Here is a 55,378-nt window from a genome sequence, read left to right as displayed (position 1 = left end):
AATGGCAGAGCCAGACGCAGTCGTAGGCCGGTCTCGCTTCCATCCTCATTCCCCGATGCGCAATCGCGCCTGGAATGACGATGGTGAAATGCGTGCATGACGTCTTCTCTGATGCCTCCAACCGCCGCCTCCCAGGGGCAGCTTGGTCCATTCGCGGCGCCTCCCGCGGCGGGAATTGGGGTTGGATGGCCCGGCGAAATTGGCTACTAGTTTCCCGCCGATAAACTCGGGCCGTTCGGGGACTGGAAATGACCTATTGCTGCGGAATTCTGGTGCGAGACGGCCTCGTCATGATCGCGGATACCCGCACCAATGCCGGGCTCGACAACGTCTCGACCTTCCGCAAGCTGCACATCTTCGAGCAGCCCGGCGAGCGCATCATGGCGGTCGCGAGCGCCGGCAATCTGGCGATCAGCCAGTCGGTGCTGTCGACCCTGACCGAGGGGATGGAAAATCCCGAGACCGGCGAGCGCGAGACGCTGATGAACGCGCCGACCATGTTCCAGGCGGCGCAGCGGATCGGCCGCGCCATCCGCGCCGTGCACGCCACCGAGGGTGACGCGCTGCGCGCGGAGGACATCTCGTTCGACGTCTCGTTCCTGTTCGGCGGCCAGATTAAGGGCTCGCGGATGCGCCTGTTCATGGTCTACACCGCCGGCAATTTCATCGAATGCACCACCGACACGCCCTACTTGCAGATCGGCGAGCACAAATACGGCAAGCCGGTGCTCGACCGCGCCATGCATTACGACGTCGAGCTCTATGAGGCGCTGAAGACCGGGCTGATCTCGATGGACTCGACGATGCGCTCCAACCTCGGCGTCGGCCTGCCGATCGACGTGCTGGTGGTGCGCAGCGACGCCTGCGAGGCCGACCTCAACCACCGCATCGAGGCCGGCGAGCCTTATTTCCACGACCTGCGCTCGCGCTGGTCGGCGGCGCTGCGCGCGGCGCACCAGAACATCCCACGGCCGCCCTACAAAAACGAAACCGAAGCCAAGTCCAAAGAAGCCAAGTCCAAATAGGCAAAGCCCAAGTAAGAGGAAACCAGATGACTGAGGCCACCAACAAGATCGCGCTCGTCACCGGTGCCGGCACCGGCGTCGGACGCGCGGCATCGCTCGCGCTGATGAACGCAGGCTACACCGTCGTGCTCGCCGGGCGCCGCATGGAGATGCTGGAGGAGACCAAGAAGCTCGGCGACAATATCGGCAAGAGCCTGTGCGTCTCGGCCGACATGACGAACCCGGCCTCGATCGCCGCACTGTTCGACAAGGTCAAGACCACCTATGGCCGGCTCGACGTGCTCTTCAACAATGCCGGCATGGGCGCGCCGCCCGTGAACTTCGAGGACCTGCCGCTCGAGCAATGGCAGGCGGTGGTCAACACCAACCTCACCGGCCCGTTCCTGTGCACGCAGCACGCCTTCCGCATCATGAAGGACCAGAACCCGCGCGGCGGCCGCATCATCAACAACGGCTCGATCTCGGCGCACGCGCCGCGGCCGTTCTCCGCCGCCTACACCTCGACCAAGCACGCCATCACCGGCCTGACCAAGGCCTCCAACCTCGACGGCCGCATGTACGACATCGCGGTCGGCCAGGTCGACATCGGCAACGCCGCGACCCCGATGACCGACCGCATGGTCAATGGCCCCGGCGTGCTGCAGCCCGACGGCACCACCAAGCACGAGCCGCGCATGGACGCCAAGGCGGTCGGCGACGCCGTCGCCTACATGGCCAGCCTGCCGCTCGATGCCAACGTGCTGTTCATGACTGTGATGGCGACGAAGATGCCGTTCGTCGGCCGCGGCTGATCCTTTCCCCTTCTCCCCGCCTGCGGGGAGAAGGTCGGGATGAGGGGGAGTCTCCGCGAGGACGGCAACAGGGGGCGCACTGCCAAAACACGGAAAACAACCCCATGCAAAGGAGCCGGCGGGCTGCCGACTTCGACACGGCGTCCGACGTCCTTGACACGTCGGGCAACTCAGGGATACTCTTCCAATATTCCGAAATCGCGCCCAGGACAGTGAGAGCTGACTCGCGGAGAGTCCGCCTCACCCGGATCGCATTTCGCTTCGCTGCATGCGATCCGACCTCTCCCCGCAGGCGGGGCGAGGAAGGCCAGAGCTAGCCCCGCGATCTCCGTCATTGCGAGCGAAGCGAAGCAATCCATCGCTCCGATTGCGTCGTCGCTTCGCTCCTCGCAATGACGGTGGATAGAGACTACCCTGCCCCTACTCCAGCTTCTCCACGTTCCGCAGCGTCGGGAACAGCTTCATCCAGAGCAGCGCGATCGCGACCGTGGCGAGCCCGCCGAGCACGGCCGATGGCACGGTACCGAGCAGCGCGGCGGCGACGCCGCTTTCGAACTGGCCGAGCTGGTTGGAGGCGTTGATGAACAGGAAGTTCACCGCGCCGACGCGGCCGCGCATCGCGTCCGGCGTCGCCAGCTGCACCAGCGAGAAGCGGATCACGACGCTGATCGTGTCGGCGGCGCCGAGCACCGCGAGCGCCAGCGCCGACAGCCACATCCATTGCGACAGCGCGAACACCACCGTCGCGACGCCGAACACGATCACCGCCTGGAACATGCGCATCCCGACCCGGCGGCTGATCGTATGACGCGCCAGCACCGTCGTCATCAAGAGCGCGCCGACCGCGGGCGCCGCGCGCAGCACGCCGAGGCCGAGCGGACCGGTCTGCAGGATGTCGCGAGCATAGATCGGCAGCAGCGCGGTGACGCCGCCGAACAGCACCGCGAACAGATCGAGCGAGATGGTGCCGAGGATCGCCGGATTGCTGCGCACGAAGCGGACGCCGGCGAACACGTCATCAGACGACGGGCTGTCCTTCACCGGCGCCTGCGGCAGATGCCCGATACCGCTGGTCAGCAGCGCGCCGAACAGCCAGAACAGCATCATCACGCCGTAGGGCACGCTCGGCATCAGCGCATAGGCGAAGCCGCCGAGCGCCGGCCCGGTGATGGTCGCGACCTGCGCCGCACCGCTCGAGATCGCGGTCGCCCGCTGCAGCGAGCCCTGCGGCGCGATCAGCGGCAGCAGTGCGGCGGTCGCCGGGCTCTCGAACGCACCGGCAATTCCGAGCACGAAGCTGGCGATGAAGATCTGCACCTCGGAAATCGTCCCGGCGAAGGTGCTTAACCCGAGCAGCAGCGCGGTGAGCGCTTCCGCGAACTGGCAGGCCTGCACCACGCGCTTGCGCTCGAAGCGGTCGGCGGCATGACCGGCGACGAACACGAGAAGCGCCGTCGGCAGAAACTGGATCAGGCCGACCATGCCGAGGTCGAAGGCGCTGCCGGTCAGCTCGTAGATCTGCCAGCCGATCGCCACCGCGCCGATCTGGCTGGAGAAGCGCGACAGGCTGCGCGACGACAGAAAAAACAGGAAGGGCCGGTGGCTGAGCAGATCGCGGGCGCCGACGGGCGTGGCGGTGGGCATGGCTGATGGCGTGGCCGACGGACTGCAACTTGTCAATGGCGGCAATGCCAACGCGCAACAGCATTGCGCCAAGCGAGGTCCCTGACATAATCGCGCGAAATGTTTCGGGGACATGATGCTGCAATTGCAATCGGCGTTCGGCGTACTGGCGTTGCTCCTGATCGCCTGGGCGCTCAGCGAGAATCGCCTGATGGTGTCGCTGCGGCAGGCCGCGATCGGCCTTGCCGTCACCATGGTCACCGCGCTGGTTCTGATCAAGGTGCCGCTGGTTGCGCAGGCCTTCGGCGCGATCAACGAGGCGGTCGGCACCATCGGCGCCGCGACGCGGGCCGGCACCGCCTTCGTGTTCGGCTATGTCGGCGGCGGCACGCTGCCATTCGATCCGAAGACGCCGGGCTCGGATTTCATCCTCGCCTTCCAGGCGCTGCCGATCGTGCTCGTGATGAGCGTGCTGACGACGCTGTTGTTCTACTGGCGGGTGCTGCCGCCGGTGGTGCGCGGCATGGCCTGGCTGCTCGAGCGCACGCTCGGCGTCGGCGGCGCGGTCGGGCTCTCGACGGCGGCCAACATCTTCCTCGGCATGGTGGAGGCGCCGCTGTTCATCCGCCCCTACCTGGCGCAGCTGACCCGCAGCGAATTGTTTCTGGTGATGACCGGCGGCATGGCCGGGATCGCAGGCACCGTGCTCGTGCTCTACGCCACGCTGCTTGCGCCGCTCATTCCGGATGCCGCCGCGCATTTCGTCATTGCGTCGGTGCTGGGCGCGCCAGCCGCGATCCTGGTTAGCCTGATCATGGTGCCGGAAACCTCCGGCCGCCGCACCGGCGGATCGCTCGACGATCCCGACGTCCCGGTCGCCTCGACGATGGATGCGATCGTGAAGGGCACCACGACCGGGCTCGAGCTGCTGTTCAACATCGTCGCGCTGCTGCTGGTGCTGGTGGCGCTGGTCTACCTGGTCAACGCGATCATCGGCCTGCTGCCCGAGATCGGCGGCGCAAAGATCTCGCTGCAGCGGCTGCTCGGCCATCTGATGGCACCGGTGTGCTGGCTGATGGGCTTGCCCTGGCCGCAGGCGATCACGGCCGGAAGCCTGATGGGCACCAAGACGGTGCTGAACGAGCTGATCGCCTATGTCGAGCTGTCGAAGCTCGGTCCCGACGCGCTCGATCCGCGCTCGCGGCTGATCATGCTCTATGCGATGTGCGGTTTTGCCAACTTCGCCAGCCTCGGCATCATGATCGGCGGCCTCGGCGTGATGGCTCCGGAGCGCCGCGAGGAGATCAACGCGCTCGGACTGAAGTCGATCGTCTCGGGCACGCTGACGACGTGCCTGATGGGCGCAATCGTCGGAGTGATGACGTGACCGTGCCCACCGCTGTCATTCCGGGGCGACGCGAAGCGTCGAGCCCGGAATCCATCGGGCCGCAAGCCATGTGGAGGAATGGATTCCGGGCTCGCGCTGCGCGCGCCCCGGAACGACGGGGAGAGGATGGCGAAGCAGTAGCCCGGATGCAGCGCAGCGCAATCCGGGATTCTTGCGCGGATGCAGGCCCCGGATTTCGCTTCGCTGCATCCGGGCTACGAGAGCCATCCACCCGTCGTTCCGGGACGATCAGGCCTTCAGCTCGACCGTCTTGAATTCGGCCGGCAGGATCACCTCCAGCAGTTCGACGTCGTCGGAATAATCCAGGATCATGTGCTTGATGCGCGGCGGCTGGGTCCAGGCGCTGCCTTCTTGCATCAGTGTCTCGCCCTCGCCTTCGATGTAGGTCTTCACCCAGCCCTTGAGCACGTAGACCATCTGGAATTCGACGTCGTGGAAGTGCAGCTTCGACACTTCCTCCGGATTGCACGGTCCCTGCAACCGGATGACGTGCGCTTGCGCGAGGCCATGGCTGGCGGCGGCGATGCCGAGGTCGCGATACTTGGCGTAAGCGCGCAGGCCGTCGGCCTTGAAATCCTCCTCGCGGTGATGGCTGATCGCGACGCGCTGCCTCGGACGGGCCTTGGTTGCGGCCTTCGCCGGCTTCTTGGCGGCCGAGACGCGGCCCTTCGACTTGATGGTTTTCCGCGCGGTCGATTTGGCTGCTGTCCGCAGCCCCGTCCATTTCTTCCGCACCGCAGTCTTGGCTGCGGGTCTTGATGCCGCTTTTTGCTTGGCCATTGTTTATGTTTACCTCCCGTCGTCTTGACGGAGCGAGGCTAGCACAATCCGCGCCTCGCTGGGTGGGCAAAGCAGCGCAAGCGCCGTGCCCCCCTGCTCGGCGTGCGCACACGACTGATCTGAAATTCGGCGCTAGTGCAGCCGGAAGACACCGTCGACGGCGCGCAGTTCGGCCGGCTTGATCAGCTTGGAATGCGCCACCGTCACCGAGAACAACGGCCCTTCCAGCTTGTCCTGCCAGAAGGCCAGGAAATCCTGCAGCGCCGGAAATTTCGGGAACAGGTCGTAGTTCTGCCAGACGTAGGTCTGCAGCAGCGCCGGATGATCCGGCATCCGGTAAAGGATCTGTGCCGTCGTCAGACCGTACCCAAGCAACTGCTTCCGGAAATCATCGGAAGCGCCCCCACCAACCTGCGAGTCCATGCCAAACCTCCTGTGACGGAGCGCATCCGCATGGGGGCCGGCCCGCCGGACCACCGGCATGGATGCGCTCACATGAGAGAAATGTGACGCAAGCGACTAACTCCTCACAAGCCTAAATGTTTAACGGGCAGTTGAAAACTCTTGCACTGGCAGCAGCTTACCGCGTCTGCTAATAGCGCGACGTACGCGCGGGCCAGCCGGTTAAGCATGCTGAAATCATGCTGGCAGCCGTGCTCCTGGAGTGCCAAATTTCTGCTAGGAGGCTCTTGCCCGCCGCCCGGCCTTGGCCTATCTCTCGCGCAGCAGATTGGCACTCACCCAGTCAGACTGCTAACAATTCAAGAATCTACAGCATCCACAAATGTTTAGGAGGACTGCATGAAATTCCGTCCGCTTCACGACCGCGTCGTGGTCAAGCGCATCGACGCCGAAGAGAAGACTGCTGGCGGCATCATCATTCCGGACACTGCCAAGGAAAAGCCCTCGCAGGGCGAAGTCATCGCCGTCGGCCCGGGCGGCCGCGACGAAGCTGGCAAGCTGATCCCGATCGACGTGCAGGTCGGCGACCGCGTGCTGTTCGGCAAGTGGTCCGGCACCGAAGTCAAGATCGACGGTGAAGACCTCTTGATCATGAAGGAAAGCGACATCATGGGCGTCCTCGACGTCCCCGCTTCCAAGAAGAAGGCGGCCTGAGCCCCTCTCCCTCCCGGTTTAATTCTCTCAAGGAAAAACTCAGATGGCAGCTAAAGAAGTCAAATTCTCCGTCGAGGCACGCGACAAGATGCTGCGCGGCGTCGACATTCTCGCCAACGCGGTGAAGGTCACCCTCGGTCCGAAGGGCCGCAACGTGGTGCTCGAGAAGTCGTTCGGCGCTCCCCGCATCACCAAGGACGGCGTCACCGTCGCCAAGGAGATCGAGCTCGACGACAAGTTCGAGAACATGGGCGCGCAGATGGTGCGCGAAGTCGCCTCCAAGTCCGCTGACGCGGCCGGCGACGGCACCACCACCGCGACCGTGCTGGCCCAGGCGATCGTGAAGGAAGGCGCCAAGTCGGTCGCCGCCGGCATGAACCCGATGGACCTCAAGCGCGGTATCGACCTCGCGGTCGAAGCCGTGGTCGCGGACCTGCAGAAGAACTCGAAGAAGGTCACCTCGAACGAGGAGATCGCCCAGGTCGGCACCATTTCGGCCAACGGCGATGCCGAGATCGGCAAGTTCCTCGCCGACGCCATGAAGAAGGTCGGCAACGAGGGCGTGATCACGGTCGAGGAAGCCAAGTCGCTGGAGACCGAGCTCGACGTCGTCGAGGGCATGCAGTTCGACCGCGGCTACATCTCGCCCTACTTCGTCACCAACGCCGACAAGATGCGCGTCGAGATGGACGATGCCTACATCCTCATCAACGAGAAGAAGCTCTCCTCGCTGAACGAGTTGCTGCCGCTGCTCGAGGCCGTGGTGCAGACCGGCAAGCCGCTGGTGATCGTCGCCGAGGACGTCGAAGGCGAAGCCCTCGCCACCCTCGTCGTCAACCGCCTGCGTGGCGGCCTGAAGGTCGCGGCCGTCAAGGCTCCGGGCTTCGGCGATCGCCGCAAGGCCATGCTGCAGGACATCGCGATCCTGACCGGCGGCCAGGCCATCTCGGAAGACCTCGGCATCAAGCTCGAGAACGTCACGCTGCAGATGCTCGGCCGCGCCAAGAAGGTGATGATCGACAAGGAGAACACCACGATCGTCAACGGCGCCGGCAAGAAGGCCGACATCGACGCCCGCGTCGCCCAGATCAAGGCGCAGATCGAGGAGACCACCTCGGACTACGACCGTGAGAAGCTGCAGGAGCGTCTCGCCAAGCTCGCTGGCGGCGTCGCGGTGATCCGCGTCGGCGGCGCGACCGAGGTCGAGGTGAAGGAGCGCAAAGATCGCGTTGATGACGCGATGCACGCGACCCGCGCGGCCGTCGAGGAAGGCATCGTCCCGGGCGGCGGCGTCGCCCTGCTCCGTGCCTCCGAGGCGCTGAAGGGCCTGCGCACCAAGAACGACGACCAGAAGACCGGCGTCGAGATCGTGCGCAAGGCGCTGTCGGCTCCGGCTCGCCAGATCGCGATCAACGCCGGTGAAGACGGCTCGGTCATCGTCGGCAAGATCCTGGAGAACAAGGGCTACACCTACGGCTTCGACTCCCAGACCGGCGATTATGCCGACCTCGTCAAGAAGGGCATCATCGACCCGACCAAGGTCGTGCGCACCGCGATCCAGAACGCGGCCTCGGTTGCCGCGCTCTTGATCACCACGGAAGCGATGGTCGCCGAGCTGCCGAAGAAGGCCGCGGCCGGCCCCGCAATGCCTCCGGGCGGCGGCATGGGCGGCATGGACTTCTAAGTCCGGCCATTCAGGCAAGACACGGAATGCAAAACCCCGGCAGCGATGCCGGGGTTTTTGTTTTGAGTTGCGTGTTGATTTGTTCCGCAAGCCACCACTACCATCCCTCGTCATTCCGGGGCGCGCGAAGCGCGAGCCCGGAATCCATTCCGCCGCTTGCTCATGGCCTATTACGTCTACCTTCTCGCGAGCGACAAGTACGGCACGCTGTATCTCGGTGTGACGAACGAGATCGTGCGGCGAATTTACGAGCACAAGAGCAAGGTGGTCGCCGGCTTCACGAAGCGGTACGCGGTCGACAGGCTCGTCTGGTTCGAGATCTATGACGATGCAGTCACGGCCATCGCGCATGAGAAGGAATTGAAGAAGTGGCGACGGGATTGGAAGATCAGGCTGATTGAAGAGAAGAATCCGCAGTGGCTTGATCTGTATCCGGAAATTGCCGCCGGACATATTGGATGAATGGATTCCGGGCTCGCGCTTCGCGCGCCCCGGAATGACGGAGGATAGGTTACCGCAATACGTCGAGCAACGCTGTCCCCGAATGAAATGAAAGGCCGCCCGTGGGCGGCCCTTCTTCTCTTACGCGCTCTCGGGCGCCTTGAGGCGGACCAGCCGCGTCAGCAGCGCATCGAGGCCCTCGCCGTTGCCGGCATGCAAGTCGATGCGGCCGACCTTCTCGACCAGGCGCTCCAGCGACTCCAGCTCCTTGAGCCGCAGCAGCAGAGGGTTCTCCTCCAATGGATTCCGGCTTCTCGCGGAGCCTGGCATCGGGCGCGCATTCGCGCGACCCGTTGGCGAGTCCCGGAATGACGAGCAGTTCACTGAAACGCGACCTCGGCAAAGCTCCTGAGCTTGCGCGAATGCAGGCGTTCGGATTCCTGCTGCTTGAGCCGCTCCAACGCCTTGAGGCCGATCTCGAGGTGCTGGCCGACGCGCTGGCGGTAGAAATTGCTCGCCATGCCCGCGAGCTTGATCTCGCCGTGCAGCGGCTTGTCGGAGACGCAGAGCAGCGTGCCGTAGGGCACGCGGAAGCGATAGCCGTTGGCGGCGATCGCCGCCGATTCCATGTCGAGCGCGATGGCGCGCGACTGCGACATCCGCCTGATCACCTGCGGGCCGCTGATCTCCCAGTTGCGATTGTCGACGCTGGCGACGGTGCCCGTGCGCATCAGCCGCTTCAGCTCGAAGCCGTTGAGGCCAGTGACCTCGCCGACCGCCTCCTCGAGCGCGACCTGCATCTCCGCCAGCGCGGGGATCGGCACCCACAGCGGCAGCTCGTGATCGAGCACGTGATCCTCGCGCACATAGCCATGGGCCAGCACGTAGTCGCCGAGCCGCTGCGTGTTGCGCAGGCCGGCGCAATGGCCGATCATCAGCCAGGCGTGCGGACGCAGCACCGCGACGTGGTCGGTGATGTTGCGCGCATTCGACGGACCGATCCCGATGTTGATCAGCGTGATGCCGCGATAGCCGGGCGCGACGAGATGGAACGCCGGCATCTGCGGGGTGCGCTCGGGAAAGCTCCCGCTGGTGCCGCCGCCGAGCCGCGCGTTGCGCGTGATCACATTGCCCGGCGCGATGAACGCTTCGAGTCCCGCCTCGCCCGACGCGAGGCGCTGCTGGCTCAATTGCACGAAGGCATCGACATAGAACTGGTAGTTGGTGAAGATCACGAAATTCTGGAAGTGCTCCGGATCGGTGCCGGTGTAGTGATAGAGCCGGCGCAGCGAGTAATCGACGCGCGCCGCGCGGAACAGCGCAAGTGGCTCGGGCGCGCCGGGCTTCAGCTCGAACGTGCCGTCGGCGATCGCATCGTCCATCGCGGCGAGATCGGGCGTATCGAACACGTCGCGCAGCGAGCGCGTGAACGCCGAGCTGTCGGCGATGGTCAGCGCCGCCTCGATGTTGATATCGCGGCGATAGGCGAAATGGATCGGGATCGGCTCGCCGGACTCGCCGATCTCGACCGCGACGCCATGGTTCTTGATCAGCAGCCCGATCTGCTCGGTGAGATAGGTCCGGAAAATATCCGGCCGCGTGATGCTGGTCTCGTGCACGCCGGGGCCTGCGACGAAGCCGTAGGACAGGCGCGAGTCGAGCCGCGCGTGGGACGATGTCGTGATGCGGACAAACGGATAACACGCGCGCACCCGCGCCGCGAGCGGCGCGCCGTTGACATAGGCCTCGAAGCGATCGCGCAGGAAGGTGGTGTTGCGCTCGTAGATCTCCTCGAGACGACTCACCGCCGCCTCGGCATCGACGAACGCCTCAGTCGCGATCGGCGGCGGAGTTTCGAGGAGAGATGCAGGACACATGTCGCTTGCCGATCCGGGACTCGCTGGGCTGCCGGAAGGTTACCATATCCGGCGCCCGTTCGCGAAACGGACGGAGCGTATGCAATAATACCGCTTCAGATGCGGCGCGCCGTCGCGCCTACTGAACCCGCGCCAGCACTGCGAGGCGGCGGATGCCCTTGTTGCGGTAGGCATCGAGGAACGCGTAATAATCCTTGAAAGAGACGCAGCCGTTGGAGTCGCCGTTCGGACCCAGCATGTAGGTGTGCGCGAGCAGGCCGACGCGGTTGAAGATCTTGCCCTCGCCGCCGATCGGCGTCAGGCGCAGCGCCGGCACGCCGTGGAACAGCGCCTCGCGTGGCTTCAGCTCATAGATGTGCGGCGGCGTCACGCCGACCATCTTCAGATGCGCGGAGCGCGGATCGTCGATCCGGGAGCCGAGGCCGGAATGCGCTTCGAGCCGCGTCCCGTCGGGCAGATACACGGTCTTCGCCGAGATGTCGTAGACCGCGGTCTGGCGGTCATAGGGCGGCGAGCCGCCGAGCATCGGGTTCTGATCCAGCGTCGAGGGAATGCTGCCGGTGACGTTGGCGTCGGCCGACGCGAACGACAACAGCCCGCCGCTCGACTCGCGCTTGCCCCACAGCTTCTCGACCATGGTCTGCCGGTCGTTCGAGGCGATCGACATCACCGCCGCCTTGGCGCGCGCGGCCATGTCGCGCACCGTGCCGCTGCCGGATTTCGACGCCGACCGGGTCTCGGCAGACTTCGGCTCAGATTTGGGCTGGACTGACGCAGACGGGTCGTTGAGCGCCACCTGCAAGCTGGCGGCGGCCTCCTTCTTGGCGGCCTCGACGGATTTCGGCGACGGCAACGGCTTGGAGGCCTCGGTGATTTTTGTGGTCGCGACCACCTTGGGCGCGTCGGCGAGTTTCGGCGCGGCCGCCTGCTTGATCGGGTCGATCTGCGGCGCGGCGTCGGCCACGACGCTCGACGGCACGCCGTCCGGCGATGCCGCCGCAAACCGATCGTTAAACATAAGCGAAGGTGCAGCAGGTTCCGACTTCGCAGCTTCCGACTTGGCGACCTCGGTCTTCGCGGCCGCGGCCGGCGGAGGCGTCAGCGACGCGAATACCTCGTTGAACGCGGGCGTGGGCCGCGACGCGACGGCGACGGGCCGCTTAACCACTGGCGCATCGAACGCCGCATTGCTCACCGACGGATAGACGCTGGCGGCGAAGATGTTGGCATAGACGGTCCAGGCGCAGCCGAGCACCAGCCCCGCCACCGCGGCGCTGCCGAGGAAATGCTGCGGAAGGATTTTTCGGGAAGGTTTCCTGCGGCTCGGCGCCCCAAGAACATACGCACTCGCACTCGTACCCATACGCCCGGCGCTCAAAACAGATCCACCCAAGTCCCTTGCTCGACGCGGCGCCGAACAATGTTCGGCGCGATGTCGCGCAGGGGGCACAGGCGGCCATTAAGGCGACTTTTAGTTAAATGCGACTTAACCGGACGCGATCCCCTGCAGCGCGGGAAGTGCCTGTGGCATGGGGCTTTTTTAAGATGGCGACAGATCGATGAAAGGCATTTTCTGTCCCATCATGGGACATTTGCAGCCCCATCCGACGCGCCCGGAAGCTGCGGAGAATTTCATTGCCGACCGTCCCGTAATCGCGCGGGGATCGGGCAACAATCATCTCCCGACCGCGAAAGATCAGCCGCGCGGCGAGGCGTCGGGCGGCGTGTTGACCTCGCGCAGCAGCTCAGGCGGCAGCGAGCGATCGAACACCTCGCCCTTCGGATCTTGCAGCGCCTCGAGCGCGTAGGTCTCGACCGTCAGCGGCCCGCGCATGCGTTGGGCCTCGCCGACCGTCGCGATGCTGGCGAACGTCTCGCGCATCGACTTCGGCAGGCTCTGCTCGACGTCATGCACGTAGAGCAGCTTGCCGGACAGTTGCGACCGATCCGGCTCGGGCATGTTGACCCAGCGGATGCGCTGGCCGTGCTGCGCGACGCAGGTACCCTTCGGCAGATAGAACGTGAGCCAGCCGGTGGTGCCGTAGTCCGGCGCCAGCACGCAGCTCGCCCCGACCCGGACGCGCACCGCCTCGATCTCGCTCGCGAGCTGCGGCCAGCCGACGCCGACGCTGCGCACGGTGGAGTCGCGGTGATAACCCGACAGCAGTCCGGTGTTGGCCTGCACGATCAGCAGCACGAACAGCACGACGCCGCCGGGCGCCGCCCAGCGGCGGCAGAAGTCCACGGTGCGCTGCTGGCGCGCCGACCATTGCACCTGGATCGCGGCGACCGCGGCCGCGATCGTGAAGGCCGGATAGACCGGCGCGAACCAGTTGGCCTCGACCCGCGCGTGCAGCGAGTGCCAGATGAAATAGAGCACGATGGTCCAGAACATCGTGTTGACCAGCACGCGCGCCGGCAGCGCGCCGGCGCGGCGCTGATAGAGCGCGTAAAGCCCCATCACGCCGAGGATGAAGACCAGCGGCGTGGCGAAGACGAACTGGGTCGGGACCAGTTCGGCAATGTAGGCCGGGTGGAAATCCTCGATCCGCGCCCGCCCCATCTGCTTGATGAACGACACCCAATGATGATCGGCGTTCCAGAGGATCACCGGCGCGAATATCGCGAGCGCGACCAGCCCGCCGAGATAGAGCCAGGGCGACAGAAACCAGCGCCGCAGCTTCGGCACCACCGTCAGCCAGATCAGGATGCCGGGTCCGAAGAACAGCGCATTGTACTTCGACAGCAGCGCCGCGCCCGCGCTGGCGCCGACCGCAAGCCACCAGACGCCGCGGCCGCTCTCCAGCACCTTGGCGAGGGAGAACAAGAGGAAACTCGCCGCGACCAGCACCGGCGCATCCGGCGTCACGATCAGCGTGCCGACGGCGGCCATCAGCGTCGCGTTGAGCAGGATGGTGGCGCAGGCGGCGACACGGCTGCCGCCGAACAGGATCGCAGCCGCGCGGTAGACCGCCCAGCTCATGGGCAGCGCGAGCAGGATCGAGACCAGCCGCACGCCGAGCGGCGTGTCGCCGGCGATCATGGTGCCGAGCCGGATCACGACCGCCACCATCGGCGGATGGTCATAATAGCCGCCGGCCAGCGCCTTCGACCACATCCAGTAATAGGCTTCGTCGAAGGTCAGCGGCGTCCAGGCGGCCGCCACGAGCCGCAGCGCGACCAGAGCGCATACCGCAAGAGCGGTGTCCTGAGCGAGCCGCGCTTCATTCAGCTTCATGCCAGCGTCATCGCTTGCGCCAGACGAACAGCCCGGACATCGCGTAGTTCCAGACCACGCCCATCAGCGCGCCCGCCGCGCCCGCGAGCCACCAGATCGGCTCCTGATCGTAGACCGAGAAAGCGACGCCGACATTGGCCAACAGGCCGACGCTGCAAACGAGATAGAACAGCAACAGGCCGCGCAGGATCGCAAGGCCCTTCAGCCGCTGGTCGCGATAGGTCAGGAAGTTGTTGAGGATGAAGTTGCTGGTCATGGCGACGATCGCGCCGGTGGCCTGCGCTTCCGGAAACGGCACCTGGAAGACTTCCAGCGCGATGAACAGCGCGGCGAGATGCACCAGCAGGCCGAGCGCGCCGACCATCCCGAACAGGATGAAGCGCAGCGAGATCACGTCATGGGTCAGCTTCGCGAGCACGAGGCCGAGGAAGTCGAGCGCGACCATCGAATCGAGCTTGCTCTCGCCATGCTGGCGCGCACCGAAGGTGTAAGGAATCTCGACCGTACGCAGCTTGCCCTGCCCGGTCGCGATCACGTCGAGCAGGATCTTGAAGCCCTGCGTCGAGAGCTGCGGCGCGAGCTCCTCGAAGCGGTCGCGCCGGACCATGAAGAAGCCGCTCATGGGATCGGCGACCTCGACCTTCAGCGCGCGGCGCGCGATCTCGGTGGCAAAGGCGCTGGCGCCGGCGCGCTGCTTGTTGAAGCCCTCGGCCTTGTAGCCCTCGATGTAGCGGCTGCCGATCACGAGATCGGCCTTCCCGTCCGCGAGCAGCGCCACCATCTTCGGGAGCTGGGTCTCGTCATGCTGCAGGTCGGCATCGATGACAGCGGCAAACGGTGCGCTCGAGGCCAGGATGCCCTCGATGCAGGCGCCTGACAGGCCGCGGCGGCCGACCCGGCGGATGCAGCGCACGCGGGAATCCTGCCGCGCCAGGCCGCGCACCACATCCCAGGTGCCGTCCGGCGAATTGTCGTCGACGAAGATCACTTCCCACGACACGTCCTTCAGCGTCGCGTCGAGCCGCCGGTACAGCACCGTGACATTGTCCCGTTCGTTGAAGGTCGGGACGACGACCGAAAGCTGCGGCAAACCAGCGGCCTGCGACAGGGTTTCGGGGCCCGGCTTGATGGCGTCATTCATGAGCGCCAGCGTATAGCCGCAGCCTCTCCCGCTGCCAAGGCGGGTGAGTCGAAACTCACTCTCGGTAGGTGGAAAACGGGGTCAGAATACCCCTCAAAATACCAACGACCACGAACAAGGGGCGCGCGTACATCCGGCGCAGCCGACATTGCCGTGGTCGTTCCAGCGCCGGAGCCCCAGAAGAGCTGCAACGTCGCTGTTCTGAGCTAGATAGGAAGGCCTTGGACGATCCGCAAGGGCTCGGGGGCGGACAGCGCTAGTTGTTCGGGACTTCGCGGATCACCGGGCCGCGCGGCGCCGGGGCTGCCGGGGCCGGCTCCGCGGCGGGAGCCGCCTGCTGCTGCGCCGCGGCGGGCTGGGCCCGATTGCGGATCTGGGTCGGGGACGGCCCATAGACGAACGCGGCGGCCAGCGCGATGACCGCCACCACCGTGCCCAGGAAGCCTGCTGTCGACCGCGAATCCATGCCCGATCATCCCCTCGCTTGTGCGCGGATTGATAGCAAAAATCGGCTGACCGCAACAGGATCAGGACGGCTATTTGGCGGCGGCTCGGCGCCGCACGAAGGCCGTCACGATGTCCTTCTGCGCGAGCTCGATGGCGCGGTTGGCAGTTGCAAGCCGCGCGCCGGCATCCTGTTTCGGAAACTGCTGCGACAGGAAATCGATCAGCGATACCCGGAAGTTCTGCCGCTCCGACGGGCAGACGGTTGCGATCAGCGAGGTGAACTCCTGGTCGGACATGGTCTTGTTGCTGTCGCGCGGATATTCGCGAGCAAGACAATTCCAGTATGCGTCGCGGCCGGTGACCGCGAGCCTGTGCGCATCGTCGACCTCGTCGGCCATGGCAGCAGGAGGCAGGAGCAAGAGGACGGCGGCGGCCAGCATGCGCATTGTTGTTCTCCCGTTTTCCGCATCCTAGCCAACGCTGACAACCGCGATAAGCGCTGCCGGCGAAATCTGGCAAACTGGCCAATCACGATTATTTTGACTAGTCTCGATCTCTTCTCCCCCTTCTCGCGACGAGTGCAATCGTGGCCAAAGCTCCCACCAAGGCAAGCAAGACGGACGCAGGCAAGATCTACATCGGCATCGGCGGCTGGACCTTCGAGCCGTGGCGCGGCGTGTTCTACCCGGACAAGCTCGCGCAATCGAAAGAACTCTCCTACGCCGCCTCGAAGCTGACCTCGATCGAGATCAACGGCACCTACTACGGTTCGCAGAAGCCGGAGAGCTTTCGCAAATGGGCCAGCGAAGTGCCTGATGGGTTCATCTTCTCGCTGAAGGGCCCGCGCTTCGCCACCAACCGCCGCGTGCTGGCGGAGGCCGGCGATTCCGTGAAGCGGTTTTACGATTCCGGCGTGCTGGAGCTGAAGGACCGGCTCGGACCCGTGCTCTGGCAGTTCGCACCGACCAAGAAGTTCGACGGCGCCGATTTCGGCAAGTTCCTCGAGCTGTTGCCGCGCAAGCTCGACGGCCGCGCGCTCCGTCACGTGGTCGAGGTGCGCCACGACAGCTTCAAAGTGCCGGAGTTCATCGCGCTGCTGCGCGAGCATCAGGTGCCGGTGGTGTTCGCCGAGCACGGCAAATATCCGGCGATCGCCGACATCGCCAGCGACTTCGTCTATGCCCGGCTGCAGAAAGGCAATGACGAGCTGAAGACCTGCTATCCGCCGAAGCAGCTCGACGCCTGGGCCAAGCGCTTCCAGGATTGGGCCAGCGGCGGTGAGCCCGACGACCTGCCGCGTGTCGACAAGACCGCGCCGAAGAAGATCCCGCGCGACGTGTTCGCCTATGTGATCCACGAGGGCAAGATCCGCGCGCCGGCGGGCGCAATGGAATTGATCGAACGCGTGAAGTAGGCGGAGCCGCCAAAGGGAGCTGCCATGGCGAAGCAGAAGAAGCTGTTCACCATCGGCTACGAGCAGACCCCGTCGAAGGCGGTGCTCGACGAGCTCGAGCAGGCCGGCGTCAAGCTTTTGGTCGACGTCCGCGCGGTGGCCTCATCGCGGCGTCCGGGCTTCTCCAAGAGCGCGCTCGCCGCGGGCCTCGACGAGCGCGGCATTTCCTATGTTCATCTGCGCGGCCTCGGCACGCCGAAGACCGGCCGCGAAGCGGCGCGCAGCGGCAAGTATGAGCTGCTGGAGAAGATCTACACCGCCCATCTGAAGACCGCGCAGGCCAAGGAGGAGCTCGACGAGCTGTCGGCGCTGGTGAGGACGTCAGGCCCGGCCTGCATCCTCTGCTACGAGCGCGATCACAGGCACTGCCACCGGCGCTGGATCGCCGAAATCATCGAGGACCGCAACGGCGTCAAGACCGAGAATCTGACGGCGCCGCAGGTTTAAAACTCGATCTGATAGAATCGGAACGAGACTCCAGGCCGTATCCGACCCGAGCCTCTCCGTCCTTCCTGTTTAGGATGACGACGTTCGCGCCAAATGCAGCGCTGCTTCGATGCCGCCATCCAGCATTTGCTGCGCTTCGGCAGCGTCGGGCACGGCCCGCGCAAACTGTAGCGTGCCCACCATGAGTCCGAAGATGGCCCTCGCCCGGCGGCGGTTCGCAGCAGAATCTGCACCGGGCAGCAGCGCCGCCAAACTCGCAACATAGCTCGCCAGCGCTTTCTCGTAATCCCGCCTGGTATTCTGGGGCTGGCGCGCGATCTCCGGAAGCAATGCAGCGGAGGGGCAGCCTTGCGCGGGGGTTTCGAGGTGCGCGCGATTCAGGTAGCGCCGGATCGCACCTTCAAGATCGAGGCCCATTAGCTGATCCTCATCAAGGCAACGCTGCTGGTCACTAAGCGCGCGCGCCAGTGCCTCGCGAACAAGCGCATCCTTGGACTCGAAGTGCGGAGAGAATGCCCCTTTGGTCAGGCCGGCCTCGCCCATGATCCCGGCAATCCCGGTGGCGGAGATGCCGTCCCGGCGCATGCATTTCGATGCCACATCGACGATGTGCCGTCGTGTTGCCCGCTTATGACCTTTCTCGAAGCGCATCTCGTCTCAACTCCACTCATGTCTCCCGGATGCCAGAATCACGCGTCAATCGGCCAGACACCCGAGGACGCTTTCGACCTTGCGGGCAATGGCTAAGAGCATGCGGTCGCTGCCTAGAGGGGCATCAAGCTCAAGGCCAATCGGCAGCCCGGCGCGAGACAGGCCAACGGGAAGACTGACACCAGGCAACCCGACGCTGCTCGCTGAGACCGTGTGATTCGCCAATGCGAGATAGCTGACCTCCTGCCCTGCGATATTGACGGTCGCCTGCTCGTCAATCAGAGGCGCTGTACACGGCGTGGTCGGCTGCAGAATGACTTGCGCCCCGCGAGCAACGAACGCCGTGTCGAGCCGGCGCTGGATCTCCGGCCGAGTCACGTTGAGCGCCGTCTGATAGGCTTCTGCCGAGACGGCACCTGCACCACTCGGCAGCACAATGTGTTCCCACGCCTGCCGAAGCTGGGGCTTGAGACCCTCGTAAATCGTCTCGAACGTCGTCGGAATGTCGTGATGGCGAAGGAATTCCGATATTGCATCCATCGTCTCATGGGCGAAGATGCCCCATGTCGCGGTTTGGACGAGGTTATTGAAATCATCGCCGAGATCCACCTCAACGACCTCCGCGCCGGCGTGCTGCAGACGCCGAACCACGTCACGGAATCGGCTCTCGACTTCCGAGTCCACCAGATCCAGAAACTGTCGCGGCGCGAAGGCCAATCGGACTCCCTTCAGATCATGGTCGCGGTCGGAAAGTTCTGCTGTCTGTTCGCCGGTCATGACCTGGTCCAGCAGGACGCAATCCCCGACGCTTCCGGCAAATGCACCTGTCGTATCGAGCGTGTGGGAGATCGGAGCGACACCCTTGCGCGGCCACCGTCCGGTGGTTGGCTTGAATCCCACGACGCCACAGAACGATGCGGGCACCCGGATCGACCCGACGGTGTCACCACCCAACGACGCTGGAACGAGGCGGGCGGCCACGGATGCGGCGGAGCCGCTCGAGGAGCCGCCCGACACGCGGTCTCGAGCGTGCGGATTCTTCACCTGGCCGTAACGTGCGTTATGGCCGGTCAAGCCATAGGACATCTCGACGAGGTTATTCTTCCCGAACACCAGGGCGCCCGCGCGCTTTATGGCAGCGACAGCGTCCGCATCTTCCCGCGGCACGAAGTGAGCGAGGCTATCGAGCCCGAGGCTCGTGGGCAGCCCTTTCGTCAGATAACTGTCTTTCACGGCGAGCGGCACGCCCAATAGCGGAGCCGCCGACCCGGCGGCACGTGCCTTGTCCGCGTTCTTCGCGGCCTCCAAGACGGCCGCCTCATCGATGGTGATGAAGGCATTGAGCTCGGCATGCGTTCGCGCACGGCGCAGAAGCGACGCGGTATATGCTTCCGACGTGATTTCGCCACCGCGAATAGCTGCTGCAGCGGCGGCGAGCCCCAGCGAGGAGCCGTCCATGGATTGTTCGGGAGCCATGTGGCGCGAAACGGCGGTCATGTCGTTCATGAAGTCCTCGCAGCGAGCGGTTTGCGGCATTCCGCCGCCCGCCATCGGCGGCGCAGGTGAATGCCATTACGATCATAATATAAAATTACGATCGTAATTCAATGGCGCGAGCGGACTTCCCTGCACACATGAACGTGAGGTGCGGGCGGCCCCCTAGACCCTTGTCTTGGCGCGGTTTGTCACGCGAACCGGTCGTCTACTTCGCTCAAAAACGCTTTAGCCGCGCTCGCCGGCCACGTTCAGCGTCCCCTCCATCATCCTCACGCAGTTGCCGCCGACATGCACGGACGTGACGGCGCCGGCCTGCTTCTTTACCCGCGTCAGCAGCAGGCTCGGCCGGCCCATGTCGACGCCCTGCCCGATCCGCAAGCGCAACTCGCCGTCGCGCGTCGGATCGAGATCGGCCAGCAGCGCGGCGGCTGCGCCGGTCGCGCTGCCGGTGGCGGGGTCTTCGGACAGGCCGCTGGCGCCGGGGTGGAACATGCGCGCCTGCAAATCGAGCGGCTGCTCGCTCGCCGGAACGTCGCGCGTGTAGAGGTAGATGACGTCGCGCCCGATATGCGCCAGCACCCTGGCGAACGCCCCCGCATCCGGCCTCGCGCGCTTCAGCGCCTCCCGCGAAGCGATCTCGGCGACCAGAAATGGCAGGCCGACGGATGCCACCTGCGGTGCGTGCCGGTCGGTCCTGATGTCGTCGGCCGACAGTGACAGGCACGCGGCGACGTCGGCCGCGCCGACCTCATGCGACCGCTGCAACGGCTGCGGCGCCGTCAGCTCGGCGCCGATCACGCTGCCGCCTTCGGACAGGATCTCGAGCGGCACGAGGCCCGCCTTCTCCTCGAACCGCAGCCGCTCCGGCGCCTTCGCCGAGCGCGTCGCCAGCACGAAGGCGGTGCCGACATTGGGATGCCCGGCGAACGGAATCTCGGTGCGCATCGTGAAGATGCGGACCTGGGCGTCGTTGGCGGCGTCCTGCGGCGGCAGCACAAAGGTGGTCTCCGAATAGTTGAACTCGGTCGCGATCGCCTGCATTTGTGCCGTCGACAGTCCGCCGGCGTCGAGCACCACGGCAAGCGGGTTGCCGCCGAAGGCCCGGTTGGTGAATACGTCGACAGTGATATAGCGCCGCTGCATCTTGCTTTGTCCTCATGCACTGGGTCGCGGCCGGCGACCGGTCGCGCGCATCCTAACATGGCCGGAATCGCGGCCTTCAGAGCACTCGGTGCAATCGCGCTTTACCCCAACTGCCAAACCGGTATCGGGCGATCATATCCCCTCACCGGTATCTCGCCGCGCGATATGGCGTCCTTGCAATCATCGCCGAGTGCCTCGCGCACCTCCGACGAGATCAGGAATTGCGAGCCGAGCTCCTTGTTGAGCGCTTCGAGCCGCGCGGCGAAATTCACGGTGTCGCCGATCACGGTGTATTCCTTGCGCCGCGGCGAGCCGATATTGCCGGCGACCACCTCGCCGACATGGATTGCGATGCCGATGCGCAGCGGCCAGCCCGAACTGGCGTTGATGCGCTCATTGGCGGCGAGCATCTCGCGCGCCGCGGCGACCGCCTGGTGCGGCGCGTCGCCGGCATGGATCGGCGCGCCGAACAGCGCGAGGAAGCCGTCGCCGAGAAACTTGTTCACGATACCGCCGTGGCGATCCAGAATGTCGACCAGCACCGCAAAGGCACCGTCGAGCCGGTCGACCACTTCCTGCGGCGAGCGGGTGCGCGCGCCCGCGGTGAAGCTGCGGAAATCGACGAACATCACGGCGACGCGACGAATGTCGCTCTTGGTCGAGGCGCCCTCCATCATCAAGCGCTCGACCACCTGCGGCGAGACGTGCTGGCCGAACAGGTTGGTGATGCGGTCGCGCGCGGTGGCCGCCGCAATGCTGGCCTCGAACTGCCGGCGCAGTTGCATGCCGACCGCTCCGGCCAGGATGCCGCAGATCAGGACGATCATGCTGCGCGCGGCGTGATAGTAGATATTGTGCAGCGCCTCGCCGCCGTTCGCCGGATGGAAGAACACGGCCATGTAGAACAGCTCGGCTGATGCGACGAGGCCGGTGAAGGTCGACAGCCAGAAATCGAGCCGCAGCGTCGAGAGGATGATGAAGACGAAATAGATCAGCGGCGCCACGAAGCCGAGCGCCTGTTGCGTGCCCATGCTGTTGATGTGCAGCGCCAGCACAACGGTCGGCAATGAGGTCTCGATCAGGACGCCGATGTAGCGCCGGACGACCGGCAGGTCGCGTCCCTTGCGCATGAACCAGGTGATCGCGGTATGCACCCACAGCTCGAACACGATCAGCGGTACGATGACATAGAACACATAGATTGGGCTGAGATTGCCGTGCCAGACCCGGCTGACCGCTTCGGGCGCAAAGAATTGCATCAATAGGCTGACGGCCCCGAGCAGGATGGTGGTAGCGACCAGCACCTTGATGCGGAGCAGCTCGGTGGTCATCACCTCGCGCATCAGCGCGCGATGGAAATCCGCCGATACGGTGGTTGCCCGCGCCGCGTCTCTGTTCCAGAATCCCGCCATTGCTTCGCCCCCGTCATTCCGGGATGGTCCGAAGGACCAGACCGCAGGTGCGCGATGGCCCACCGGGACTCTCGATTCCGGGTTCGACACTCCGCATCGCCCCGGAATGACGATGAATCATCGCACCCATTCTGCCTCAATCGAGCGTACGGCGGAAGCGCGTCACGGCGACGGTCATGGCGAACAGCATCAGGCAGGCCAGCGCGATCGTGTCGTAGCGCAGGTTCTCCATCGCCGCGCCCTTCAGCATGATGGCCCGGACGATGCGGACGAAATGGGTCAGCGGCAGGCCCTCGCCGATATATTGCGCCCAGACCGGCATGCCGGCGAACGGAAACATGAAGCCGGACAAAAGGATGCTCGGCAGGAAGAACATCATCGACAGCTGCATCGCCTGCAGCTGGTTCTGCACGATGGTCGAGAAGGTGTAGCCGATCGACAGATTGGTGGTGATGAACAGCGTGGTCAGAAGCGCCAGCAGGATGAGGCTGCCGAAGATCGGCACGCCGAACAGCAGGACGCCGATGCCGATGATCAGCGCGGCCTGGATAAAGCCGACGATCACATAGGGGATGATCTTGCCGAACATCACCTCGACCGGCTTGATCGGCATCGACAGCAGGCTCTCCATGGTGCCGCGCTCGATCTCGCGGGTCACCGACAGCGCGGTGAAGATCAGCATGGTCATGGTGAGGATGGTGCCGACCAGGCCCGGTACGATGTTGAGGCGGGATTCCGCCGCCGGGTTGTAGCGGGCATGGGCGCGGATCTCGAACGGCATCTCCGGCGGATCGCCGATATGCAGGTCGTGCGCCAGCGCGGTCTGCACCAGCGGCCCGAGCGCGCCGAGCGCCGAGCCGGACGCCACCGGATCGGTGGCATCGGCGGCGACCAACAGCGCCGGCCTGTCGCCGCGCCGCACCGCACGCTCGAAGCCGCGCGGAATCTCGACGCCGAACAGCACCTTGCCGGATTGCAGCAGCTCATCGAATTCGGCGACGGTATGGACCTCGCGGACGAAGCGGAAATAGGCGGTGTTTTGCATCGCCTTCAGGATCGAGCGGCCGAGATCCGAGTCCTCCTGGGTCAGCACCGCAGTCGGCAGATTGCGCGGCGTGGTGTTGATGGCGTAGCCGAACAGCGTCAGCTGCATCACCGGCAGCATGATGATCATGGCAAAGGAGACGCGGTCGCGGCGCAGCTGGATGAATTCCTTGACCAGCATCGCATAGCTGCGCCGCCAGAAGCCGAACCGCGGCTCTCTCGCCTCGCTGGTCTGGATCGTGTCGGTCGCGCTCATTGCGAATGATCCTTGGAAGCTATCCGTTGGAAATTATCCTTGGAAATTGTCCTTCGAGCGCCCCATCAGGTCGATAAAGACGTCCTCGAGCGACGGCTCGCTCGGCCGCCAGTGCCACTTCGCATCGCTGCGATACGGCGCGACGGCGGCATCGAGCGCGCTCTTGTCGCGGCCCGAGACGTGCAGGCTGGTGCCGAACGGCGCCACCATGTCGACGCCCGCCTTGCCCGAAAGCTCCGCCATCAGTCCGTTGAAATCCTCGCCGGTGACCGTGTAGGTCGACAGCTTCGAGCCCGCGATCACCTCGTCGACGGTGCCGTGTGCCAGGAGATGGCCGTAGGCGATATAGGCGATCTCGTGACAGCGCTCGGCCTCGTCCATGTAATGGGTCGAGACCAGCACGGTGAGGCCCTCGGCCGCGAGCGCGTGGATCTCGTTCCAGAAGTCGCGCCGCGCCTTGGGATCAACGCCCGCGGTCGGCTCGTCCAGCAGCAGCAGTTGCGGATTGGGCAGCGTGCAGGCGCCGAGCGCGAGCCGCTGCTTCCAGCCGCCGGACAATTCGCCGGCAAGCTGCTCCTCGCGGCCCTTCAGCCCGATCCGCGCGATCATCTCGGACGCGGCGCGCCGCGCATCCGGCAGACCGTAGAGCCGCGCGACGAACTCCAGGTTCTCGCGCACCGAAAGGTCCTGGTAGAGGCTGAAGCGCTGCGTCATGTAGCCGACCTTGCGCTTGATCTTGTCGGCATCGCGCCGGATATCGTAGCCGAGACAGGTGCCCTCGCCACTGTCCGGCGTCAGCAGGCCGCACAGGATGCGGATGGTCGTGGTCTTGCCGCTGCCGTTGGGGCCGAGGAAGCCGTAGATCGAGCCGCGCTTGACTTGCATCGACAGGTCATGCACCACCTCGCGCCCGCCGAACGACTTGGTCAGGCCCCTGGCGTCGATCGCAAGACCGGATGCACTGGATCGCTCATGGTGCGTGGCGCCGTTCATCTGCGGTCGGCCATCGGCGTCTTGGGGTTGAGATAGATGCTGATCGGCTGCCCGACGCGCAGCGCATCGGGCCGGCTCGGCCGCGCCTGGATCAGGTAGACCAGCTTGTTGCGCTCATCGAGGCTGTAGATCACCGGCGGGGTGTATTCCGCCGTGGTCGCGATGAAATAAATCCTTGCGGTCAGGTCGGCGGCGCAATTGTCGCAGGTGACCCTGATCTCGTCGCCGAGCGCAAGCTTCGGCAATTCCCTCTCCGGCACGAAGAACCGCAGCTTCATGTTGCCGGGCGGCATGATCGAGAGCACCGGCCGCTGTGCCTGCACCATCTCGCCCTCGCGGAAATAGATCTGCTGAATGCTGCCTGCGATCGGCGCAAAGCCCTTGCGGCGGTCGAGCCGGGTCTGCGAGGTGTTGACCCGCGCTTCGGCGACGCGCAGCGCGGAGACCGCGGAATCCAGATTGGCCTGGGTGCCGGCGCCGGTGCCGCGCAGCTGGGCCGCGCGGTCATAGCTCTGCTGCGCGTTGGCCAGCGTCGCATTGTTCTGGTTGAGGTCGGCACGCTGCAGATCGTCGTCGACGGTATAGAGCAGATCGCCGGGCTTGACCTCGTCGCCCTCGCGCACGTTCAGCTTGGTCACCCGGCCGGACTCGTCGGGACTGACGAAGATCATGTCGGCCTCGACCCAGCCCTGGAAGCCGGGATCGCGCTTCTCCTGACAGCCGGCGAGCACCGCCGCCAGCGCAACAGCGATCAATGCCTTTGTCATTGGCGACGAGGTCATGCTGTCCTCCGTTCGCCGAAAATCAGATCGAGATGAACCCTGAACATCGCGAGCGCGTCGAGCGGTGCATGCCTGGCAAACAGGCTCTGCCAGATCACCGCGACGATCGCGGGCGCGACGATCAATTGCGGGAATTGCGCGAGCTCCCGCTGTCTGATCTCGCCGCGCGTGATCGCGAGCTGGATCAGCGCGCGCATCGCCGCCATCCCGCGCGACACCACCTCGCGGAAATAGAAATCGGCGATCGCCGGGAAGCGCGGCCCTTCGGCGACGATCAGGCGGATGATGTCGCCGCGCCGCGTCTCGGCGATCTCGTGAATGAAGGTCTCGGCGAAGCGCTCCACCGCATCGCGCACCGGGCCGGTGATCTGCGGCGGCGCCGCCATGCGATCGATCAAGGGCACGACCGCGGTGCGGATCAGCTCCTCGAACATCGATTCCTTGTCCTTGAAGTGCAGGTACAGCGTGCCCTTGGCGACCCCGGCCCGCTTGGCGACGTCGTCGAGCCGCGTCGCGGCAAAGCCGCGCGCGATGAACTCGTCCATCGCGGCCGCGACGATCGCCGCCCGCCGCTCCGCCGATTTCTCGGCGCGGTTCGCCGCAGGCCGCTCCGCGGCCAGCTTGGCCGAGGCCGCTTTCGGCGTCTTGGCGGCGGCGGCCCGGATGGTGGTCCGGCGCCCTGCGGGTGGTGTGCGGGTCGGCATGTCCGTGCGCTTTGCCATGTTTCATTAATGACTGACTAGTCAGTCATTGTCAAGGCGATCAAGAGGGAAAACTCGCAAGGGCCGGGAAGGTTTCAGGTTGTGGCCGGGCTATTGCGGCACAGGCGCCGACCGCCGTCCCTGCCCCGTTTCGGCGCCGGGGTGGGCCCAGATGCGCTTCGATGCATCGGAGGTTTCACCGCCCAGCAGGGTGCTGCGGTTCGGGATCGGTGTTGTCGCGCGAAGCCGCCGAGGATCACCTCGCCCGGTCGACGCAAGGCTGGTTCCTGCGCCTTAGGCGCGCTGCGAATCGTCAGCCGTGAAATTTCAGCCCGTCGAGAATCTTGTCGACTACCTTGCGCTCGGCGCGCACGGCAAGGCCGACGAGTTTGAGGTCGGGGCGCGCCACCGCCCTCACCACCTCGCGGTTGGCAGCGTCGTGCGTGGTCTTGAACATGTCTTCGGTGTAGAGCGCAGGCTTCACGTTGCGCGCGAGCGCGCGCTCCAGCGCCCGCGACAGCGCCGCGCGGTCGGCGCCATAGATCAGGATCGGCTGGCCGATCAGGGAGAGATATTTCGTGCCCGAGCCGTCCTCGTAGTTCTCGCCGATACATTCGGGAAAGGACGCCGCGATGCCGCCTGCAAGAAACGACGCGACGTTGAGTTTCTGCCAGACTTCCAGGTCGGTCCGGATCACGACCGCGATCTTGGTGTCGAATTGCATGGGCCGAGTGTAGCCACAGGCGAGCGGCCAAGGCCAGTCCTGCCTGAATTTTCATGACAGTCATGTCGACAGCGGTGGCGACTCGCGGCACTCTCGGCCGCGCTTCGCGGCGCTCTACCCATCCTACGCTGCCCGCGCCACATCGCTGAGCTTGCCCTGATCGAGAATGCGCACGCCGCCGCGCCGGCACGCGATAATGTGCTGCGGCTCGAGATGCCGCAGCAGCTCGTTGACGGTCTGGCGGCTCAGATAGCGCCGGCACCGGGAAACCATCGCGGCGCTGCAATCGGAGAAAGTGAGCTATCCCTTGGCGTCGCAGGCCCAGGCGCGGATCACGCATTCCTTGCCGCCATATTCGTAGCATTTGCGCGTCGCGGCGTTGAGCGAGCTGGAGATCTTCGGCGCTACGGCATAGCCGTGGGCGCCGCAGGGATTCTTCAGGTCGATCGAGAGTGCGGCACAGGCGCGCTTCATGGTGACGGTGGTGCAGTCGCCCTTGCACTGCTTTTGCGCGGCGGCGCGCGCTGGCGCCTCTGCCGGATAATCATAGGCCTGGCCGTAGGCGCCGCATTTGCCGACCGCGAACGCGCCGGCGGCGTGAGCCTTGGTGATGAAGCTTTCAGTGACGAAACGCGCCGCACCCAGCAGCAATGTCAGGACAAGAATCATCAGCGCGCGGCGCTGCGCGGCGGCAGTCGAAATGATCACGTGAAATCCCCCAGAACCCGGCGCGGACTCTACAAAGGGGTCGTTTCCAGATGGTGAATGACGGGTTGATGGCACAGCTCCATCCACGTGTCGTCCCGGAGAAAAGCCGACAACAGGTCGCTGGGACGACAACTACCCACGCCTTGCGGCTTCCAATGCTTGCGGGGTGTCGATGTCGAGGAAGGCGCTGTCGCCTTCGACCGGGACTTCGGCGACCGCCTCGGCGTGCTTGGCGATCAGATGGCGGGCGCCGATGTCGCCGTCGAGCGTCATCAATTCCTTGAAGAAGCGGCGCGACCACAGCACCGGATTGCCGCGGCGGCCTTCGCTGACGGGGACGGCGATCAGATGACCGCGGTCCGGGGCAAAGGTCTCGATCAGACGGTCGATCAGTTGCGATGAGATCAGCGGCATGTCGCCGAGACAGACGATGGCGCCATCGGCACGATCGGATACCGCCGAGATGCCCGCCTTCACGGAGCTCGCGAGGCCACCGGCGAAATCCGGATTGCGGACGAATTTCACCTTGAGGCCCTCGAGCGCCTGCTCGACCAGATCGGCCTGATGGCCGGTGACGACGATCACCTCCGCGGCCTTCGACGCCAAAGCCTGCTCGGCGACGATGCGCACCATCTTCGTGCCGTCGAGTTCGGCGAGCAGCTTGTTCGGGCCGCCCATCCGGGTCGAACGCCCTGCGGCGAGCACGATCGCCGCGACGTTGCGGTTGCCTTCGGTGTCGGGGACGGCGCGCGGCTGCGGCCGCGTCACGATCTCCATCAGCAGGCCGCCGACGCCCATGCCGGTGAGATCCGAGCGCGTCACCTTGATGCCGGCGAGCAGCCGCATCAGCACCCAGTCAAAACCGTTCTCGACCGGCGAACGCGCGCAGCCCGGCGCGCCCAGCACCGGCACGCCGCCGGCGCTGCCGATCAGCAGCAGATTGCCGGGATCGACCGGCATGCCGAAATGCTCGATCGCGCCGCCGATCTCGGTGATGGCGGCCGGGATTACGTCGCGCCGATCGGCGATCGCGGAGGCGCCGAACACGATGACGAGCTCAGCGCCGAGGCCGAGCAATTCCTTGATCGCTCCCGCCAGCACCGTCTCGTCATGCGGCACGCGGCGCTCCGCGATGATCTCGGCACCGGCCGGCGCGAGCCGCTCGGCGGTGACACGCAGCGTCTTGTCGATCACTTTCGGCGCAAGGCCCGGCAGCAGCGTCGAGACCACGCCGACCTTCTTGATCACGTAAGGCGCGATCCGCAGCGTGTCCTTGCCGGCCACCGCGACGGCCGCATCGCGCAGCCGCCCCTCGACGCCGAACGGGATCAGCTTGACGGTCGCGATCATCTCGCCTTCGACCACCGGCTTGTAGGCCGCGAGCGTCGCGAAGGTGATGGCCTCGTCGACGCCGTTGATGCGGTCGACCGCGGCGCGGTCGACCACCAGCACGCCGGGGCGCGCCGCGAACAGATTGGCGCGGCCGGTGAAGGCGCGCTCGACATTGACGCCCTCGCCCGCCACCGCTTGCGCGATGCTCGCCGCAGCGGCGTCCTCGGAGATGTCGCCGTCCTCGAGGCGCACCACGACGATCTCCTTGACGCCGGCTTTGATCAGCGCCTCGACCTCGGCGGGGCCGATGGTCGTGCCCTTCTTGAGCACCAGCGAGCCCTCGCGGAGCGTATGCACGGTGACGCCGCCAATCGCGTCGGCCGGACTGGCGGGACCGAACTTCATGCCGCTTCTTCTTTTTCTTTGGGAGGCAACCGCAGCTGCGCGGTGATCTCGGCCATGATCGCGACCGCGATCTCCGACGGCGATACCGCGCCGATGTCGAGGCCGATCGGCGCATGGATGCGCGCGATGTCGCTGTCCTTGGCGCCGAGCGCTCGCAGCCGCTCGCCGCGCTTGGCATGCGTCTTCCGCGAGCCGAGCGCGCCGATATAGAAGCAGTCGCGATCGAAGGCGTGCATCAGCGCCGGGTCGTCGATCTTCGGATCATGCGTCACCGCGACGAACGCGGTGTAGTGATCGATGTTGAGCGGCGGCAGCGCGACGTCGGGCCATTCGGCGACCAGCGGCACGTCCGGAAAGCGCTCGGGGCTGGCGAACGCCGTGCGCGGATCGACCACGGTGACGTCGTAATCCAGCGAGCGCGCCAGCGGCGCCAGCGCCTGGCTGATATGGACCGCGCCGATGATCACGAGCTTTGCGGTCGGCGCGTAGACGTTGAGGAACAGCTTCTTGCCGTCGGCCTCGACATTGCCGCTCTTGCCCATCCTGAGCTGCTTTGACAGTTCGGCGCGCAGCGGGTCGGCGGCGATGTCCTTCGCCTTGACCAGGCGCTGCTCGCCATTGGCGGTGTCGGTGACGACGATGACCGGGCGGCGCGCGGCGCGCTCGGCATTCAACTCCTTAAGGGTTTCGAGCTTCACGGCTAGCCGACCTTCTCGACGAAGACGCGGATGGTGCCGCCGCAGGACAAGCCGACATTCCAGGCGGTCTCGTCGGCGACGCCGAACTCGAGCATCTTCGGCTGCCCGCTCGCGATCACGTCAAGCGCCTCGGTGACCACGGCGCCCTCGACGCAGCCGCCGGAGACCGAGCCGAGAAAGGTGCCGTCGTCATTGATGACGAGGCTTGAGCCGGCCGGGCGCGGCGCCGAGCCCCAGGTCTCGACCACGGTGGCGAGCGCCACGCCATGGCCCTGCTTCTGCCAGGTCTCGGCGGCCTGCAGGATGTCTTCGTCGCGGTTCAGCATGGTGGCCTCCTGCGTCACGTTCTTCAGGCTACGGAGCGGATCAGGCTGCGATGATGCGCCGGCGGCGGCGACGACAGCGCCCCGATCAATCCCTTGATGGAGGTCAAGTTATGCACCGGACGAAATTCGTCAACGTGGGGCAACATCATTTTGATCCCCTGCGCCTTGGCCTCGAAGCCGGAATAGCGCAGCAGCGGGTTGAGCCAGATCAGGCGGCGGCAGGAACGGTGCAACCGGTCCATCTCGAAGGCCAATTTTGCATCGGCTTCGCGTTCTAGTCCATCGGATATAAGGAGCACGATCGCCCCCTGCCCGAGCACCCGGCGGGCCCAGAGCTGGTTGAAGGTATGCAGCGAGGTCGCGATCCGCGTCCCTCCCGCCCAGTCCTCGACCGAGGACGAGCAGCTCGCCAGCGCCTCGTCGGGGTCGCGCTGTCGTAATGCGCGCGTCACATTGGTCAGGCGGGTGCCGAACAGGAACACCGAGACCCGCTTGCGATAATCGGTGATGGCATGCAGGAAATGCAGGAATAGGCGGGTGTATTCGCTCATCGAGCCCGAGATATCGAGCAGCGCCACGATCGGCGCCGGCTTCTCGATCCGGCCGAGCTTGCGGATGTCGATGATCTCGCCGCCGGTGCGCAGCGAGTTGCGCATGGTACGGCGCATGTCGAGGCGCAGGCCGCGCGGATCGGGCTGGTGGCGGCGGGTCGTGAGCTCGGCCTGCGGCAGCCGCATCTTCGCAATCTCCCGGACGACCTCGGCGATCTCGGCCGCGGTCATCTGCGCAAAGTCCTTCCTCTGCAGCACCTCCTTGTCGGAGACCGAGAGCTTCAGCTCCTGCTCCTGGGCCTGCGGCCGCTCCTCGCGCGTCGCCGGCTGCGCCAGCGCCTCCTGGACCCGGCGCGAGGCCGGCGGCGGCTTCTTCCTGGCGTGGTCGGGCAGCGGCACCGAATCCAGCATGCTCTTCCACTCCTCGGCCGCGCGGAAGAACAGGTCGAAGGCCTGGCGGAAGATCAGCGCGTGCTCGTGGCGCTTGACGAAGATCGCTTCCAGCGTGGCGTAGAAATCGCCGCGGTCGCCGACCTCGATCAGCTGCAGCGCGTTGAGCGCGTCGATCACCGAGCCCGGCCCGACGGGAAGCCCGGCCGCGCGCAGCGCGCGGGCAAAGCCGATGACGTTGTCGGCCATGTGGCCCGTGGGGGGATTGAGATGGTTGATGGCCATCAGACGCGGACTCTCTCCATCTCGTCATTCCGGGGCGCGCGCAGCGCGAGCCCGGAATCCATTTCTCAGCAGCAACGCGGCCTGATGGATTCCGGGCTCGCGCCATCCAAGTGGCTGTAGCCGACTTGGACACTTTAAACTGCCGAACTCGGGTAAACCCGAGTTCGGATGGCGCGCCCCGGAATGACGAACGTTGCTATGACGCGCGACCTAAACGTCGCTCGTCGCTTCCTTCAATGTCTTCGCCAGCGCATCGCCCTGCATGCGCGCGATGTCGTCCTGATACTTGAGCAGCGCGCCCAGCGTGTCGCCGACCACCTGCGGCGTCAGCGAGCGGGCATCGAGCTCGGACAGCGCGGTGGCCCAGTCGATGGTCTCGGCGACTCCCGGCGATTTGTAGAAATCCTGGTTGCGCAGCGCCTGCACGAAACGGACGACCTGCTGCGACAGTTTTGCGGAGATGTTCGGCACCCGCGACTTGACGATCGCGAGCTCGCGCTCGGAGGTGGGATAGTCCACCCAGTGATAGAGGCAGCGCCGCTTCAGCGCGTCGTGGATCTCGCGGGTGCGGTTCGAAGTGATGATCACGATCGGCGGCGCCGGTGCCTTGACGGTGCCGAGCTCGGGGATGGTGACCTGGAAGTCGCTGAGGATTTCCAAAAGATACGCCTCGAACGCCTCGTCGGCGCGGTCGAGTTCGTCGATCAGGAGCACCGGGGGACCGGCGACGTCGGGCTCGAGTGCCTGCAGCAGCGGCCGCTTGATCAGGAAGCGCTCGGCGAAGATGTCGCTGGCAAGCTGGTCGCGGTCGGTATCGCCGGAGGCTTCCGCGAGGCGGATGGCGATCATCTGCGCCGCGCTGCTCCATTCATAGACCGCGGAGGCGACGTCGAGGCCTTCATAGCATTGCAGGCGGATCAGCTTGCGCCCTAGCGCTGCCGACAAAACCTTGGCGATCTCGGTCTTGCCGACGCCGGCCTCGCCTTCCAGGAACAGCGGCCGCCCCATCCGCAGCGCGAGATAGGTCACTGTGGCAAGCGAGCGCTCGGCGAGATAGCCGCGCGGGGTCAACAGCTCCAGGAGCGCATCGACGGAAGTGGGTAGCGCCGACGCACTCATGGAACCGCCAGTCTTCGAGGGGAAAGCAACATCACGCCTTGGTATCTAGTCCTTGGCGGTCGCGGCTTCCACCGCCCGGCGCGCCAAAACGCCGATCAGGTGCGCGCGGTACTCGGCACTGCCATGCAAATCGCTGTTGAGGCCTTCGGCCGGAACGGTCATGCCGTCGAGCACCTTGTGGGAGAAGCGCTTCTTCAGGGCCTCCTCGAACGATGTGACACGGAAAACGCCGTTGGAGCCCGCCCCCGTCACTGCGACACGGACGTCCGAGGGACGCTTGGCGACGAACACGCCGACCAGCGCGTAGCGCGAGGCCTGGTTGCGGAATTTCACATACGCCGCCTTCTTCGGCAGCGGGAACATCACCTTGGTGATGATCTCGTCGGCCTCCAGCGCGGTCGAGAACAGGCCCTGGAAAAATTCCTCGGCCTTCAGGCGGCGCTTGTTGGTGACGATGGTGGCACCGAGCGCCAGCACCGCGGCCGGGTAGTCGGCGGTCGGATCGTTGTTGGCGAGCGAGCCGCCGATGGTGCCGCGGTGGCGCACGGCGGGATCGCCGATCTGGCCGGCGAGTTCGGCCAGCGCCGGAATCGCCTCGCCGACGACGGCGGAGTTGGCGACGTCAGCATGTTTGGCGGTGGCGCCGATCACCAGCGAGCGGCCCTTCATCTCGATCGTGTCGAGACCTTCGATGTGGGAGAGATCGACCAGATGCGGCGGGCTGGCCAGCCGCTGCTTCATGACGGGCACCAGCGTGTGGCCGCCGGCGATGAGCTTGGCGTCCTCGTTCTTCACCAGGAGGTTGGCCGCTTGCCGCACGGTGCCGGGGCGATGATATTTGAATTCGTACATTGGAATGTCCTGATCGCGGTCGCGATGTTTATTGGAGCATGATCTATTCGGAAAACCGCTTCACAATTTTCCGGATCATGCTTTAGGCGAGGTCAGATTTGGCCATCGCCTTGGCGCCGGCCGCGATCGAGGCGACGATGTTCTGGTAGCCGGTGCAACGGCAGAGGTTGCCCTCCAGCTCTTCGCGGATCACCTCGTCGGAGAGATCGTGCCCCTTGCGGTGCACCAGGTCGACCGCGGTCATGATCATGCCGGGCGTGCAGAAGCCGCACTGCAGGCCGTGATGCTCGCGGAAAGCCTCCTGCATCGGATGCAGCGGCGCGCCATCGGCCGCCAACCCCTCGATGGTCTTGACCTCATGACCGTCGGCCATCACCGCGAGCGTGGTGCAGGACTTCACCGCCTTGCCGTCGAGGTGCACGACGCAGGCGCCGCACTGCGAGGTGTCGCAGCCGACATGCGTGCCCGTCAGGCGCAGGTTTTCGCGCAGAAACTGGACCAGAAGGGTACGGGGGTCGACGTTCGCGTTCACGGGGTTGCCGTTCACGATCATAGAAATCTTGGCCATCAGCACTCTCTTATCTGCGCCGCCGCATATCGGCGAAGCAGGCGGTTTAAAATCATTCCAGACGGCATAATATGGGCGGGCCCCCGGATGGGCAACCTTTCGAGCCACTCATCCAGGGCATGGCCGGACAGGCCCGATCCGGCTTGTCGGCAGGGCTTAACCCTGCACTGCCTTGGCGAAATTTGCAAAGAATTCGTCGGCCAGCTTCTTTGCAGCACCGTTGATCAGACGCTGGCCGAGCTGGGCAAGCTTGCCGCCGATCTGCGCCTCGACATTGTAGCTCAGGAGCGTGCCGCCATCCTTGTCGGCCAGCGCCACGGTGGCGCCGCCCTTGGCGAAGCCGGCGACCCCGCCCTCGCCTTCGCCCGAGATCTTGTAGCCATTGGGCGGATCGAGATCGCTCAATGTGACCTTGCCCTTGAAGCGGGCAGAGACCGGGCCAACCTTCATTTTCGCCGTGGCGCGGAAGCCGTTGTCTTCGGTCCTCTCCAGCTCCTCGCAGCCGGGGATGCAGGCCTTCAACACTTCGGGATCGTTGAGCTTGTCCCACACGGCCTGGCGCGACGCCGCAAGCTGGACTTCGCCGGTCATCGTCATCGCCATGGGGCATCTCCTCGATCGCCAGGAACGGTTTGTTTCCAACTAAAGCAGCCCGCGCCCAAAGAAAAGGGCACCTTGGGAGGATGAGCGATGCATATTCGCAACTGCAGCAAGGCCTCCGTGCCATTCACGAATTCGGCAATCCTCTTGCGGTTGAAAATGCCGCCAAGGCCCCGGCAGGCATTGGCACGAGCGCGCCGGAATGGTTAGGTCGCCGGCGATGAGCACAGCCCTCTCCCCCCTGCTTGCGCCGATGCTGTCGAGCGCCGCGATGCGCACCGCCTGCGACGATACGGCCTATCTGCAAGCCATGCTGGATTTCGAGGCCGCATTGGCCCGCGCGGAGGTCGCCTGCGGCGTGATTCCCGCCGCGGCCGCGAGCCCGATCAACGCCGCGTGCAGGGCCGAATCATTCGATCGCACCCCGCTGGCGGACGCCGCAACGCGCTCCGGCAATCTGGCGATCCCCCTGGTCAAGGCGCTGACTGCCAACGTGGCAAAGGCGGACGCAGAGGCGGCGCGCTATGTGCATTGGGGCGCGACCAGCCAGGACGTCATCGACACCGCAACCATGCTGACGCTGCGTGCCGGCATCGACGCGCTGCTCGCCGATCTCGATCGCGCCGTCCCGGGCTTTGCCGGTCTCGCCCGGAGCCACCGCGACACCGCCATGGTGGCACGCACCTGGCTCCAGCACGCGCTGCCGATGCCGTTCGGCCTCAAGCTCGCCGAATATGCCGCCGCGCTGCACCGCTCCCGTAAGCGCTTGCGGCGGCTGCGCCGCGAGACGCTGGCCCTGCAATTCGGCGGTGCCGCCGGCACGCTGGCCGCGCTCGGCGACAAGGGACTTGCGGTCGCCGAGCAGCTCGCGCGCGAGCTGGACCTGCCGCTTCCCGAGGCGCCCTGGCACACCCATCGCGACCGCATCGCGGAGGCCGCCTCGGTGTTCGCGATCACAGCCGGCAGCTGCGGCAAGATTGCGCGCGACATCTCGCTGATGATGCAGACCGATGTCGGCGAAGCCTTCGAGCCCGCCGGCGCCGGCCGCGGCGGCTCCTCCACCATGCCGCACAAGCGCAATCCGGTGGCCGCCGCAAGCGCGCTCGGGGCAGCGACCATGGCGCCGAACCTTGCCGCGACGATCTTTTCCGCGCAGGTGCAGGACCACGAGCGCAGCGCCGGTCCCTGGCATGCGGAATGGCCGACCTTGCCGAGCCTGATGCTGGTGACGTCAGGCGCGGTTGCGGCGATCGTCGATCTCGCCGAAGGGCTCGAGGTCGATGCCGCGCGGATGCGCGCCAATCTGGAGTCCACCGGCGGGCTGATCATGGCCGAGGCGGTCGCCTTCGCGCTCGCCGAAAAGGTCGGCAAGAGCGACGCGCATCATCTGGTCGAGGCGGCCAGCAAGCGGGCGGTTGCCGAGAAGAAGCATCTGCGCGACGTGCTGCGTGCGGACGCCAAGGTGACCGCGCAGCTTGACGCAGACGCGATCGCAAAACTGTTCGAGCCGATGGCCTATCAGGGCGCCTCGCAGGCGCTGATCGACCGCCTGCTCGCCTCGATGGACGACAAATAGCGGGATGTCGTTGCCGGGCTTGACCCGGCGATCCATCGCCGCAAGATTCATTCCGGATGGATGCGCGGATACCGTGCGGAAGACGCGCTTCGCGCTTCAGCCCGCGCAGGACGAGGACAGCAACGATGCCAATGATCGACGCCGACGGATGCCTGCTCAACGTCCAGGTCGACGGCCGCGACGGCGGACCGACCTTGATGCTGTCGAACTCGCTCGGCTGCACCTTGCAGATGTGGGAGCCGCAGATGCGGGCGCTGACGCAGGTGTTCCGCGTCATCCGCTACGACCGCCGCGGCCACGGCAAATCGGGCGTGGCGCCCGGCCCCTACTCGATGGAGCGGTTCGGCCGCGACGCGCTCGCGATCCTCGACGACCTCAACATCGAGAAGGTGCATTGGTGCGGCCTATCGATGGGCGGCATGGTGGGGCAATGGCTCGGCGCCAACGCGCCCGAACGGTTCGGCAAGATCATCCTTGCCAACACGGCCTGCTACTATCCCGACCCGACCAACTGGCTGAACCGCATCAAGGCGGTCAAGGACGGCGGCATCGCCGCCGTCGCCGATGCCGTGATCGCCGGCTGGCTGACCGCCGATTTCCGCGAGCGCGAGCCGCAGACCACGGCCAATATGAAGGCGATGCTGCTGGCCTCGCCGGTCGAAGGCTACCTCGCGTGCTGCGAGGCGCTGTCGACGCTCGACCAGCGCGCGTTGCTGCCCAGGATCAAGAGCCCGACGCTGGTGATCGCCGGGAGGCAGGACATGGCAACACCGGTATCGGCGGCTGAGATGATCCGCAGCGGCGTTCCCGGCGCCAGCATGACGCTGCTCGATGCCGCGCACATCTCCAACGTCGAGCAGCCGCACGCCTTCACCGAAGCCGTGGTCGGCTTCCTGACGCAACGTTAGTCCCGCAACCAACAGCGCCGTAGCCCGGATGGAGCGAAGCGAAATCCGGGACTCATCTGGCGGCGGACGCAGAAACCCGGATTGCGCTACGCTCCATCCGGGCTACGAATTCATCGCTCGCGACGACGAGGAGGCAGACATCCATGGACGACAAGCAACGCCGCGACGACGGTATGACGCAGCGCCGCAAGGTGCTCGGCAATGATTGGGTCGACAAGTCGCTCAAGAACCGCAACGCCTTCAACACCGATTTCCAGGACCTGATCACGCGCTATGCGTGGGGCGATATCTGGACCCGGCCGCATTTCGATCACCGCACGCGGCGGGTGCTGGTGATCGGCACCATGGTCGCGCTCGGGCAGTGGGACGAATTCCGACTGCATGTGCGGGCGGCGCTCGCCGAGGGCGGCTTCACGCCCGACGATATCAAGGAGATCCTGCTGCAGCAGGCGATCTATTGCGGCGTGCCGGCGGCCAATCACGCCGTCAAGGAAGCCAATGCGATCATATCGGAGCTAGGGCTGCTGAAGGGATAGTTCGCCAACCGGCGGCGCCGCGGCGTCGGCTGCTGCGGGTGCCTCAGCGGCGCGCTTCGGCGCGGTATCGACCAGCATCACGATCGCGGTGCCGAGCAGCATCAGGAGCTCGGCCGCATGCATGCGCAGCGCCTCGATCTCGCCGGTCTTCGAGGCCAGCAGCATGCTGCCAAAACTGAGCACGCTGCCAAGGCACAGCGCCACCGCCAGCGCCTCGTCGGAGCCGCCGTTCTTGCGCATCGACGGGAAAGCAAGCAGCGCAAGGAAGGCCGCGAAGAACGCCACCACGGTGATGCGCGCCAGCGCCAGCATCCAGGCGAGCCGCACCGTCGACATCTTGGCGAGCTGCAGATGATCGCTGGCATACAGCGCGATCGACACGCTCGGCCGCTCGAACAGCCCATGGATCGGCGAGATCATGATGCTGAGGGCAATGATGGTCCAGACCGGGATGAAATACGCCGCTAGCAGCGCGCCGTTCAATGAGCTGATCCGCCAGTTGCTGGACATGTCGCTTCCCGTGCTTGCGCGGCCCGTTTTGCGGGCAGCGGTTTGAGGCGCGAGCTAACGCCGTTCAACTGGGCGCGGCAATTTAAACCCTTTGTTTACCTTAATCGGGCCGGGGATTTCTGGGGATTGCTCGGGCACCGTGCCAAAACGAGGCAAACAGCAAAAAGGAAAGGCCCCGCCATGCGGCGAGACCTTTCCTTGCTACTCGTGCTCACTCCTTGAACTATCGATCCAGATCGGCGTCCCGATTCTGGCCCGGCTCCATCTGGCCGGGCTTCTGCCCGCCCTGCTGCTGGCCGGGCTTCGGGCTGCCGCCCTGCTGCTGCTGACCGGGCTTCTGAGACGGGTTCTGGCCCTGCTGCCCCGGGCTCTGATTTTGCCTGCTCACTCGAAATCTCCCTTGCTTGATGGAAGTCTCAAGATAACGCACGCAACAGCAGCAGAGTGCCCCGGGGAACAAGGGTTCCGGCGTGATCATTGCAAGGCGGGCTGATGTCCGCCCTGTGACATCGGAACCGCACCCGCCAAACTAGTTATGTACAAGCCCTTTCCACCGCGGCCCGCGCTGTTGCCGCCGCCGGGGTTCCGCTGTTAGAAAATGAAACGACGCGGGGAAAACGGCTGCCGGGGGCCCTCGCCGCGTCACCCTCGAACGACGGCAGCGCATGGATTATTTCGCCCAGCAACTGATCAACGGCCTCGTGCTCGGTTCGATCTACGGCCTGATCGCGATCGGCTACACGATGGTCTACGGCATCGTCGGCATGATCAACTTCGCCCATGGCGACATTTTCATGATCGGCGGCTTCATCGCGCTGATCTCGTTCCTGGTGCTGGTGTCGTTCGGCCTCACCGCCGTTCCGGTGATCCTGCTGATCGTGCTCTTGGTCTCGATGGCGATCACCGCACTCTATGGCTGGACCATCGAGCGGATCGCCTATCGTCCGCTGCGGCATTCGTTCCGCCTCGCGCCGATGCTGTCGGCGATCGGCATGTCGTTCGTGCTGACCAACTTCTCCCAGGTGTCGCAGGGCGCGCGGGTGAAGCCGGTGCCGCCGATCATCACCGGCGGCTACACCCTGCACGAGGGGGCGGCGGGCTTCGCCGTACAGCTCTCCAACATCCAGATCGTGGTCGTGCTCACCACCATCGTGCTGCTCGCCGTGTTCACCTGGATCGTGTCGCGCACAAGGCTCGGCCGCGACATGCGCGCCTGCGAGCAGGACCAGACCATGGCCGCGCTGCTCGGCGTCGACGTCGACCGCACCATCTCGATGACCTTCGTGATCGGCGCCGCGCTCGCGGCCGTTGCCGGCATGATGTACCTTTTGTATTACGGCCTGGTCGACTTCTTCATGGGCTTCGTCGCCGGCATCAAGGCGTTCACCGCCGCCGTGCTCGGCGGCATCGGCTCGCTGCCCGGCGCGATGCTCGGCGGGCTTGCGATCGGCCTGATCGAGACGTTCTGGTCGGCCTATTTCTCGGTCGAGTACAAGGACGTCGCCGCGTTCTCGATCCTGATCGTGGTGCTGATCTTCATGCCGACCGGCCTGCTCGGCCGTCCCGAAGTCGAAAAAGTCTGACGGACGCCCTCGTGAGCGCAACATCCGCCCGCCCCTCGCCCGCTCCACCAACGTCGGGCGCCGCCTTCATCTTCAAGAAAGCCCTGATCAGCGCCGGCGTCGCGCTGGTGCTGTTCTCGCTGATGATCGGCGTGCGCACCGAGGCCGGCCCGCAGGGCGGCCTGATCTACTGGACACGGTTCGGCGACCTCGCCGTGCTGGTCGCCACCGTGTTTGGCGGCAGCATCATCGTCGAATTGCTGCGGCAATGGTGGGGACCGGTCGACAGCGACCGGTTCGTGCCGAAGCCCGTGCAGACCGCGATGGCGTTTGCGGGGCGCTGGCTGGCGCCGGCGCTGCTGGTGTTCGCGTTCCTGATTCCCGTGATCTTCTACAATCAGCGCTACATTCTCGACCTGTCGATCCTGGTCCTGACCTATGTGATGCTGGGCTGGGGCCTGAACGTCGTGGTCGGCCTCGCCGGCCTGCTCGATCTCGGCTATGTCGCCTTCTACGCGGTCGGCGCCTATTCCTACGCGCTCCTCGCCACCAATTTCGGACTGTCGTTCTGGGTCTGCCTGCCGCTCGCGGGCATCCTAGCGGCGTTCTGGGGCGTGCTGCTCGGCTTCCCGGTGCTGCGGCTGCGCGGCGACTATCTGGCGATCGTGACGCTCGCCTTCGGCGAGATCATCCGCCTCGTCATCATCAACTGGCAGAGCCTGACTGGCGGCCCCAACGGGGTGTCCGGCATCCCGCGCCCGACCTTGTTCGGCATCCCCCTCGACAACAGCGATGACGGGCTTGCGGCGAAACTCGGCATCGACTTCTCGCCGACTCACCGCATCATCTTCCTGTTCTACCTGATCCTGGCGCTGGCGCTGATCACCAACTGGGTGACGATCCGGCTGCGGCGGCTGCCGATCGGCCGCGCCTGGGAGGCGCTGCGCGAGGACGAGGTGGCCTGCCGCGCGCTCGGCATCAACGTCACCACGACCAAGCTGACGGCGTTCGCCACCGGCGCGATGTTCGGCGGCTTCGCCGGCGCGTTCTTCGCGACACGGCAGGGCTTCATCAGCCCGGAATCCTTCACCTTCCAGGAATCGGCCCTGGTGCTGGCGATCGTCGTGCTCGGCGGCATGGGCTCGCAGCTCGGCGTCGCGCTGGCGGCGCTGACCATGATCGGCGGCTTCGAATTGTTCCGCGGCCTCGATCAATACCGCATGCTGGTGTTCGGCATGGCCATGGTGCTGCTGATGATCTGGCGGCCGCGCGGCCTGATCGGCCATCGCGCGCCGACCGTGTTCCTGGAGCGCAACCAGGCGATCTCATCCGACCTCGTCAAGGAGGGCCACGGATGAGCGACGACCACATCCTGTCCGTCGACCGCCTGATGATGCGCTTCGGCGGCATCGTCGCGGTCAACAGCCTGTCCTTCACCGCCGAGCGGCGCAAGATCACGGCGCTGATCGGCCCGAACGGCGCCGGCAAGACCACCGTCTTCAACTGCATCACCGGTTTCTATCGGCCGAGCGGCGGCGCGCTGCGCCTCGTCCACGATGATGGCCGCGCCTTCCAGCTCGAACGGCTCGGCGATTTCCGCATCTCCAAGCTGGCGAAGGTCGCGCGCACCTTCCAGAACATCCGGCTATTTCCTGGCATGACGGCGCTGGAGAACCTGATGGTCGCCCAGCACAATGCGCTGATGCGCGCCTCGGGCCTGACCTTCCTCGGCCTGATCGGCGCGCCGGCCTGGCGCCAGGCCGAAGAGCGCGCGATCGATCTGGCGCGGACCTGGCTCGACCGCGTCGGCCTGCTGCTGCGCGCCGACGATGCCGCCGGCAATCTGCCCTATGGCGACCAGCGGCGGCTCGAGATCGCGCGTGCGATGTGCACCGAGCCGGCGCTGCTCTGCCTCGACGAGCCGGCCGCCGGGCTGAACGCGCGCGAGAGCGGCGGGCTCAATGAGCTGTTGCTGTCGATCCGCGATCTCGGCACCTCGATCCTCCTGATCGAGCACGACATGTCGGTGGTGATGGAAATCTCCGACCACGTCGTGGTGATGGACTACGGCGTCAAGATCGCCGAAGGCGCGCCGCAGGCCGTTCGCGACGACCCCAAGGTGATCGCCGCCTATCTCGGCGCCGACGAGGAAGAAGCGATCGCCGTGATGGAGAGCGGCACGTGACCGCGGCCTCCACCACTCCCCTGCTCGCGGTGCGCGGGCTACGCGCGGCCTACGGCAAGATCGAGGCGCTCAAAGGCATCGACATCGAGATCAACGCCGGCGAGATCGTGGCGCTGATCGGAGCCAACGGCGCCGGCAAGTCGACGCTGATGATGACGATCTTCGGCAAGCCGCGCGCCCGCGCCGGCCGGATCGAGTTCGACGGCCACGATATCACCGGCGTGCCGACGCATGAGATCGCACGGCTGCGGATCGCGCAGTCGCCCGAGGGACGGCGGATCTTCCCGCGCATGAGCGTGGCGGAGAACCTGCAGATGGGCGCTGATGCGACCGACTGCAGCGAGGCCGAGCGCGCCGCGGGACTGGAGCGGGTCTACGCCCTGTTCCCGCGCCTGAAGGAACGCATCGCGCAGCGCGGCGGCACGCTGTCCGGCGGCGAGCAGCAGATGCTGGCGATCGGCCGCGCCCTGATGAGCCGGCCGCGCCTGTTGATGCTCGACGAGCCCTCGCTCGGCCTGGCGCCGCTGATCGCGCGGCAGATCTTTGACGCCATCCGCACGCTGAACCGGCAGGACGGCCTCACCGTGCTGATCGTCGAGCAGAATGCCAACCATGCGCTGAAGCTCGCCCACCGCGGCTATGTCATGGTCAACGGCCTGATCACGCTGGCCGGAACCGGCGCCGAATTGCTGCAGCGCCCCGAAATCCGCGCCGCCTATCTGGAAGGCGGCCGCCGCGGCTAAAGCGCCCCTGCAACAACATGCTGCAGGCGCAGCGCGGTTTTGCCTGAAAATTGCCGGTGACTTCGCCGAAAAATCGGCCGACAATACCCGTGGTTAGAAGGTCCGGGGCGCCCGGACCTCCGGCAAGAGGCAACGACCACGAGGGACGTCTCATGAAATCATTGAAGCTCATCGGCCTGGCATTGGGCGCTTCGTTCGCATTGTCGGCGAGCGCGTTCGCGCAAGACATCACCATCGCAGTGGCAGGCCCGATGACGGGCTCCGAATCCGCGTTCGGCCGGCAGATGAAGAACGGCGCCGAGCAGGCGGTCGCCGACATTAATGCCGCCGGCGGCGTGCTCGGCAAGAAGCTCGCGCTCGAGACCGATGACGATGCTTGCGATCCGAAGCAGGCGCGCTCGATCGCCGAGAAGATCTCCGCCTCGAAGATCCCGTTCGTGGCCGGCCACTTCTGCTCGTCGTCCTCGATCCCCGCGTCGGAAGCCTACGCCGACGGCAACGTGCTGCAGATCACGCCGGCCTCGACCAACCCGCTGTTCACCGAGCGCAAGCTCTGGAACGTGGCGCGCGTCTGCGGCCGCGACGACCAGCAGGGCATCGTCGCCGCCGAGTTCATCATGAAGAACTACAAGGGCAAGAACGTCGCGATCCTCAACGACAAGACCACCTACGGCAAGGGCCTCGCCGACGAGACCAAGAAGGCGCTGAACAAGGCCGGCTTCCAGGAGAAGATGTTCGAGTCGTACAACAAGGGTGACAAGGACTTCAATTCGATCGTCTCGCGCCTGAAGCGCGACAACATCGATCTCGTCTATGTTGGCGGCTACCATCAGGAAGCCGGCCTGATCCTGCGCCAGATGCGCGACCAGGGCCTGCAGACCGTGCTGATGGCGGGCGATGCCATGAACGACAAGGAGTTCGCCTCGATCACCGGTCCGGCCGCCGAAGGCACACTGTTCACCTTCGGCCCCGACCCGCGCAACAAGCCGACCGCCAAGGCGATCGTCGAGAAGTTCAAAGCCAAGAACATCGATCCCGAGGGCTACACGCTCTACACCTACGCCGCCATGCAGGTGTGGACCCAGGCCGTCGCAAAAACTGGCTCCACCGACGCCAAGAAGGTGATGGCCACCATCAAGGGCGGCGAGTGGGACACCGTGCTCGGCAAGCTCGCCTTCGACGCCAAGGGCGACATCAAGGTGATCGACTACGTCGTCTACAAGTGGGACGCCAAGGGCAACTACACCGAGATCAACCCGAAGGGGTCTTGAGACCTCTCGCTCTCACCTCAGCCAGAACACACGCAAACGCCCCGGTCAGCCGGGGCGTTTTTCTTTGCCATCGCGGCTGCTATATCGAAGTGATTGGATACAGCGCGCGGAGCGCCTCTTGAAAAACCTCCTCACCGACATTGCCGGCGTCAGCGTCGGCCATGCCGACGACGCCGCGATCGCCTCGGGCGTCACCGCGATCCTGTTCGACAAGCCGGCGGTGGCGTCGATCGACGTCCGCGGCGGCGGTCCGGGCATCCGCGAGGATTCGCTGCTGACGCCGCACAATGTGGTCGAGGCGATCGACGCGATCACGCTGTCCGGCGGCTCCGCGCTCGGGCTCGACGCCGCTGGCGGCGTGCAGGCCTGGCTTGCCGAGCGCGGCCGCGGCTTTCGCATCCGCGACGCGGTGGTGCCGATCGTGCCCGGCGCGATCTGCTTCGACCTGCTCAACGGCGGCAACAAGGCGTGGGGCCGCTTTCCGCCCTATCGCGACCTCGGCTACGCGGCGGCGGACGCCGCCGCGGGCGATTTCCGCCTCGGCAGCGTCGGCGCCGGCATGGGCGCGACCACGGCCAACCTGAAAGGCGGCCTCGGCTCCGCGTCGGCAAGGACAGACGATGGCGTGACAGTCGCGGCGCTGGCGGTGGTCAACGCGGTCGGCGCCGTTACGGTCGGCAGGGGTCCGTGGTTCTGGGCCGCGCCGTTCGAGGTGGGCGCCGAATTCGGCGGGCGCGGCCTGCCGCCATCGTTCACACCGGACATGCTGGCGATGCGGCTGAAGGGCGGCGCGGAGGCGACCGCGGCGGAGAACACCACGCTGGTCGTAGTCGTCACCGATGCGCAGCTGACGAAACCGCAGGCCAAGCGTCTTGCAATGATCGCGCAGACCGGCATGGCGCGTGCGATCTATCCGGTGCACGCCCCGCTCGACGGCGATGTGGTGTTCGCTGCGGCGACCGGCGCCAAACCGGTCGAGCCGCTGTTCGGCCTGACCAAACTCGGCGCGCTCGCCGCCAACACGGTGGCGCGCGCGATTGCGCGCGGGGTGTATGCAGCGACGGCATTGCCCTTCCCCGGCGCGCTGCCGAGCTGGCAGGACAAGTTCGGGTAGACGATCGTGAATTCGGATCGAGCTAACGGGCGACGGAGGTGCGCCCCCTCGCCCCGCTCTTGCGGGGTCGAGACGAGCGAAGCTCGCTCTTAGAGGGTTGGAGCGAGGGGCCAGCACCGCCTCAACGGTGATAACCGAACTCGCGGAGACTCCCCCTCACCCGGAGCGCATCTGGCGATGCGTTCCGGCCTCTCCCCGCAAGCGGGGCGAGGCGAAGCAAGGCCGCCTGCTCGCCTCAATGCAAATTGCTTCCGCTACGCGCTGACCGACAGCTGCGCCGAGGCCTGCGCGGAGATCGCCTGCGACTGGCGCTGGATCAGCTGCTCGATGAAATTGTACGACGAGGTCGCGTTGCTGTTGGCCGAAGACGCCGCCGGCGTCGTCATCGACACCTTGGAGCCGTCGGCATAGGTCGTCGTGGACGTAGTCGAGCCGTCGCTGTTGGTCACCGAGGTCGAGGTGGCGCCGTCCAGCGCCTGCGTCAGCGGATCGGAGCCGGGGCTGCTGCCGGAGCCATCTGCCGATCCGCTTGTCATGTGATGGTGATGATGGCCGCCCCCCTTGTGGCCGTCCAGCGCCTGCGACATCTCGTCGAGGCTGACGCTGCCGTCGCCATTGGCGTCGAGCTTGCCGAACACGTCGTCGGCCTGCGCGACATTGGTGCCGCCGGCGCCGAGCGCGCTCTCGAATTCGGATTGGGTGATCTTCCCATCACCATCGGCGTCGATCTGCGAGAACAGATCCTTCAGTGCGTCCGAGCGGCTGGTCGGGGCCGTGCCGGTCGAGCCTGATGTCTGCGACTGGCTTTGCGCAGCGAGCAGCGCGCTCATCGTCTCCGGCGAGATCTGCGCGCCGCCGCTGCCCGACCCGACGCTGGAGCTGATGCCGGTGCTGGCCGAACTCGACGTCGCCGCCGACGGATCGAACAGGCCGGTCCCCTGGGTAACGCCGGTCTTCTGCATCGCCGCCGATGACGGCTTCGACGACATCAGCGAACTCAGGAGATCGATCGCCGACGAGGCGGCGCCGAGGGCAAACAACATTGGCAATACTCCAGACAACGCCGCGCACAGCGGCTCGAACCCGCGCCGGTTCCCGCGCGCATGATCTGCTCAGGCGCGACGACCGGCCTTCCACCCTTCCGGACACGGTCGAGCAAGCGTCATGCCACGCAGGAAACCCAATAAAACCGGGCCTTCCTGCAGCATCGCCGGTTCAGCGCACCCGGCAAGAGCTGCCGCTGCGGCAGATTTTTCCGCCCGCGACGTCTTGCTCACCGCATTGCCCGGCACGCATCTGCATGTTAGGCGGAACCACCCGTCGCTCCCGCAAGACTTTCGGAACAGCGCTATGAGTCAGCCATTCACCCCACGTCCCCTCGTCATCGCTCCGTCGATCCTGGCGTCGGATTTCTCAAAGCTCGGCGAGGAGGTCCGCGCCGTCGACCAGGCCGGTGCCGACTGGATTCATCTCGACGTGATGGACGGGCATTTTGTTCCCAACATCTCGTACGGCCCCGACGTCATCAAGGCGATGCGGCCGCACACCAGGAAGATCTTCGACGCGCATCTGATGATCTCGCCCTGCGATCCCTATCTCGAGGCCTTCGCCAAGGCCGGCTGCGACCACATCACGGTGCACGCCGAGGCCGGGCCGCATCTGCACCGCTCGTTGCAGGCGATCCGCGCCCTCGGCAAGAAGGCCGGCGTCTCGATCAATCCGGCAACGCCGGCGAGCGCGATCGAATACGTGCTCGATCTGATTGATCTCGTGCTCGTCATGTCGGTCAATCCCGGCTTCGGCGGCCAGGCCTTCATCCGCTCGGCGATCGGCAAGGTCAGTGACGTCAGGGCGATGACGGCCGGCCGTCCGATCGACATCGAAGTCGATGGCGGTGTCGCGCCCGACGTCGCCGGCGAGCTCGCCGCGGCTGGGGCCAACGCCTTCGTCGCCGGCTCGGCGGTATTCAAGGGCGGAACGCTGGACGCCTACAAGACCAACATCTCCGCGATCCGCAACGCGGCGGCACAGGCGCGCGGAGAGGCAATCTGATCGTCATGCGATGACAAGTGTGCGCGCCGTGCCTGCAAGTGCGGCGCACACCTTGCTGCTGCTTTGCCACATGCACAACATTTTTTGCTGCTGCTTTGCCACATGCACAACATTTTTGCGGGGCCGCTGCGTCATCGGGGCTTCACAGACTCATCCATTCCGATGCACAAATCTCCCCAAGAAATAGATCTTGGGGAGGCACGCATCATGACACTGATCGCTGTCTGCACTGCCATCGCTTTATGGTTTGGGCTGAATGCCGCCGTCGTCGTGCGGCGCTGCTATGTCACGCGGCAGCCCGTGCGCGTGCGCGTCAACTACATCCTTCCGCGCCGGGCCTGATCACGGCGGACCGCGAGGAACCGACGATCAGAACATTCCCGGCGGCGCGACGTCTGACGCACCTTGTTCCGCCGTTCCCTTACTCTCGCCCTGCACCGTCAGCCGTGACGGCCGCACCACGGTCACCGTGCACGGCGCTTCGGACGCGACCTGGGCGGAGACGCTGCCGAGCAGCGCGCGCATCATCGAATTCTGCCGCGCGCCGATGATGATGTGATCGACCAGATTGACCGCAGCGAATTCCAGCAGCGCTGCCGCCGGATCGATCGCCTCCAGCACATGCACGGTCAGCCTGTTGTCCTCGAGCCGGAACGGCCGCGCCCAATGCTGGAGCGCGACTAGACGGTCGACATGCTTGTTCTGGCCCTGCTCGTCGAGGGTGCGATCGATCGCCAGCCGATTCAGCTTCAACACGTTGACGCAGGCGAGCCGCGCCGAGGGCGAGGTCGACAGCACGCGCTCTGCGGTGACGCGAATGGCCTCGTCCAGCACAGCGGAACCTTCGGCGATGTCGAGCGCGACCATGACGATCGGGCTCGACGCGAGCTGGGCCGCGACGTCGGATTTCGGCTGCGGCTGCACTGCGCCGAGATTGAAGCGGCGGTGCCAGACCGTGCCGATGGAATCGCGCTTGATCCGCTGCGACCGCGCGGTGAGCTTGACCTGTTCCGGGTGCGCAAGATCAAAGGCAAGCTGCGCTGCGGTCGGATAGCGCGCACCGGGGTCGATCTCCAGGCAGCGCAGCACGATCTCCTGCAGCCAGGGCGGATAGTCGTCCCTGAGGCTGCGCGGCGGATAGGGATCGCGCCACAGCCGCCGGCGCATCCCGCGCAAGGTCTCGGTCTCGCCGAACGGCCGCACGCCCGTCGTGAAGAAATACAGCAGCACCCCGAGCGAAAACAGATCGCTCCGCGGGTCGTCGCGCACCCCGAGCAGGCGTTCCGGCGCCATATAGGGCGCGGTGCCGAACGGCAGACGGAACTCCTCCTGCAGCAGGTCCGGCAGATGCTCGTGATGCGAGAGACCGAAATCGATCAGCACCGCCTCGCTGCGCTCGCGAAACATGATGCTGCTCGGCTTGATGTCGTGATGGATGACGTTCTGCCGGTGCAGGCTGGTGAGCGCGGCCGCGATCTTGCCGGCGATCGCCCTCGCCTCCTCATACGGCAGCGGCAACTCGCCGATCCGCTTGTAGAGCGTCTGCCCGGGAATGCGCTCCATCACGACATACGCTTGCCGCTCGAAGTCGCCGGTGCCGAAGCACGCCGGCACGTGCGGCCCCGACAGCCGCGGCAGGATCATCTGCTCCATCTCGAAGCTGACGATCGCCGCCGAATCCTCGCCTTCGGACAACAGCGGCACTTTCATCAGCAGCGGAACGTTGATGCCGGGATGCGTGACGGTCCACAGCGTCGCCATGCCGCCGCGATGCACCTGCTCGCCGATGGTGAAGCCGTCGATCACCGCGCCTGGCTGCATCTTGAGCGCGGCCATCTGAAGTCACCTGCCGATGAACAGGCGATCGGCGAGCCAGTGCGGCAGGCCGTTCGCCCTGATCCGCGCCGCCGCGGTCTGGATATCGTAGGGCACGCGGACATAGGTGATCTCGCGGCTCACCGTGTCGAACATCGCAAACGACGCGGCCGGATCGCCGTCGCGCGGCTGGCCGACCGAGCCGAGCACCGCGAGCCAGCGCCGCCCGGTCAAGAGTTGCACGGCGACGCCCGAGGTCGGGACGAAGCGGGTCATCTTCGCGGCCGAGGACATCGAATAGAGGCCGGGCTGGTGGATATGGCCGCAGAACGTGATTTGGAGCTCGGTTGCCAGCATGCTGCGCGCGGCATCGGCGGTGTCGCGGACATAGCGCCACTTCGCCGGGTCCGACGCCTCGGAATGCACGTAGAGGCGGTTATCCTCCTCCCGCTGCAGCGGCAGGCCGGTCAGGAAGGCACGCTGCCCGGCGCTGAGCCGGCCGCGCGTCCAGTCGACCGCGGCCCGCGCCTCGTCGTTCATGCCATCGCTCGGCGTGCCGATCGCATGGTCATGATTGCCGCGCACAGCGATCGCGCCATCGGCGACGAGACCCATCACCGTGTCGACCGCCCATTCCGGATCGGCGCCATAGCCGACGATGTCGCCGAGACAAACCAGCCGCTCGGCGCCGCGCGCCCGCGCGGCTTCGAGGCAGGCGGCGAAGGCCTGCCGGTTGGCGTGAATGTCCGCAAAGAGGGCGAGCCGCATCTTCGTCCGGCGGTGGTTGAGCGCGAGGAACCAGACCGATCCCCCACCGGCATCAAGCACGCGCGGCCCCCTGCCCGCAATTGCGCCAAGGGCGGCATCCAGCGAATTGATGGACGGACAAGAGCGTCGGCGAGGCTAGTCGGAGCCCAGCATCGCCGCAGTGGGAGACGCCGCACGGGGTCCCTCCGTCGCCTGGGGCAACACGGCGGCGGCCACAAGGTGAAGGATCAGGACCGCGACCGCGAAGATGGCGAGCAGGCCGACATTGCCTCCGGGCGGAACCGACGGTGGACGCCGTGCAGGCAGTTTCTTCGCCATGAATGCCATCGTCGACCTCTCAGCCGTGTTCGGCGTCGGCTGAATGCGGGTCAGGGAACAGGTGGCGATGTCGCCTGATGACACGTTGCGCCTCGCGGCGTCGCGAATCGTGCAGAGCCTGCAGAACAAGCTGGAAGAGCGCGCCCAGCCTCGATGAAACAATGCCTGACGGAGGTGCAGTCGCTGCTATCTTCTCGATCGGCAATGATGCGTGTCTCATCGTCGAAACTCCGCGGTCAAAATACGTGCGCAAGATGCGACGACACGCGCGGCCTGTCCTCATCCCAATGGGTGAGAACGAAATTACGCAGACGCTCGCGGCACGCGGAACCTCGTCGTGCCAATCGGGAATCCACTTGCCGGCAAACGGGATTTGGCGCGCCGCCGCGGTTTTTGTGCGTCCCCGCCTCGACGTCTCGCGCCGATCACAAGATTGAGAGCAAGTTTGAGAGAATGAGAAGCGGTTGCCGGATCGTCCGCGAGTTCCACTCGGCGGACCGAAGACCAGCAGCTACGACTTGCAGGCCCGCAGGCCCTTCAGCAGCAGGGCGATCAGCGCGTCGATCCGCGACGGGCATTCGGGCTTGGCCCATTCCTCGGCATGCGCCGGGTGATGGTAGCGCACGGTGGCATCGAACACGGCACGCGCCGTCGCCTTGATATCGTCGATCTCGAACACGCCCTGCGCGACACCGTCGGACAGGATCTTCGCGACTAGGTCGCACTGCTTGTTCTTGTAGGCCTCCACCACCTCGCGGGCCTCCTGCGCCAGCGCGAGATAGGTCGCGAACATCTCGGGATCGTCGCAGACCTTCTTCTGCTTGATCGCGAACATGGTGCGCAGCCACTGCTCCAGCCGCTCCGGCGCGGGGCCGTCGGCGGCCGCAAGCTTGCACAGCGGCTCATTGGCGCGGTCGAGCCAGCGCTTGGCGACCGCGTCGCGCAACGAGGCCTTGCTGGGGAAATGGCGGTAGACGCTGCCGTGGCTGACATCCAGCGCACGGGCAACGTCGACAACGGTGGCCTTGGCGAGCCCGAAGCGCCGCAAAACATCCTCGGTCGTTTCGAGGATCCGCTCGGGTGTCAACGCCACCGCCTCGTTCATGCGTTCACCGTCTGGTTCTCGCTGTCCTGCCCGCGGGAAAATTTGGCGGCCTGGGCGGCCAAATGGCGAGCGACGCGAAGATTGAGCCACTGTTGAATCTGGGCGGGCAATTGAAAGATTTCTATGGTCATGGAGGCAGTTCCTTCGAGGTAATCAAATCAGTCCGGCGCCCCGGCCGATCGCCGGAACAGCCGCTTGGGCAGCCCTCCTCCCTTAGAGCTGTAGAGTATATACATCGTCCCGCTGACAGATTTCAATATCTGTCAGGCAATATTTTGTGAGAGGTGCACTCCAAGGGGGGCGGAGGGACCCGCCCTGGGTTGGGACCATGGTCTGAATTGGGCTCAGGAATCGAAAGGGGCCGCTTCACGCAGCGGCCCCTTTGCCGGGAAAATGCCTTGGGGATGAAATCTAGCCCCGGTTAGCCATCAGATTACACCCGGTCGGCGGCCGAATGGGATTCCGGATGATTACTGTCCATCCCGCTGACTGATTATAGGCAATCCCTATTTCTCTGCCATTCCCGCGTCGCTACTGCTGCGCGTCCTTGGGCGGCATCCGGGGCGGTGGCAGCGGGGTGAAAACCGATGCCGCGCCCGGCTGCGGAGGCAGGAAGATGCCCGTCGTCGAGTCGCCGCCGCTGGTCTCGAGGATCGTCTTCGGCGTGATGTACTCCCGGACGAAATCCATGATGGTGCCGTCGCCGCCGCCGAAGTCGGCGGCCCGGCCGCCCTGCGCGTGGCCGGCCTTGATCTCGTTGTCCGCTGCGTGGGCCTGCTCGGCCAGCGCATCGCTGTAGGGAATCCGGAAGGCGCGCGGGACGGCGCTCGGCCGGTTGTCCTCATCGAGCTCCTCGACCCACAGATAGATCGCCCCGGGATCGCCCGCCAGCGAATGCGGCTCGACGATCCGCGTATGCAGCAGCTTGAAGTTCGCCGGCAGCCGGTCCGTCGAGGCCCAGCCGAGCAACCCGCGCATGCCGCCGAAGCTGACGACATAGAACACGCTGGTCACGACGATCGCCAGCGCCTTCAGCGACCAGTGCAGCCGCGCATAGACCAGCACGATCAGCAGCAGCGCGCCGATCACCGCATAGGCGACCGCAAGCGTGAAGATCATCGACTGAAAGCTAGTCACGGCGCAGCACCCTCACCCCGGTCTTCGGATCGATGTCGGCGCCGTTGCGCCAGGGCCCGCGGAATGTCTCCAGCAGCGACTTCGGCCGCTGGTCGACATTGATCACCTTGCCCTCGGCGTCCAGCCGAAACCGCACCGCGGTCTTCTCGTCGCCGGTGTGATCCAGGGTGAGCTTGTTGTCGAAGATCACCTGCGCCACCGGATTGAGCTTCTGCACCTTGATGCTGGCCTCGACCGGCTGACCGGTCGTCGCCACGAAATGCGAGATGTTGACGGTGTATTCGCCGGGGACGATGCCGCGCACGGTGACGATCTCCTCGCGGATCGGCGAGGCGATCTTCTTGCCGTTGACGACGATGAAGTCGTTGGCACCCCCGCGGTCGTCACGGTCGAGTGTCAGGAAGCCGGCCTCGCGGTGCCGGTACCAGGCGATGTTGCCGGCGGGGTCCTGCACGAACAGGTCGAGATCGTCGGGGTGGTTGTCCGGCCAGTCCATCGTGATGATGAACTCCGCCTTGGATTCGATCTTGCCGTCCTTCGAGTCCGGCGACACTGCGAGCAGCGCCAGGAAGAACAGGAAGGCGATCACCTGCAGCGCCTTGAACAGCATGACGCCGAGTGGATCGAACGGCTCCTCGCGCGGATAGAGGCCGAACTCGTCCATCATTGCCGCGTTCCAGGCGACGTTCCAACTCCGCGCTCCAGCGCCGGCGTGACATGCGTCTCGGTCAGCACGACCGTGTCAGAAAATACCTTCTGGGTCGCGGCATCCAGCATGTAGTACTGGATGCGGACCAGGATCGATCCGATCAGCCCGGCCAGCGTCGTGTACATCGCGACCGCCATACCGTCGCTCATCAGCCCCATCGAGGATTTCATCGCGACCTTGTCCGCGGCATCGAGGGTCGCGATCGGTGCCAGCATGATGATGAAGCCGATGATGGTGCCGAGCAGGCCGAGCTTCATCAGCGTGTCGGAGACGAAGGTGCCGAAGCCGTTGGAGCCGCGCAGGCGGTCGGCCAGCGTGCGCAGCAGCAGCGTCTGGTCGACCGGGCCCTTGGCCTGCGCGGCGGCCTTCTGCACCAGGCTCCTGATGTGATCGGTGACGAGCCCGCTCGGCAGGCCGCGCGCATCGGCGGCCAGCGCCCTGGGGCCGTCAGGCGCGGCGAGGATTGCGCGGCAGCCGCGCGCAACCTCGCCTTCCCGCGCGATTGCCCGCGTCCGCCAGAAGCAGTGCACGCAGGTGACGACGTAGAGCGCCGCGATGACGCTGGAAATGTAGGTGCGGTCGGACGTCACCATGAGGCGGATCAGCCCGTAGCGCCAGAGCAGGAATGCGGCGAAGATCGAAAGCCCCGTGAAGATCATCCAGAGCAGCAAGACCCGACGTTCCCCCGCGTCCCCGGGCGCCGATGCCGTCGCGGCGCCGACCTTGGCATCCATGTTGCGTTTGCTCCCTGTGGCGACTTGTTCCGTAAAGACATCAGACCAGAGGCGCCTGCCCCCGTCCAATTACATCTGCCCAGATTTCGTCGGGCAAATTTCCCGATCTGCATGGCACGGCGTGCTTCCAATTGGCCCGGAACCGCGATGCTGTTACGCTCGTCCACTCGCAAGTGGAGTGGATCGCATGCGCCTCGTGCTTCAACTGGTCGCCCGTCTGCTCGTCATCGTCGCACTGTGCCTCGGCGCCGCCACCGTCTGGGCTACGGTCGATGCCTATCGCAGCGTCGATCGTGCGACCGAAGCGTCCGCCGAACGCGTCTCGCAGGCGCTCGAAGCGCTGTACTGGCGCGAATTGCTGCTGCGCAGCAACCGCATGCGCGAGCAATTGCTGCCCGCGCCCGATTGGCGCACCATCGAGACCATGGGCCTGATCGCGCCCGGGATCTGCGTGCAGTTCGAGCCGGCAGGCGCGTTCGAGAAGCCGCTGTGCGGCCAGAACAAGGGGATCGGCAAGGCGCCGCCGCGCTGGTTCGCCGCCGCGGTCGAGACGCTGCTCGGCCGTCACGCCAGCGTCGAACGGCCGATCAGCGCCCGCGCCGCGACCGCTGGAACCATCCGTGCCGTATCAGATCCGGACGCCGCGATCGCGCTGGCCTGGCAGCATATCCTCGACAACATCCACGTCGCACTGCTGATGGCGCTCGCCATCGCGCTGCTCGCCTCGCTCGCGATCGCGCACACGCTGGCGCCGGCACGCTCGATCGTATCGGCGCTGCGGCGGATGGCCGACGGCGATTACCGGACGCCGCTGCCGCGCTTCCGCTCGATGGACCTCGCAATGATCGGCCAGGCCGTCAGCGACCTCGGCGACCGCCTCGCGCAGGCCGAGGAGGAGCGCGCCGTGCTGACGCGGCGCCTGCTCGAAATCCGCAGTGACGAACGCCGCGCGCTCGCCCGCGAGCTGCACGACGAGTTCGGCCAGAACCTCACCGCGATCCTCGCCTTCGCCAATACGATCGAGGCCGGTGCGCCGCGCGACCATGCCGGCAAGAACGAGATCGCGCAGGATGCGCGGATGATCTCGCAGGCGACGCGCCGCATCATGGCCTGCCTGCGCGACACGCTGAACCGGCTGCGCCATCCACCGGCCGAGGAGCTTGGACTCGAAGCCAGCCTGGTCGACCTCGTCGACAGCTGGCGCTCCCGCGCGGCGACGCAACCGCTGATCCAGCTCGATCTGCAGGGCGATCTCGCCGATATCAGCGGCACGGTGGCCGCCACCGCCTATCGCGTCGCGCAGGAATGCCTGACCAATGCGCTGCGCCACAGCGGTGCGCGCGAGATCGTGCTGCGGATCGAGCGGCGGACCGGCGCGGAGAATGCGCTGCTCGTCCGCGTCGAGGACGATGGCGGCGGTGATGCGGTGCAGGTGGCGCAGTCGGCAGGTTTTGGCCTCACCGGCGTCAGCGAGCGCGTCACCGCGCTCGGCGGCTCGCTGCAGATCGCCCGCGCGCGCCGCGGCCTGTCCGTCGCCGCGACCATTCCGCTCGCCGCCTGAGATGACTGCCCGCAAGACTGCCGGCATCGCAATTCTCCTGGTCGACGATCATCCCGTCGTCCGCCAGGGCTACCGGCGCGTGCTCGAGCATCAGGACGATTTTCGCGTCGTCGCCGAGGCCGACAACGCCGCCAATGCCTATCGCGCCTTCAAGTCGCACGCGCCTGACGTGGTGGTGATGGACATCTCGATGCCGGGTGCGAGCGGGCTGGAAGCGATCCGCAACATCCGCGCGCGCAATGCCGATGCCCGCATTCTCGCCTTCA

At 65.8% G+C, this 55,378-nt stretch carries 61 protein-coding genes and 1 pseudogene (1 of these 62 cut by a window edge); 22 read left to right on the top strand and 40 right to left on the bottom strand.

Annotation, left to right across the window (positions count from 1 at the left end):
- The 3 genes from J6500_RS13270 to J6500_RS13260 all read left to right on the top strand — a co-directional run.
- Positions 1-26: the end of a transglutaminase family protein gene (locus J6500_RS13270; RefSeq protein WP_225713154.1), read on the top strand. Its footprint begins 817 nt before the window's first position; 26 of the gene's 843 nt are visible here — the last part of the coding sequence; its start codon lies beyond the left edge, outside the window; the stop codon is at positions 24-26.
- A gap of 222 nt (positions 27-248) precedes the next feature.
- Positions 249-1,025 carry a proteasome-type protease gene (locus J6500_RS13265; protein WP_225713153.1) on the top strand — a complete coding sequence of 259 codons (777 nt, stop codon included), beginning with the start codon at positions 249-251 and terminating at the stop codon, positions 1,023-1,025.
- Positions 1,026-1,051: 26 nt separating this feature from the next.
- Positions 1,052-1,816, top strand: coding sequence for an SDR family oxidoreductase (locus J6500_RS13260; protein ID WP_225713152.1), 765 nt, complete (start codon positions 1,052-1,054; stop codon positions 1,814-1,816).
- Positions 1,817-2,236: 420 nt separating this feature from the next.
- On the opposite strand, the gene J6500_RS13255 is transcribed toward J6500_RS13260, so the two are convergent.
- Entirely contained in the window at positions 2,237-3,460 is a 1,224-nt protein-coding gene (locus J6500_RS13255) for an MFS transporter (protein ID WP_225713151.1), read from the bottom strand.
- 115 nt (positions 3,461-3,575) lie between these two features.
- On the opposite strand from J6500_RS13255, the gene J6500_RS13250 reads away from it, so the two are divergent.
- Positions 3,576-4,826 carry a NupC/NupG family nucleoside CNT transporter gene (locus J6500_RS13250; RefSeq protein WP_225713150.1) on the top strand — a complete coding sequence of 417 codons (1,251 nt, stop codon included), beginning with the start codon at positions 3,576-3,578 and terminating at the stop codon, positions 4,824-4,826.
- 249 nt (positions 4,827-5,075) lie between these two features.
- On the opposite strand, the gene J6500_RS13245 is transcribed toward J6500_RS13250, so the two are convergent.
- Together J6500_RS13245 and J6500_RS13240 are read right to left on the bottom strand one after the other, a co-directional pair.
- Positions 5,076-5,627, bottom strand: coding sequence for a cupin domain-containing protein (locus J6500_RS13245; RefSeq protein WP_225713149.1), 552 nt, complete (start codon positions 5,625-5,627; stop codon positions 5,076-5,078).
- 132 nt (positions 5,628-5,759) lie between these two features.
- On the bottom strand, positions 5,760-6,050 hold the full coding sequence (locus tag J6500_RS13240) for an usg protein (RefSeq protein ID WP_225713148.1): 291 nt from the start codon (positions 6,048-6,050) through the stop codon (positions 5,760-5,762).
- A 378-nt stretch (positions 6,051-6,428) separates the two neighbouring features.
- On the opposite strand from J6500_RS13240, the gene groES reads away from it, so the two are divergent.
- The 3 genes from groES (at position 6,429) to J6500_RS13225 (ending at position 8,889) form a co-directional block, all read left to right on the top strand.
- A complete protein-coding gene (gene groES / locus J6500_RS13235) occupies positions 6,429-6,743 on the top strand; it encodes a co-chaperone GroES (RefSeq protein WP_225713147.1) in 315 nt (104 codons plus the stop codon).
- A 43-nt stretch (positions 6,744-6,786) separates the two neighbouring features.
- Positions 6,787-8,427: a chaperonin GroEL gene (gene groL / locus J6500_RS13230; protein ID WP_225713146.1), complete on the top strand. Its 1,641-nt coding sequence runs from the start codon at positions 6,787-6,789 to the stop codon at positions 8,425-8,427.
- Positions 8,428-8,589: 162 nt separating this feature from the next.
- Positions 8,590-8,889: a GIY-YIG nuclease family protein gene (locus J6500_RS13225; RefSeq protein WP_225713145.1), complete on the top strand. Its 300-nt coding sequence runs from the start codon at positions 8,590-8,592 to the stop codon at positions 8,887-8,889.
- 120 nt (positions 8,890-9,009) lie between these two features.
- Here J6500_RS13225 and J6500_RS13220 read toward each other — a convergent pair.
- The 7 genes and pseudogenes from J6500_RS13220 to J6500_RS13190 all read right to left on the bottom strand — a co-directional run.
- Positions 9,010-9,168: pseudogene (locus tag J6500_RS13220) on the bottom strand (slipin family protein); the annotation flags it as partial.
- Between the two features lie 80 nt (positions 9,169-9,248).
- Complete coding sequence (locus tag J6500_RS13215; RefSeq protein ID WP_225713144.1) at positions 9,249-10,745, bottom strand: AMP nucleosidase; 1,497 nt, start codon at positions 10,743-10,745, stop codon at positions 9,249-9,251.
- Positions 10,746-10,863: 118 nt separating this feature from the next.
- Positions 10,864-12,012 (bottom strand): tlde1 domain-containing protein, encoded by a 1,149-nt coding sequence (locus J6500_RS13210; protein WP_376707794.1) that lies wholly within the window; start codon positions 12,010-12,012, stop codon positions 10,864-10,866.
- A 429-nt stretch (positions 12,013-12,441) separates the two neighbouring features.
- Positions 12,442-13,983 carry a glycosyltransferase family 39 protein gene (locus J6500_RS13205; protein WP_225713143.1) on the bottom strand — a complete coding sequence of 514 codons (1,542 nt, stop codon included), beginning with the start codon at positions 13,981-13,983 and terminating at the stop codon, positions 12,442-12,444.
- Between the two features lie 7 nt (positions 13,984-13,990).
- Positions 13,991-15,124, bottom strand: coding sequence for a glycosyltransferase (locus J6500_RS13200; protein WP_225713142.1), 1,134 nt, complete (start codon positions 15,122-15,124; stop codon positions 13,991-13,993).
- Positions 15,125-15,380: 256 nt separating this feature from the next.
- The gene (locus J6500_RS13195; protein ID WP_225713141.1) at positions 15,381-15,590 is read right to left on the bottom strand and encodes a hypothetical protein; all 210 of its coding nucleotides are present in this window, start codon (positions 15,588-15,590) and stop codon (positions 15,381-15,383) included.
- A gap of 70 nt (positions 15,591-15,660) precedes the next feature.
- Positions 15,661-16,017, bottom strand: a complete 357-nt coding sequence (locus tag J6500_RS13190; RefSeq protein ID WP_225713140.1) for a hypothetical protein — start codon at positions 16,015-16,017, stop codon at positions 15,661-15,663.
- A 140-nt stretch (positions 16,018-16,157) separates the two neighbouring features.
- On the opposite strand from J6500_RS13190, the gene J6500_RS13185 reads away from it, so the two are divergent.
- Both J6500_RS13185 and J6500_RS13180 read left to right on the top strand, forming a co-directional pair.
- Positions 16,158-16,985: a DUF72 domain-containing protein gene (locus tag J6500_RS13185; RefSeq protein WP_225713139.1), complete on the top strand. Its 828-nt coding sequence runs from the start codon at positions 16,158-16,160 to the stop codon at positions 16,983-16,985.
- Between the two features lie 24 nt (positions 16,986-17,009).
- On the top strand, positions 17,010-17,471 hold the full coding sequence (locus tag J6500_RS13180) for a DUF488 domain-containing protein (RefSeq protein ID WP_225713138.1): 462 nt from the start codon (positions 17,010-17,012) through the stop codon (positions 17,469-17,471).
- 69 nt (positions 17,472-17,540) lie between these two features.
- On the opposite strand, the gene J6500_RS13175 is transcribed toward J6500_RS13180, so the two are convergent.
- From J6500_RS13175 to J6500_RS13085, 19 genes are all read right to left on the bottom strand, one after another.
- Positions 17,541-18,122 carry a TetR/AcrR family transcriptional regulator gene (locus J6500_RS13175; protein WP_225713137.1) on the bottom strand — a complete coding sequence of 194 codons (582 nt, stop codon included), beginning with the start codon at positions 18,120-18,122 and terminating at the stop codon, positions 17,541-17,543.
- A 45-nt stretch (positions 18,123-18,167) separates the two neighbouring features.
- A complete protein-coding gene (locus J6500_RS13170) occupies positions 18,168-19,628 on the bottom strand; it encodes an amidase family protein (RefSeq protein ID WP_225713136.1) in 1,461 nt (486 codons plus the stop codon).
- A 216-nt stretch (positions 19,629-19,844) separates the two neighbouring features.
- A complete protein-coding gene (locus J6500_RS13165) occupies positions 19,845-20,762 on the bottom strand; it encodes a PhzF family protein (RefSeq protein WP_225713135.1) in 918 nt (305 codons plus the stop codon).
- A 101-nt stretch (positions 20,763-20,863) separates the two neighbouring features.
- A complete protein-coding gene (locus J6500_RS13160) occupies positions 20,864-22,174 on the bottom strand; it encodes an adenylate/guanylate cyclase domain-containing protein (RefSeq protein ID WP_225713134.1) in 1,311 nt (436 codons plus the stop codon).
- 136 nt (positions 22,175-22,310) lie between these two features.
- Complete coding sequence (locus tag J6500_RS13155) at positions 22,311-23,474, bottom strand: ABC transporter permease (protein WP_225713133.1); 1,164 nt, start codon at positions 23,472-23,474, stop codon at positions 22,311-22,313.
- A gap of 33 nt (positions 23,475-23,507) precedes the next feature.
- Entirely contained in the window at positions 23,508-24,467 is a 960-nt protein-coding gene (locus J6500_RS13150; RefSeq protein WP_225713132.1) for an ABC transporter ATP-binding protein, read from the bottom strand.
- On the bottom strand, positions 24,464-25,249 hold the full coding sequence (locus tag J6500_RS13145) for an HlyD family secretion protein (RefSeq protein WP_225713131.1): 786 nt from the start codon (positions 25,247-25,249) through the stop codon (positions 24,464-24,466). The genes J6500_RS13150 and J6500_RS13145 overlap by 4 nt, the downstream gene beginning before the upstream one ends.
- A complete protein-coding gene (locus J6500_RS13140) occupies positions 25,246-25,971 on the bottom strand; it encodes a TetR/AcrR family transcriptional regulator (protein WP_225713130.1) in 726 nt (241 codons plus the stop codon). The genes J6500_RS13145 and J6500_RS13140 overlap by 4 nt, the downstream gene beginning before the upstream one ends.
- Before the next feature lie 292 nt (positions 25,972-26,263).
- Positions 26,264-26,674 (bottom strand): DUF2000 family protein, encoded by a 411-nt coding sequence (locus tag J6500_RS13135; protein ID WP_225713129.1) that lies wholly within the window; start codon positions 26,672-26,674, stop codon positions 26,264-26,266.
- 123 nt (positions 26,675-26,797) lie between these two features.
- Complete coding sequence (locus J6500_RS13130) at positions 26,798-26,947, bottom strand: helix-turn-helix domain-containing protein (protein ID WP_225713128.1); 150 nt, start codon at positions 26,945-26,947, stop codon at positions 26,798-26,800.
- Between the two features lie 27 nt (positions 26,948-26,974).
- Positions 26,975-27,379, bottom strand: a complete 405-nt coding sequence (locus J6500_RS13125) for a DUF4189 domain-containing protein (protein WP_376707799.1) — start codon at positions 27,377-27,379, stop codon at positions 26,975-26,977.
- Between the two features lie 135 nt (positions 27,380-27,514).
- Positions 27,515-29,119, bottom strand: a complete 1,605-nt coding sequence (locus J6500_RS13120) for an NTP transferase domain-containing protein (RefSeq protein ID WP_225713127.1) — start codon at positions 29,117-29,119, stop codon at positions 27,515-27,517.
- Positions 29,116-29,817 carry an XdhC family protein gene (locus J6500_RS13115; protein ID WP_225713126.1) on the bottom strand — a complete coding sequence of 234 codons (702 nt, stop codon included), beginning with the start codon at positions 29,815-29,817 and terminating at the stop codon, positions 29,116-29,118. The genes J6500_RS13120 and J6500_RS13115 overlap by 4 nt, the downstream gene beginning before the upstream one ends.
- A gap of 2 nt (positions 29,818-29,819) precedes the next feature.
- Positions 29,820-30,143, bottom strand: a complete 324-nt coding sequence (locus tag J6500_RS13110) for an XdhC family protein (RefSeq protein WP_021077800.1) — start codon at positions 30,141-30,143, stop codon at positions 29,820-29,822.
- Positions 30,144-30,166: 23 nt separating this feature from the next.
- Entirely contained in the window at positions 30,167-31,369 is a 1,203-nt protein-coding gene (locus J6500_RS13105) for a vWA domain-containing protein (protein ID WP_225713125.1), read from the bottom strand.
- 210 nt (positions 31,370-31,579) lie between these two features.
- Entirely contained in the window at positions 31,580-32,488 is a 909-nt protein-coding gene (locus tag J6500_RS13100; protein ID WP_225713124.1) for an AAA family ATPase, read from the bottom strand.
- 45 nt (positions 32,489-32,533) lie between these two features.
- Positions 32,534-33,340 (bottom strand): FAD binding domain-containing protein, encoded by an 807-nt coding sequence (locus tag J6500_RS13095; protein WP_225713123.1) that lies wholly within the window; start codon positions 33,338-33,340, stop codon positions 32,534-32,536.
- Between the two features lie 82 nt (positions 33,341-33,422).
- Positions 33,423-33,908 (bottom strand): (2Fe-2S)-binding protein, encoded by a 486-nt coding sequence (locus J6500_RS13090; protein ID WP_021077804.1) that lies wholly within the window; start codon positions 33,906-33,908, stop codon positions 33,423-33,425.
- Positions 33,909-34,064: 156 nt separating this feature from the next.
- On the bottom strand, positions 34,065-34,511 hold the full coding sequence (locus J6500_RS13085; protein WP_225713122.1) for an SRPBCC family protein: 447 nt from the start codon (positions 34,509-34,511) through the stop codon (positions 34,065-34,067).
- A gap of 217 nt (positions 34,512-34,728) precedes the next feature.
- Here J6500_RS13085 and J6500_RS13080 point away from each other — a divergent pair, with 217 nt between their 5' ends.
- The 3 genes from J6500_RS13080 to J6500_RS13070 all read left to right on the top strand — a co-directional run bounded on the left by J6500_RS13080 (position 34,729) and on the right by J6500_RS13070 (position 37,528).
- On the top strand, positions 34,729-36,084 hold the full coding sequence (locus J6500_RS13080; protein WP_225713121.1) for a 3-carboxy-cis,cis-muconate cycloisomerase: 1,356 nt from the start codon (positions 34,729-34,731) through the stop codon (positions 36,082-36,084).
- A 125-nt stretch (positions 36,085-36,209) separates the two neighbouring features.
- Positions 36,210-36,992 carry a 3-oxoadipate enol-lactonase gene (gene pcaD, locus J6500_RS13075; RefSeq protein ID WP_225713120.1) on the top strand — a complete coding sequence of 261 codons (783 nt, stop codon included), beginning with the start codon at positions 36,210-36,212 and terminating at the stop codon, positions 36,990-36,992.
- 143 nt (positions 36,993-37,135) lie between these two features.
- Positions 37,136-37,528 carry a carboxymuconolactone decarboxylase family protein gene (locus J6500_RS13070; RefSeq protein ID WP_225713119.1) on the top strand — a complete coding sequence of 131 codons (393 nt, stop codon included), beginning with the start codon at positions 37,136-37,138 and terminating at the stop codon, positions 37,526-37,528.
- Here J6500_RS13070 and J6500_RS13065 read toward each other — a convergent pair.
- The gene (locus J6500_RS13065) at positions 37,508-38,038 is read right to left on the bottom strand and encodes a hypothetical protein (protein ID WP_225713118.1); all 531 of its coding nucleotides are present in this window, start codon (positions 38,036-38,038) and stop codon (positions 37,508-37,510) included. The genes J6500_RS13070 and J6500_RS13065 overlap by 21 nt on opposite strands.
- A 223-nt stretch (positions 38,039-38,261) precedes the next feature.
- Positions 38,262-38,426, bottom strand: coding sequence for a hypothetical protein (locus tag J6500_RS13060; RefSeq protein ID WP_225713117.1), 165 nt, complete (start codon positions 38,424-38,426; stop codon positions 38,262-38,264).
- A 277-nt stretch (positions 38,427-38,703) separates the two neighbouring features.
- On the opposite strand from J6500_RS13060, the gene J6500_RS13055 reads away from it, so the two are divergent.
- From J6500_RS13055 to J6500_RS13030, 6 genes are all read left to right on the top strand, one after another.
- Positions 38,704-39,621 (top strand): ABC transporter permease subunit, encoded by a 918-nt coding sequence (locus tag J6500_RS13055; RefSeq protein WP_225713116.1) that lies wholly within the window; start codon positions 38,704-38,706, stop codon positions 39,619-39,621.
- A gap of 11 nt (positions 39,622-39,632) precedes the next feature.
- On the top strand, positions 39,633-40,958 hold the full coding sequence (gene livM, locus J6500_RS13050; RefSeq protein ID WP_225713115.1) for a high-affinity branched-chain amino acid ABC transporter permease LivM: 1,326 nt from the start codon (positions 39,633-39,635) through the stop codon (positions 40,956-40,958).
- A complete protein-coding gene (locus tag J6500_RS13045; protein ID WP_225713114.1) occupies positions 40,955-41,785 on the top strand; it encodes an ABC transporter ATP-binding protein in 831 nt (276 codons plus the stop codon). Before livM ends, J6500_RS13045 begins: the two co-directional genes overlap by 4 nt.
- On the top strand, positions 41,782-42,528 hold the full coding sequence (locus J6500_RS13040; protein WP_225713113.1) for an ABC transporter ATP-binding protein: 747 nt from the start codon (positions 41,782-41,784) through the stop codon (positions 42,526-42,528). The genes J6500_RS13045 and J6500_RS13040 overlap by 4 nt, the downstream gene beginning before the upstream one ends.
- Positions 42,529-42,680: 152 nt before the next feature.
- Positions 42,681-43,799, top strand: a complete 1,119-nt coding sequence (locus tag J6500_RS13035; RefSeq protein ID WP_225713112.1) for a branched-chain amino acid ABC transporter substrate-binding protein — start codon at positions 42,681-42,683, stop codon at positions 43,797-43,799.
- A 118-nt stretch (positions 43,800-43,917) separates the two neighbouring features.
- Positions 43,918-44,913, top strand: a complete 996-nt coding sequence (locus tag J6500_RS13030) for a P1 family peptidase (RefSeq protein ID WP_225713111.1) — start codon at positions 43,918-43,920, stop codon at positions 44,911-44,913.
- A gap of 254 nt (positions 44,914-45,167) precedes the next feature.
- Here J6500_RS13030 and J6500_RS13025 read toward each other — a convergent pair whose 3' ends face one another.
- On the bottom strand, positions 45,168-45,956 hold the full coding sequence (locus tag J6500_RS13025; protein WP_225713110.1) for an EF-hand domain-containing protein: 789 nt from the start codon (positions 45,954-45,956) through the stop codon (positions 45,168-45,170).
- Positions 45,957-46,263: 307 nt separating this feature from the next.
- Here J6500_RS13025 and rpe point away from each other — a divergent pair, with 307 nt between their 5' ends.
- Together rpe and J6500_RS31980 are read left to right on the top strand one after the other, a co-directional pair.
- Entirely contained in the window at positions 46,264-46,965 is a 702-nt protein-coding gene (gene rpe, locus J6500_RS13020; RefSeq protein ID WP_225713109.1) for a ribulose-phosphate 3-epimerase, read from the top strand.
- A 207-nt stretch (positions 46,966-47,172) separates the two neighbouring features.
- Positions 47,173-47,307, top strand: a complete 135-nt coding sequence (locus J6500_RS31980) for a hypothetical protein (RefSeq protein WP_283842914.1) — start codon at positions 47,173-47,175, stop codon at positions 47,305-47,307.
- 27 nt (positions 47,308-47,334) lie between these two features.
- On the opposite strand, the gene J6500_RS13015 is transcribed toward J6500_RS31980, so the two are convergent.
- The 8 genes from J6500_RS13015 to J6500_RS12985 all read right to left on the bottom strand — a co-directional run bounded on the left by J6500_RS13015 (position 47,335) and on the right by J6500_RS12985 (position 53,551).
- Entirely contained in the window at positions 47,335-48,801 is a 1,467-nt protein-coding gene (locus J6500_RS13015; protein WP_225713108.1) for a serine/threonine protein kinase, read from the bottom strand.
- A 6-nt stretch (positions 48,802-48,807) separates the two neighbouring features.
- A complete protein-coding gene (locus tag J6500_RS13010; protein WP_225713276.1) occupies positions 48,808-49,548 on the bottom strand; it encodes a metallophosphoesterase family protein in 741 nt (246 codons plus the stop codon).
- A 135-nt stretch (positions 49,549-49,683) separates the two neighbouring features.
- On the bottom strand, positions 49,684-49,866 hold the full coding sequence (locus J6500_RS13005) for a hypothetical protein (protein ID WP_225713107.1): 183 nt from the start codon (positions 49,864-49,866) through the stop codon (positions 49,684-49,686).
- 511 nt (positions 49,867-50,377) lie between these two features.
- Positions 50,378-50,971, bottom strand: coding sequence for a TetR/AcrR family transcriptional regulator (locus tag J6500_RS13000; RefSeq protein WP_225713106.1), 594 nt, complete (start codon positions 50,969-50,971; stop codon positions 50,378-50,380).
- The gene (locus J6500_RS31975; protein ID WP_283842913.1) at positions 50,968-51,102 is read right to left on the bottom strand and encodes a hypothetical protein; all 135 of its coding nucleotides are present in this window, start codon (positions 51,100-51,102) and stop codon (positions 50,968-50,970) included. The genes J6500_RS13000 and J6500_RS31975 overlap by 4 nt, the downstream gene beginning before the upstream one ends.
- A gap of 400 nt (positions 51,103-51,502) precedes the next feature.
- Positions 51,503-52,108: a hypothetical protein gene (locus J6500_RS12995; RefSeq protein WP_225713105.1), complete on the bottom strand. Its 606-nt coding sequence runs from the start codon at positions 52,106-52,108 to the stop codon at positions 51,503-51,505.
- Complete coding sequence (locus J6500_RS12990) at positions 52,101-52,775, bottom strand: hypothetical protein (RefSeq protein ID WP_225713104.1); 675 nt, start codon at positions 52,773-52,775, stop codon at positions 52,101-52,103. Before J6500_RS12990 ends, J6500_RS12995 begins: the two co-directional genes overlap by 8 nt.
- On the bottom strand, positions 52,772-53,551 hold the full coding sequence (locus J6500_RS12985; RefSeq protein WP_225713103.1) for a MotA/TolQ/ExbB proton channel family protein: 780 nt from the start codon (positions 53,549-53,551) through the stop codon (positions 52,772-52,774). Before J6500_RS12985 ends, J6500_RS12990 begins: the two co-directional genes overlap by 4 nt.
- Before the next feature lie 187 nt (positions 53,552-53,738).
- Between J6500_RS12985 and J6500_RS12980 the strand changes: the two genes are divergently transcribed.
- Both J6500_RS12980 and J6500_RS12975 read left to right on the top strand, forming a co-directional pair.
- Positions 53,739-55,112, top strand: a complete 1,374-nt coding sequence (locus J6500_RS12980) for a histidine kinase (protein ID WP_225713102.1) — start codon at positions 53,739-53,741, stop codon at positions 55,110-55,112.
- 1 nt (position 55,113) lies between these two features.
- On the top strand, positions 55,114-55,378 hold a 265-nt coding region (locus J6500_RS12975), incomplete at its 3' end, for a response regulator (RefSeq protein WP_225713101.1).

This window comes from Bradyrhizobium semiaridum (genome assembly GCF_020329505.1).
GTDB classification, from domain to species: Bacteria; Pseudomonadota; Alphaproteobacteria; order Rhizobiales; family Xanthobacteraceae; genus Bradyrhizobium; species Bradyrhizobium semiaridum.
Note: the sequence above shows the minus strand (reverse complement) of the source record. Positions and strands in the feature narration are given on the sequence as shown.

Bases quoted from the DNA above. Each gene is read 5' to 3' on its own strand.
- J6500_RS13265 (WP_225713153.1), top strand. From the start codon at position 249: ATGACCTATTGCTGCGGAATTCTGGTGCGAGACGGCCTCGTCATGATC.
- J6500_RS13260 (WP_225713152.1), top strand. From the start codon at position 1,052: ATGACTGAGGCCACCAACAAGATCGCGCTCGTCACCGGTGCCGGCACC.
- J6500_RS13255 (WP_225713151.1), bottom strand. From the start codon at position 3,460: ATGCCCACCGCCACGCCCGTCGGCGCCCGCGATCTGCTCAGCCACCGG.
- J6500_RS13250 (WP_225713150.1), top strand. From the start codon at position 3,576: ATGCTGCAATTGCAATCGGCGTTCGGCGTACTGGCGTTGCTCCTGATC.
- J6500_RS13245 (WP_225713149.1), bottom strand. From the start codon at position 5,627: ATGGCCAAGCAAAAAGCGGCATCAAGACCCGCAGCCAAGACTGCGGTG.
- J6500_RS13240 (WP_225713148.1), bottom strand. From the start codon at position 6,050: ATGGACTCGCAGGTTGGTGGGGGCGCTTCCGATGATTTCCGGAAGCAG.
- groES (WP_225713147.1), top strand. From the start codon at position 6,429: ATGAAATTCCGTCCGCTTCACGACCGCGTCGTGGTCAAGCGCATCGAC.
- groL (WP_225713146.1), top strand. From the start codon at position 6,787: ATGGCAGCTAAAGAAGTCAAATTCTCCGTCGAGGCACGCGACAAGATG.
- J6500_RS13225 (WP_225713145.1), top strand. From the start codon at position 8,590: ATGGCCTATTACGTCTACCTTCTCGCGAGCGACAAGTACGGCACGCTG.
- J6500_RS13215 (WP_225713144.1), bottom strand. From the start codon at position 10,745: ATGTGTCCTGCATCTCTCCTCGAAACTCCGCCGCCGATCGCGACTGAG.
- J6500_RS13205 (WP_225713143.1), bottom strand. From the start codon at position 13,983: ATGAAGCTGAATGAAGCGCGGCTCGCTCAGGACACCGCTCTTGCGGTA.
- J6500_RS13200 (WP_225713142.1), bottom strand. From the start codon at position 15,124: ATGAATGACGCCATCAAGCCGGGCCCCGAAACCCTGTCGCAGGCCGCT.
- J6500_RS13195 (WP_225713141.1), bottom strand. From the start codon at position 15,590: ATGGATTCGCGGTCGACAGCAGGCTTCCTGGGCACGGTGGTGGCGGTC.
- J6500_RS13190 (WP_225713140.1), bottom strand. From the start codon at position 16,017: ATGCGCATGCTGGCCGCCGCCGTCCTCTTGCTCCTGCCTCCTGCTGCC.
- J6500_RS13180 (WP_225713138.1), top strand. From the start codon at position 17,010: ATGGCGAAGCAGAAGAAGCTGTTCACCATCGGCTACGAGCAGACCCCG.
- J6500_RS13175 (WP_225713137.1), bottom strand. From the start codon at position 18,122: ATGCGCTTCGAGAAAGGTCATAAGCGGGCAACACGACGGCACATCGTC.
- J6500_RS13170 (WP_225713136.1), bottom strand. From the start codon at position 19,628: ATGAACGACATGACCGCCGTTTCGCGCCACATGGCTCCCGAACAATCC.
- J6500_RS13165 (WP_225713135.1), bottom strand. From the start codon at position 20,762: ATGCAGCGGCGCTATATCACTGTCGACGTATTCACCAACCGGGCCTTC.
- J6500_RS13160 (WP_225713134.1), bottom strand. From the start codon at position 22,174: ATGGCGGGATTCTGGAACAGAGACGCGGCGCGGGCAACCACCGTATCG.
- J6500_RS13155 (WP_225713133.1), bottom strand. From the start codon at position 23,474: ATGAGCGCGACCGACACGATCCAGACCAGCGAGGCGAGAGAGCCGCGG.
- J6500_RS13150 (WP_225713132.1), bottom strand. From the start codon at position 24,467: ATGAACGGCGCCACGCACCATGAGCGATCCAGTGCATCCGGTCTTGCG.
- J6500_RS13145 (WP_225713131.1), bottom strand. From the start codon at position 25,249: ATGACCTCGTCGCCAATGACAAAGGCATTGATCGCTGTTGCGCTGGCG.
- J6500_RS13140 (WP_225713130.1), bottom strand. From the start codon at position 25,971: ATGGCAAAGCGCACGGACATGCCGACCCGCACACCACCCGCAGGGCGC.
- J6500_RS13135 (WP_225713129.1), bottom strand. From the start codon at position 26,674: ATGCAATTCGACACCAAGATCGCGGTCGTGATCCGGACCGACCTGGAA.
- J6500_RS13130 (WP_225713128.1), bottom strand. From the start codon at position 26,947: ATGGTTTCCCGGTGCCGGCGCTATCTGAGCCGCCAGACCGTCAACGAG.
- J6500_RS13120 (WP_225713127.1), bottom strand. From the start codon at position 29,119: ATGAAGTTCGGTCCCGCCAGTCCGGCCGACGCGATTGGCGGCGTCACC.
- J6500_RS13110 (WP_021077800.1), bottom strand. From the start codon at position 30,143: ATGCTGAACCGCGACGAAGACATCCTGCAGGCCGCCGAGACCTGGCAG.
- J6500_RS13105 (WP_225713125.1), bottom strand. From the start codon at position 31,369: ATGGCCATCAACCATCTCAATCCCCCCACGGGCCACATGGCCGACAAC.
- J6500_RS13100 (WP_225713124.1), bottom strand. From the start codon at position 32,488: ATGAGTGCGTCGGCGCTACCCACTTCCGTCGATGCGCTCCTGGAGCTG.
- J6500_RS13095 (WP_225713123.1), bottom strand. From the start codon at position 33,340: ATGTACGAATTCAAATATCATCGCCCCGGCACCGTGCGGCAAGCGGCC.
- J6500_RS13090 (WP_021077804.1), bottom strand. From the start codon at position 33,908: ATGGCCAAGATTTCTATGATCGTGAACGGCAACCCCGTGAACGCGAAC.
- J6500_RS13085 (WP_225713122.1), bottom strand. From the start codon at position 34,511: ATGGCGATGACGATGACCGGCGAAGTCCAGCTTGCGGCGTCGCGCCAG.
- J6500_RS13080 (WP_225713121.1), top strand. From the start codon at position 34,729: ATGAGCACAGCCCTCTCCCCCCTGCTTGCGCCGATGCTGTCGAGCGCC.
- pcaD (WP_225713120.1), top strand. From the start codon at position 36,210: ATGCCAATGATCGACGCCGACGGATGCCTGCTCAACGTCCAGGTCGAC.
- J6500_RS13070 (WP_225713119.1), top strand. From the start codon at position 37,136: ATGGACGACAAGCAACGCCGCGACGACGGTATGACGCAGCGCCGCAAG.
- J6500_RS13065 (WP_225713118.1), bottom strand. From the start codon at position 38,038: ATGTCCAGCAACTGGCGGATCAGCTCATTGAACGGCGCGCTGCTAGCG.
- J6500_RS13055 (WP_225713116.1), top strand. From the start codon at position 38,704: ATGGATTATTTCGCCCAGCAACTGATCAACGGCCTCGTGCTCGGTTCG.
- J6500_RS13045 (WP_225713114.1), top strand. From the start codon at position 40,955: ATGAGCGACGACCACATCCTGTCCGTCGACCGCCTGATGATGCGCTTC.
- J6500_RS13035 (WP_225713112.1), top strand. From the start codon at position 42,681: ATGAAATCATTGAAGCTCATCGGCCTGGCATTGGGCGCTTCGTTCGCA.
- J6500_RS13025 (WP_225713110.1), bottom strand. From the start codon at position 45,956: ATGTTGTTTGCCCTCGGCGCCGCCTCGTCGGCGATCGATCTCCTGAGT.
- rpe (WP_225713109.1), top strand. From the start codon at position 46,264: ATGAGTCAGCCATTCACCCCACGTCCCCTCGTCATCGCTCCGTCGATC.
- J6500_RS31980 (WP_283842914.1), top strand. From the start codon at position 47,173: ATGACACTGATCGCTGTCTGCACTGCCATCGCTTTATGGTTTGGGCTG.
- J6500_RS13015 (WP_225713108.1), bottom strand. From the start codon at position 48,801: ATGGCCGCGCTCAAGATGCAGCCAGGCGCGGTGATCGACGGCTTCACC.
- J6500_RS13010 (WP_225713276.1), bottom strand. From the start codon at position 49,548: ATGCGGCTCGCCCTCTTTGCGGACATTCACGCCAACCGGCAGGCCTTC.
- J6500_RS13005 (WP_225713107.1), bottom strand. From the start codon at position 49,866: ATGGCGAAGAAACTGCCTGCACGGCGTCCACCGTCGGTTCCGCCCGGA.
- J6500_RS13000 (WP_225713106.1), bottom strand. From the start codon at position 50,971: ATGAACGAGGCGGTGGCGTTGACACCCGAGCGGATCCTCGAAACGACC.
- J6500_RS31975 (WP_283842913.1), bottom strand. From the start codon at position 51,102: ATGACCATAGAAATCTTTCAATTGCCCGCCCAGATTCAACAGTGGCTC.
- J6500_RS12990 (WP_225713104.1), bottom strand. From the start codon at position 52,775: ATGATGGACGAGTTCGGCCTCTATCCGCGCGAGGAGCCGTTCGATCCA.
- J6500_RS12985 (WP_225713103.1), bottom strand. From the start codon at position 53,551: ATGGATGCCAAGGTCGGCGCCGCGACGGCATCGGCGCCCGGGGACGCG.
- J6500_RS12980 (WP_225713102.1), top strand. From the start codon at position 53,739: ATGCGCCTCGTGCTTCAACTGGTCGCCCGTCTGCTCGTCATCGTCGCA.